The organism is Flectobacillus rivi, assembly GCF_030056655.1.
Lineage (GTDB): Bacteria > Bacteroidota > Bacteroidia > Cytophagales > Spirosomataceae > Flectobacillus > Flectobacillus rivi.
The window spans coordinates 461,370-519,040 of record NZ_JASHIE010000001.1 but is presented as its reverse complement, the minus strand read 5'-3'; the positions used below and the strand labels follow the sequence as shown (position 1 = coordinate 519,040).

Here is a 57,671-nt window from a genome sequence, read left to right as displayed (position 1 = left end):
TTTAAAAAAGATACCACCGATTCCTGTCACTCTCTTCATTTATTTTATATAGTTAACTTGGATTTTAGACTAAGCAAGGGGATAATTTCAAATTTACCATTTAGGACTTAAAATTTGATGCAATTTTAATGAAAAAACAGAGATAAACTAATGATAATCGATTGGAATTCAAATGTCTGTAGTAAGTCTTGTAAAGAGAGGATAATGTAGGAAAGACATTTGCTAATTGGAACTTAGAAAAAAGGTCTATCAATTTGTGTCTGAAATTAAATTTATTGTACTGGTTGTTTGGACAAATCAAATAGTAAGTTCATGAAGGGATTGTTTACTTTACAAAGAGATTAGTATTAAATTGCGTATTGTTTGGTAAGATAGTGTAGTCGATTCGTTATTTTTGCAAAGATGAAACTTTTTGATTTTAAATATACACGCCAATCCATTGGTATTTTCCTCGTATTTATGGGGTCTCCTTTGATATTCTTTTTCAAGGAGACATTAGGATTTGGTGGTTCTTCAGCCTTTACTTTAGGCGGGTTTATTTTGGGATTTATTTTGATGTTTTCGAAAGATACCTTTCGAAAATACTATAAGCTAAATACGCCAATATTTAGACTTGGCGCAATATTTACTTTAATTTCATTAATTTACTTTTATGCTTATAATCAAACATTTACAGAAAGCTATTTAGTTGGTAGGGATATCGCCAACTATCTATTAATTGCTGTTTTCTTCTTTATGCTTGTCTCGGTTTCAAACGAGGTAAAGGAATATTTTCTTCCTGTCGTAATTGCACTTACATTGCTTGGAAACCTTTGCCTCATATACTCGATGGTGACCAATCCATTTTTTGTTATAGGGCAGCGAGCAACAGTTGTTTTTGGTGATGGTTCTTCGGCGGCAAGTGGTAATCCCCATGTTTATGCCAGAAATGCTTTTGCAGGTATATTTGGATCTTATCTAATGTTTAGTTCAAAAAATACCTTATGGAAGCTTGTGTGTATATTAAATTGTTTGATATCAATAGCAGTGCTATTAATGACTCAAGTAAGGACGATATTTTTGGCATTTATCATATCAGCGGCACTTTATGTTTATTACAATACTTCATTAAACAATGTAAAAAAGACAATCAAGCAGTTCTTGAGTTTTAGAAATATTTTGTTAATGTTAATGTTATTAGGCGGTATAATTTATTTTATATCAACAAATGAATTGATTATTAATATATTAACGAGTTATTATGAGAGCTCAAGCACAGCACTTACCAAAGCTGTTTTAACTGCTGCGGGTGTAGCAGATGAGAAAAATACAGATGCTTCAGCTTTAGGAAGAGTAGGAAATTTGGATTTTTTTAAAGGTATTTTATATGGAGAGCCGTATTCATTAATTCTTGGCAAAGGTTACAGGTTTTGGTATATGGATATGCCAATTGTTGAAGCTTTTTTAGATTATGGATTGATAGGTTTATGGAGTTTCGGGTTGATGAATTTATTAATTTTAAAAGAGTCTCTAAAAGTCATGAAGCAAGGTAATAATCCTTTTACAATGTTTTTAGCCTATTTTTATTTGACTTATTTTCTGGGTTTATTTACTGGAGGACGCCCTAATGACACACCTTATTGGTTTGTTTTTGCAGTGATGATTCGTTTTGTTGGTGTAAAATATCTTGATTTAATGCCATCAAAATCAGACATATCGTCAGACAGCAAAGAACAATCAACTACTTGATAATAAAATGAAGGTATTGATATTACATAATATACTTTGGGCACATTACAAATCTCTTGTATTTGATGCTTTGAATGAAATAAGCCAAAAGTCAGAAGATTTTGAGTTACTTGTTGTTCAAACTGCCCGTACAGAAAGAAGTCGTATTTCTATGGGTAATACCAGTAGCACTGAGGTAAGGTATCCATATAAACTGATTGGAGAAGGAGTTTTAGAAGATGTCTCCCTAAAGCAAAGAATTCTGGGAATGCTTAGTGCAATAAGAGAATTTAAACCAGATGTTGTAAACATAACAGGGTATTATGATTTAGCCTTTTGGGTAGTACTTTTTTATTGTAAACTCCATAGGATTAAATTAGTCTTGTCGAATGAGTCAACCGCTGTAGATCATATAAGAAATGGATTAAAGGAAAAAATAAAATCAATTTTCGTAAGACAATTTGATGGGTTCTTTAACTTTGGCTCCCTTTCTGCTCAATACATGCTATCGTTAGGAGCCCAATCGAATCAATTATTAGTAGAAAAAAACTGTGTAGATAATGCTACAATAAGAACTATCTACGATGATGCTAAACTACAAGCTGAGCAGACAAAGCAGAATCAACAGCTAAAAAAGTATAATTTAATTTTTGTGGGAAGATTAATATCTTTCAAGAATTTATCTTTTTTGATAAAAGCCTTTGGTTTGGCTAAAAGTAAACTTTCCAATGAATGGGGACTCATTATATTGGGAGATGGTGAAGAGAAAGCAAAACTTGAAAATCTGACGAAAGAGCAAAACGTTGAGGATATAAACTTTTTCCCAGGAGTAGGCTGGCAGGAAGTACCTAGATACTTAGCTCTTGCAGATGTTTTAGTGTTACCTAGTTATTCGGAGCCATGGGGGTTAGTTGTAAATGAAGCAATGGCCTGTGCTATGCCAGTAATAGTCTCTGAAAATTGTGGCTGTGCTGCAGATATAGTAAAGGATGGTATCAATGGTTTTACTTTTAACCCTTATGATATAAATCATTTTGAAGAAATTTTAATAGCTGTGATGAATGATATTACTAAACTCGAAAAAATGGGAAAGGAATCTGAGCGCATCATAGCAGAATATACTCCTCAAAAGGTAGCTGAAGAAATGTATAATGGTTTTTGTAAATGTACATCTTTAAGCTATTATCAAGACAAATAAGCGTCATTGCTTTTGCGATTAATCTATATGTCTCCAAAAAAAGTCATCAATTCTATTCAAATTTTACGAGGTGTTGCTGCTGTCGTAGTGTTAATTTACCATGTATCAGGTTTTTTAAAAGTAAATTCCTCTCAGGTTATTTTTGCAGACTTTTTTCGAAAAGGGTTTGCAGGAGTTGATTTGTTTTTTGTTATAAGCGGTTTTATCATTAGCTATACTACCAAAACATATATAGGAAATCCAACTAAATTTAAAGAATATTGGAAAAAACGTATAATTCGTATATATCCTATTTATTGGATAGTCCTTGGAGGAATTCAACTGTTACAATTAATTTTATCCAATTATTTGAAGGTGACAAGTTTTGAAACCTACAGTAATATTGGGATATGGGCTCATTTTAAAACCTATACTTTATTACCCAAACATGTAGCGATCGACCCTGTAACATGGACAATGAGTTATGAGATATATTTTTATGCCCTATTTTCAATTGTAATTTTATCTAAGAGACTTTGGATAATTCCAGCTACAATTTTGGGATTAACAGTTCATAATTCAATCGTTCATCCTGTATTTGACCCTGAAAATGGTTTTTCATATTATAATTTCGTATTTAGTAATTATAACTACGAATTTTTAATGGGTATTCTTATTTCATACTACTACGATAAAATTAGATTTTCGCCTATCATATCTATATTTCTTGTAATTATAGCAGTATCTATAATTTATTTATGGGGAGATTTTGTGGGAGACTATGACAATTTTAAAAGAATTTTAATTTTTGGTTCAGCAGCCTCTATGATACTTGTTAGTTCTATAAACATTGAAAAAGCAGGCTTTTTAATAGCTCCTTCATTTTTCATTTCGGTAGGTAGCGCATCTTATGTGCTTTATCTGATACATTTTCCCTTTTTATTGATTTTAAATAGGATTCCTAATATGTTTGGTGTCACTCTAGACGCCTTTCAAATGTCGTTATATAATTATGTGGTTGTGGTCATCAATATTTTGGTGGCAGTGTTTTTGCACAAAAAATTAGAATTACCACTTACCTCTTATTTAAGCAAAATTTTCAAGTGAGTCAATCTTTAAGAATTTTACATATTTGTGCTTATACTTGGGATATTGGTGGACCTCCCAAAGTAATTTACGACAATGCTGTTGTACAATTAGCGAATGGAGCGGAGGTTACGATATTGACACCTATTTCTGAAGGACAAAAACTTTATCCTGTACCTGATGGTGCTGAGATTGTTTGCTGTAAGCGACATAGTTTGGCTCGTATTTGGGCAGAGTTTTCTCCTGAATTGTATCAATGGTTAAAAAAGAATGGCGAAAAATTTGATGTAATACATATTCACGGTATTTGGCATTTTGGTAGTGTAGCGCCCTTTTTATTGAACCTAAAAGTAGCAAAATGTATTACTGTGCATGGCTTGCTAGACCCTTGGGCTTATCGAAATGGCTATTGGAAAAAGAGATTATTCCGATGGCTTTTTCAGAAAAATGCCCTTCAAAAAGCTGAAATGATTCATGTGTTCAATACAGATGAATTACGTGATGTAACCAATTTTATAGGGGAGAGCCATCCCAATATTGTCATGATTCCGAATGGTATAGACTTAAAACCCTTCGATAACTTACCAGATAAAGGATATTTTGCACAAGAACTAGGTTTTTCTGGAGATAAAAAGGTTATCTTATTTTTAAGTAGAATCAATATCAAAAAAGGCTTAGATTTACTGCTTCCTGCAATTTATGAATTAGCAAAAGAGCGAGAAGACTTTATTTTAGCCTTAGCTGGTCCCGACGATGGTTATTTGGAAGCAACTCAAGCGTTTATCAAACAGCATCAGGCTGAGTCCTATATTAGATGGATTGGCATGAAAACTGGACAAGAAAAATTGGCTGCCTTTGCCGACGCTGATGTGTTTGTACTACCTTCTCATTCGGAAGGATTTTCGATTGCCACTTTAGAGGCTTTAGTTTCAGGAACTCCATCGGTATTGTCTGACAAAGTTGGCTTTGCTGACAATATCATTGCAACTGAATCAGCCATCATAGTTGATCTTACTACGGAGTCTATCAAAGATGGCATTAATCGTCTTCTCGACGATGCTGAGTTAGCCAATAAGATTGCTAAAAATGGACAGCATTTAGTCAGAACTCAATATGATATTCGTGTGGTAGGAAAGCGTATCATGAGTGAGTTTTTAAAAATTATGAAATAAACCATTGCAATATGCAACAAGATATATCGGTAATTATCCTAACCTTTAATGAGGAAAAACATATTGCCCGTTGTATTAAATCGATTTTGCCATTTACCCATAAAATTTTTATCGTTGACTCTGGCTCTACCGACAAAACGGTAGAAATTGCAGAAAGATTAGGTGCGATTGTGCAGTACAATCCTTGGGTAAACTATGCACAGCAGTTTAATTTTGGTATTGAAAATAACCCTCACAAGACCAAGTGGTTGATGCGCATGGATTCGGATGAGTATATCATGCCTGAATTGTCAGAAGAGATTTCTAGTAAACTAGCTGGCTTGAATGATCAGATTTCGGGTATTTATGTAAAACGCCGAGTGATGTTTTTTAACAAATGGATTCGTCACGGGGCTTATTATCCTATTTGGTTGCTCAGAATTTGGAGAAATGGACGAGGCGTTTGCGAGGAAACTTGGATGGATGAGCATATCAAAATTACAGAAGGAATTACTCAGAACTTTTCGCATGATATTGTAGACCATAATCTGAATAATTTGACTTGGTGGACTCAAAAGCATAATTTGTATGCGATTAGAGAAGTGATAGACTTACTCAATATGAAATATGATTTTAGGGATTTTGAGTCGGTCGAGCCAAAATTATTCGGTTCTCAAGAACAACGGAAAAGGTATTTGAAAATGAAATATGCCTCATTACCTTTATTTACCCGTCCATTCATGTACTTTATCTATAGGTATTTTTTTAGATTAGGATTTCTGGATGGAACTAAAGGTTTGGTATGGCATTTTTTACAAGGCTTCTGGTATCGTTTTTTAGTAGATGCCAAAATATATGAGGTTTACCAGCGTGTTGGAAAAGATAAAAACGCGATTGTTGACTTTTTTCAAAAAGAGTATAATAAGAACCTTCGTTCGTAGTTAAAATAATACATGAAGGGAAACGAAAATAGTGTTGGCGTAAACTTGAAGACAATGTTTAAAACAGATTTGTCTAAATATGATAATTCGTGGTACAAACCAGGGTCGAAGGCAAAGATTATCCTTTGGTTTTTGGTGAATACCTGCGTAATCAATAATTACTTGCCCATTCCTGTTAGTCTAAAGATTTGGGTATTACGGTTGTTTGGGGCGCAAATAGGCAAAGGTGTTATGATAAAGCCTAAGGTAAATATCAAATATCCTTGGTTTTTACGAATTGGGGATTTTGTTTGGATAGGCGAGGAGGTGTGGATTGATAATTATACGTGGGTAAGTTTGGAAAATCATACTTGTATTTCACAAGGAGCAATGTTGTTGACGGGCAATCATAATTACAAAAGTTCAGGCTTTGGATTAATGATTGGGGAAATAAAACTAGAAGAGGGTGCTTGGATTGGTGCCAAAGCTGTTGTTTGTCCTAATGTGACCGTTTACTCACATGCCGTACTTTCTGTTGGTTCTATTGCAACCAAAGATTTAGATTCGTACTCTATATACCAGGGTAATCCTGCGGTTAAGGTTAGAGATAGGAGTATTTTAACTTAGTAATTCTTGTTGTTTTATAGAATAGTTGTAAATTCGATAATTAAATTTAAGGAGTTTTTCCGAAATTGCTCTTGCTAAAAATTGAACTTTAGGGCACATAGTTAAGTGGTTATGAATAGTATTTTTACTGAAATATACAATGATAGGCTTTTTCAAATTATAGTTTCAGCGATAGTAGCAGCTATTGTTTCGGTGGCAGCTATACCTGTAATTATTAAAATTTCTCGTTTGAAAAACCTGATGGCTGAGCCTGGAGAACGAAGCTCCCATATCAAAAAAACACCTACTTTAGGAGGTGTCGCAATCTTTGCATCCACGCTTATCAGCTACTTTCTTTGGAGCAATCCAGATGAAGGTGAATTTGTGCACCTTTCTATTTCAGCTATGGTGATTTTGTTTTTCTTAGGGGTCAAAGATGATATTTTGGTTCTATCTCCGAAGAAAAAAATGTATGTGCAAATCGCTGCATCTGCCTTGGTTGTAGTATTTGGGGATGTTCGTCTCGAAAATCTGTTTGGAATTTTTGGTATCGATGAAGTGCCTTATATTTTGAGTCTTCCGCTGACGGTATTTGTATTTATTGCCTTAATCAATGCCATCAACCTTATTGATGGAATCGATGGCTTAGCGGGTGGTATTGGGATGATTTGTGGCGGATTATTTGGTTTATGGTTTTATTTGAATGGCTATTTTGCCATGGCATGTTTAGCAGCGTCAATGGCAGGGTCTCTTTTTGGATTTCTACGTTTTAATTATTCCAAAACGTCTAAAATCTTTATGGGTGATACGGGGTCACTCATTGTTGGTTTCTTGCTGACAATGTTTGCCATTAAGTTTGTACAATTAAACATCGCTTACCGTTTTGACCCAAATGCTTTGTTTAGTGCGCCTATCTTAGCTATTGTGGTATTGATTGTTCCAATCTTTGATACACTTCGTGTGTTTATTGTAAGATTAAAAGATAAAAAATCTCCATTTGTAGGCGATAGAAACCATTTGCATCATATCTTGATTGACAGTGGTATGACTCACCTTCAGGCCTCGGTAGTACTTTGGGTATTTACGGTGGTGTCGACAATTGCATTTTTGTTTATCACTAAAAATACTGACAATACAACATCGCTATATATTCTTGGAGGCTTGTTTGGATTATATATGTGGTTATCACATATTTTGAAAGCCAGAAACGCCAAACGTCAAGAGTTACTCGATGCGGCAGAAGCAGAGGCACAGAAACAAAAAGAGATACAAGAACAGCAAGCAATTTTGTTGGAAGAGAAAAAGTTAGGAAAACCTGCTTTAGAGATTCGTTAAGATTAAGAAAAAATAAAACCCTGTTAGCATGCTAACAGGGTTTTTTATGGTGTTAGGGAAGGTATTTCGTCGTTTCTTTAAGTTTTTTATCAATTCTATTGAGTACCATTTCACTATTTTTGAGCTTGTCGATACTCTCTTTTGAACCATTATCTACCTCTTGCTTGAGGGCATCTCTGATAGCAGTCCATTTTGCTTTTTGTTGATTTAATAACTCTTGTTGAAGAACAGCTTCGTCTTGAGTAAGAGCTCGTTTGCTTCTAGTATTACTTTTTGAAGAAGAACCTTCAGTGGTACTTTTATCTGATGATTGGAATTCTTCTGTTGATGTACTAGGCTTTTGTGTGGTCTCTGATGCGCTATTGGAACCTGAAGGTGCGCTTACATTACTACTATTGGTATCAATGCCTAGTTCTTCGCTCAATTGTGCATTTGCTTTTGCAATAGCAGCAGAGTCGCTATTACTAGCCTTGTTAAGCTGAACAGAGTCGATAATTGGTACCGAATCTCCATTTAAGCGATGACTATTAGAATTGTACCAAAGAAAGAATGCTATTCCTCCTGCGATTAAGCCTAAACTTGTCCAAAGAATGAGCGAATTCGTTTCTTTATCTTTGTCCTTAGGTTTACTTACTGTTGGAATGTTTTTTTGCTCAGTTTTCGCTGCTACAACTGGCTCTATGGGTTTTGTTACTGGAGTTTCTTCTGGCGTTTTGCTATTGATAACTTCCAGTATAACAAGATTGATTTTGAGCTTCTTTTGAGGATCTACCGTACTTTGCAGATTTTGAATACCATTTTCAGGAGTATTACTTTTCTGCAAAATCTCATCAATTTCATTATCAGATAAATGTTGTCTTAAACTTTCACTACAAATCAGTAATTTATCGCCTTCATTGAGAGTAAAACTGATAATGTCGAGCTTAGATGGACGAGCTAGGAATTGGAGTTTGTGCCCTTTTCTGCTTAAATAACAGTGAGTATCACTTATCCAGTTCATTAAAGAGGTATCTGCCAAATCCCATGAAACTTGTAATTCATGGTCTGGATTAGATTCTTTAGCAATTTTAGTACCCAAATGAAAAACCTGTAAAATAGAGTCTCTCATAGCACGGTATGCTGTTTCTGAATCTTCAGGTTCTAGGATATTTTGAGAATAATTTGTATCCATCGTAAGGAATAAGGAATGTTGTGGATTCCGTAGTAGAGGTTATAAGATTGATTACTACTTTGCAAATAACTAACGATTGGAAAGAACAAAAAACATGCCGAATCTCAACTCTCTGCGACATATTCCATTAAGTTACTGGGCTTCAAACTCTTCTATCCAATCAATCATTTTTAAACACCCTTTTTCGATAGCACTACTCAAAAAGTTTTTAGAGGGTTTGAGGTCTATTTTACCCATGCTTGGCACAAAACGTTCGAATCCTTTATACTTTTTGAGGTTTGTGAGGTAAGCACTTTGTAATTTCTTTAAGGTTTTGAGGGTTGATTCATTGAGCCCAATTTGATTTTTGAAATAGCCTTTTTGTGTAGCTAAAGACAAATTTTGCCATTGAAGTATATGTAACGGAAATGACTGAGCGATGACATAACTACCATTCTCGTCTATTGAGAGCGGATTTTCGATCCAATTGTATGGGTGATAATGAACGCCTATTTCTGATTGTACGTATACATTTTCTTGAAAAATAGGAATAAAATTTAGCCATAGTTGTTCTGCACCAAACCCATGACAAAAATCGAAATAGCCTTTTTCTTTTGTTCTTTCTTTCCAATAAGTCAAAAAGTTATTGGCTTGCACACTTGGTTTGTAGCCCCAAAAACCTGCATTATAAAGTCCAGCATTCAAAAATGTTGGTTCATTAATAGGATGATTAGGATTACGTTGTTGTGTAATATTAGGACTCAAAACAATATCATATTCATCAAGAATTTCCCATGTTTTTGATAAAGACTGAAAAAGTTGAGTTTGGCTTTCAAGAAAAATAATTTTGTTTGCTTGATGCTTTTTTTCTAAAAATGAGGCAAAATAAGGCTTCAATGAACGGGTAAGTTCATCGACGGTATATTTTTCTGCCATTTCTGATAAAAAAGGTAATCCTAACTCATCTGCACTTATGATAGGAAATGCTAAGGTAGGCAAATCACTAGGCAGGCGATCTGCAAGACCAATGACAAATTGTGTATTGGGTTCGTATTTTTGTAAGTCTTCGCCCAAAGCTAACGCAAATGGTATTTGAGAAATTGAGCAAACTGTATAGACTAACTGTATCATATTCTAATGGGGTAATGTTAGGATTTTGAAGTGTTTTGAATATGTTTTTCTACAGCATTCCAAACTACTTCAAATGGTAAATCAGCACAAGGTTTTTGCCCGTCTGTAATCATGATGGCATTATTGGTTGCGTATCCACCTGAGTAAGGAAGATATTTGTCAAAATGTACAAACTTTCCGAATAACAGCAAGCCATACGTCCCAACGGCATTTGCCAAATGCGCAGGGCCACTGTCTACGCCCATAAAAAACTGTGCTCTACGGATAATTTCGGCTGTTTGGAGCAAACTAAATTTCCCACAGCAATTGATATATCCCGGCAACGATTGATTCAAACTACTTTTTAAACCCACTTCAACAACGTGATAACCAAGCTCATAGAGGCGTTGAATAAGGTTTTCCCAATGGAACGTTTGCCAGTCTTTTGGCGAAAAGTTGGAGTGACAGTGAATCGCAACAAATTTTTGAGGTAAAGCTTGCTGGTCTATTTTTTGTCTATCACTCTCGCTAATATAAACTTTGGGAGTTTCTTGACTCAATGGTAAACCTCCCACTTTAGCAAACACTTCTAATAAATTTCCGAATTCAAAGTAGTTTTTTACATGAATACCAAGTTGCTCAGCATACGGATTAGTCAAAAATGTAAGCGTCGGTATATGGAAGCGTAACTCAGGCATGTGAAGATTATAAAAAACATCAAAGTTATGGTGCTTGCTAGTGAGAATACTCTGATATAAGTTGGTTTCTTCAATAGTGTAGTCAATATTGGGGTTACTATCTATGAGTTCTCTAAATGGTTTGCGAACAATCCAAAAGACTTTGCTTTCAGGATGCTTCTGTTTAATAATGCGAGAAAGGGGCTCTGCTGCTACAATATCTCCAAAATGTTCTGCCAGAAGCACGCCAATCATTTGTTGTTTGGGATTATTTAATTTAATCCTACGAACCAACAAATAGCTTTGAACGAATCTCCAAGCTGGGACATATTGTTGAAGTATATATTTGTTATAGCGATGTTTCCAGAGGTCAATAAAACGCTGAATACCCATTTTTACTTTAAGATTTGTCTGAAATTAAGTTAGTGGGCAAAATTAAATTAATTTTACCCGCTCTAGGCTAGGCTCTAAGCACTATGCCGTAAGCTGAAAGTTCAAAAGTGTTTCTAATGAAATCATGAAAAAATGCCTACAGCTTATAGTCTAAAGCGTATTAATTAACGATTTAATAGGGAAACCACTTTACGGAAAGGCATTTGTAATACTTTTCTGACACGTTTATAACGTTTTATTTTGGGTGGTTTGATGTAAAAACAAGGGATTTTAATATAATAATCATTAAAATTATCTTTCAGCTTTTGAGCATAATATTGAAACAATGGAACGATATCTGGTCTGTTTTCAAAGCTAGAACGGTTTTGGTATTTCGAAACTTCGTTCGGCTTTTTCAACTCATATCCACTATAATGGAAGAAAATCAGAGGCTTGCCATTGATAAAATATTTGCCATCTCTTATACTCACTGTACGCTCATGTAAGTTCCAGTAGGCCATATTGTAGCCAGGGTATTTATCTACCAATACGTCATTTGGATAGAACAGAGGCACAAAATTAATCCAATGCTGATCTACAAATAAGCCATTGCAAAGATCAATTCTACAGTCTTTTTCTAAGCGGTCTTTCCACCAACTCACCATGTGATAGGTCGCTTCACTTCTTGATGTGGCGATAAATCCAAGGTTGTATAGTCCTGTACTTAAATGGTCAGTTTCTTTGGTATTCAAATCATCGTTGATAGGCGAGCAGATATGTGGCGTCACCACCATCGGATATTTTTTCAAAGAATCTTCAAGTGGTTTCAAGCTGTCAAAAACAATGATGTCGGGGTCAAAGTAGATAACGTTTTGAATATCAGGACGATTTTTGTAAAAATAATCTATAAAATAGGGTTTTACTGCGGTATTAAGCTCCGTGATATTATAAATCTCACACATTTGTTCAAACGATTCGATATTGATTTTGTCAATTTCGAGCATTTGAAATGGAGGAATTTTGTCTGGTTCAAGCTCCACTTTGTCGAGTCTATCTACCAAACCAATCACAAATTCTATGGATGGGTTTTGTTCTTGCAACGATTGACCCAATGTTTGAGCTTGAGCCAAATAGTTAATCGAACAAATGGTGAATGCTAAAGTCATAATTGTATTTCGGTAATACTATTGGCAGGTTATGCCATTCAAATTAAGTTGGTTTCGGGTTCGGTTTTGAACTATTATGAAATTTGTAAAATTGTCAAAAATTCTTGAAAAGCTTTTTCTGTCGAATGTCTTTGAAGAACTTTCTCCCTTGCTATTCGTCCCATTTTTGTACGAATTTCTGGATTTTCCTTCATAATCCTAACGGCATTTGCCATGGCTTCTAACGACAGATAAGGGACTATCATGCCTGCATCTGTCTCAATCAAATCTTGGGCGCCACCTGCTTTTTCAAAACAAACCATCGGTTTTTGTAATAAAGCAGCCTCCAAAACTACCAATGGATAAGGGTCTTCGCGAGAAGTGAGTGCAAAAATATCGAAAACTGACAAGTAATCTAGTGGATTGCTCACAGCTTCCACAAACTTGATGTTTTGTAAGCCTAAGCGTTGTGCATCAATAGAAAAAATCTTAAAGTCATTTTGTGAATGAGAGCCACCTACCCAAAGAAAATAAGTATTTTGATGCTGCAAAATATGTGCAAGCTGAACAAACAAATCGGTTCCTTTTCGTAAATCAATAGTGCCCATACCACCTACAACAAATGCATCTTGAGGTATCCCAAGTTCTTGTTTAAGGGCATTTACTTTAGTGCTAGAAATCTGATATTGTTGTGCAGATTCGGGGAGTAGTGAACACAAAATCTCTATTTGTTGCTCAGGAATTCCAAACTGTTGAAGGAGATTTTGTTTAACTGAATTGGCACAAGCAATAAATTTTTGAGTGCCACGAAGGGTGTTGTCTATTGCTTGTTGAGTCCCATTGTACATCTCTATACCCATACGAAGTTCGTGGATATAGGAATAAATAGGGCAATTAAACTGACTTAATTCTTCAAAAATATCTCCATTGGTAAAGGTATTGGAAACAATCAAATCAAATTTTTGACTAGCTAGCATCTGCCAAACGGGATTAACCTCTGAGGTAGTTTGCCCAATTTTAGCTTTAATTTTTTGTAGGATTTGACTTTTGAGTCCGACAGGTTTTTCTTGATGAAGAATATAAGTTGGGGCAACTGCTTCGTACTCTTGAACTAGAGGGCCGTCGTGCTTGAGAAGTATCGAAAACTGTACTTTACCATACGCTTTTAATAATTTTAAAAACCTAAGTAATAAAATTTGAGAGCCTGCACGATTGGCATCATGACCCACAAAAAGTATGTTTTGTATCATAAAAATAAGCCTCGACGGAAATTTGGATTTCAAAATTACAAAATAATCTCGGATTCTCTGAACCTTCTACTCGTTCATCGCAAGAATGACAGGCTTATTGGGATAATTTCAAACTTTCAAGGATTTCCTCGTAGCGCTGTATGGTTTTAGTTAAAGTTTTTTGTAAGTCTTCGTCAGACTCCGCCAATAATGCTTCAAACATTTGTTTTCTATTTTCCAGAAAAAAGTAATTCTGAGGAGTATGAATATTGGTCATGCCGCCACGATGCTTGCGATAGCAACCCATTGTTTCGGGAAAGTACTTTATCTTGCCAAATTTTACTGCCTGCATAAAAATTCCGATATCACCACTAGCGCTTTTCCACCACCAAGGAGCTAACCCATTTTTGAAAACATTTCGAAAAACAGTGCTTGCAGTACCCAAAATCCATTCCTCATCCTTGTATAAATCATCAAGTGTCGAAACTTCTTTTTGGTCTGAATGATTAAAAGGGTGACTTTCGGAGCCATCCTCATAAATTACTTCCAACTGATGATGCGTTAATGCAAAATCAGGATGCTGATCTAGGAAATCTACTTGTTTTTGGAGTTTCTGTGGGTCTGTCCAATAATCGTCGCCTTCGCACAAAGCGATATATTCTCCTTGGGCTTTGCCAAAAATAAAGGCTACATTGTTTTTGCCACCTAATTCTCGAGGAGAACTTGGTCCAAGATTGGTAGCATGTAAATAGGCTTTAATCTGAGGATAACGTTGGCTATACGCCTGAATGATTTCGGCACTGTTGTCTGTAGAAGCATCATCGCCAATGACAATTTCATACTCAAAATTCACCTGTTGTGCGAGTGCTCCCTCCAACATTTGAGCAATGAATTTACCATGATTATACACAGGAACAAGGATACTTACTTTAGGCAATTTTTCCATAAATCAATTTTTTAACATTGTTTAGACAACGAGCCCACAAAAATGCTAGGAAAATGCTGAGCAAGCAAAGATAATTATAGGAATTAGGAGGATGGTTTAAGGAAAGGGTATGATATGCACGTGAAGGGTATGAATATACATTTTAAAGTAAACCTAAACATGAGTCATCCCGAATTTAGCGATTTAGTGATTTAGCGAGTGAGTGATTATGTAAAAATTTGTATTCCATCAGTAGAGACACAATGATTGCGTCTTAAGCCAAGTTATATCTAGTATCGTATTATCAAAAAAGCGGTTGAAAAATATTTTTCGACCGCTTTTTGATAAAAACTTGGAGAATAATCCCAATCCTAAAAATTCGAGATGACTCATGTTTGGTTACAATCTACTCCTGCTGACCCGCCTCAGAAATGAGTTGATCAGATAGTTCTTTTCCTAAATATCCATCTATCAAATTATGGGCTAGGTAAATGAGTGGTGTCATGATAATAGCCGAGAAGAATTTGTAAAGATAATTGTTGAGGGAAGTAGAAATCCATTGGTCTATTGTCCAGTTACCAAATACCACGAAGGCAATACCAATCACCACAAAGCTGTCTATCAATTGCGATACTAAGGTAGAGCCTGTTGCTCGAAGCCAAATCTTCTCACCCTTCGTTACTTTTCTAATCGAGTGGAATACATACGCATCCAGAATTTGACTAATCAAAAATGCACTTAATGAGCCCGTGATAATACCTAATCCTTGACGGAAGATTTTGGCGAAAGCCTCATTGATATTGAAATTATGGTCGCCTTTGTTGACATCCAGCCAAAAGTCTGCTGGTACTAGTAGGGTTGCACCGTAAATAATCAAAAAGCTATAGGCGATGAAACCAGCCGTCAAATAAGAAATACGTTTTACGCCTTTTTTACCAAAATATTCATTGATAATATCGGAAGTAATAAAAACAAATGGCCAGTTGAGTGCCCCAGCGGTTTGATTTAAGTCCCAAATGCCAAAAAAGGTATTGAGGTGAAGTGGTTCAAAACCCAAAGTTTTTTCTACTGAAAAAATCTTGGCACCAACAATTTCGGCTACAATGGCATTGGTAAGGAATATTCCAAAAAGAAAGATATACAGTTTAGTACGTTTCGAGTCCAAGGTCGAAGTTTCGATGTGCATAAGTTAGTGCGCTTAAGAATAAAGCTATTTATTAGTTGAATTGTTGGTTTTAGGGTAAAATCACCACTATTGAGATAGATTTTAGTTCTAAAATACAAACAAACCCGTAAAAGTTCAAACAGAAGGGTTCGAAAGCTAGAGGTTTAACTTATAAAAGCTTAAAAGTGTTTGCTGGAGAGTTTTGTATTATCGATTAATTTTTGGGACAAATACAAAAAAAAGCATCTGAAGTTACTCAGATGCTTTTGCAAGAAAAATTTTCATTTTCAAATCTTCAAATCAGAAAAATCAACTTTTAGGCTTACCTTTTCTATGATTTTCGAAATGCGTCCCGATTTTACCGAGGGCTAATTCTAATTGTTCCAAATGTGGTAAAAATACAATTCGGAAATGGTCTGGTTCTTTGAAGTTAAATCCCGTTCCAGCCACAACCAAAATACGTTGTTCTTCCAACAGACTTAATACAAAATCACCATCATTTTTGAAGTCGAATTGTTTTAAATCAAATTTTGGGAAAAGGTACATCGCACCTTTAGGCTTTACACAAGACACTCCTGGAATAGCCACCAATTTTTCGTGTGTCAAATTCATTTGTTTGTACAAACGACCCGTTGGAATCACCAAATCGTTGATAGACTGATAACCTCCCAGCGCTGTTTGGATACCGTATTGGGTGATTACATTGGCACACAAACGCATGCTAGCCATAAAAGTCAAACCTTCAATATAGGATTTTGCTCTATGTTTTGCCCCTGTCAATACCATCCATCCTCCACGGAAACCAGCAGCACGGTAGTTTTTAGACATACCACCCATGGTAATAATGAGGGTTTCTTCAGACATACCTGCCGTGGTGTGATGCACTGCTCCGTCGTACAAAATTTTATCATAAATTTCGTCTGCGAAAACAATCAATTTATGTTTTTCAGCAATACGAACAATTCCTTCTACAATTTCTTTTTCGTAAACTGCTCCCGTTGGGTTATTAGGGTTGATTAAAACGATACCTCTGGTTTTCTTGGTAATTTTAGATTCGATGTCTTTCAAATCTGGATTCCAATCCGAAGCCTCATCACATACATAATGTACAGGAGTACCACCTGCAAGTCCTACCGAAGTAGTCCAAAGTGGATAATCGGGTGAAGGTATCAAAATTTCATCTCCATTATTCAACAAAGCAGTCATTACCATTGTGATCAACTCACTTACCCCATTTCCGATGAACACATCTTCGATTTCGACTTTTCTTACGCCGCGACTTTGGTAATACTGCATAACGGCCTTGCGGGCGGCAAACAACCCTCTAGAATCGGCATAACCTTGAGCATTGCGAATATTCATGATAATGTCATGAATGATTTCGTCTGGTGTCTCAAAGCCAAATGCCGCTGGGTTGCCGATGTTTAGAGAAGTGATTTTATAGCCCTCACGTTGTAATTGGAGAGCCTTCTCGTAAACGGGACCACGAATGTCGTAGCGGAGCGCGTCAAGGCGACTACTTTTTAGGATTTCCATAATTGCTTTTGTAAGAAATATCTAGTCGTTCGGCAGGAAAATAGACGAGAATAGGACCTAGGTTGGGGAAAGAGAATCTGCTAATTGATTTATTTGGGTTGGTTAACACTACATCTTTTATACTAGACTTGGTTGTACTCAAACTCCTCTTGCGACACTTCAATACCGTAAACTAGATGGCTGTTCTTGACTAAATTCAAGCTTGGGGCTAAATAGTTTTGTTTCAAATAAGTAATAGCGGTAAAGTTCCGAAAAAAATATGAATCCTACTTAAGCACTAGAGATATTTTTTGTAAACAAACTAGGTGTTTCGAATCGATTATTTGGGCTCGGACTCAGCACATTTACTCAAAACATAAGATTTTGTGTAGATAAAAGAGTATACGTTTTGTACGTATTTGTCTACAATTAACAGAAAGTTTATGGCTATAGTTTTACTGATATTTTTAAATGACATGAAAAATTAAAATTATTTTTTTGGGATGATTTTTTATTGTAATGTATTTATTTTCAGTAACATGAAAATGTTTTTAATTATGATAAATACCATTTTATTTTGATTTAAACAACCTTTTTACTTTATAATCTTTCTAAATAGTGTTGTTATAAAGTGAACTGTTTTTAAAAAAGCCGTAACGTTTTTATTGCTTTTCTGGTCAGTTGATGTAGCAGGATAACATAAAATTTTGCACCAATATATTTCCTAAAAACACATACTTATGACTAAAAGAATCTTTATTGCGTTTAGCTTATTGCTAACCTTCATCTTAAGTATCCAGTCGTGTAAGACTGATGATATTACTGCTTCTGCCAGTATTACAGGATTAAATTGTAGTGATGCTACCTTTTCAGCTACGGCAACGAGTGGAACATCTTACACTGCCACGGCGACAGTTCCTTATACAGGCGGAAATGGGGCGGCATATCAAGCGGGAACTCCTGTGGCGTCTACAGGGGTAACAGGTCTAACAGCAACTTTATCGGCGGGACAACTGACGAGCGGAAGTGGTACAGCTTCCTTCGTAATTACAGGAACGCCTGCTTCGGCTGGTACTGCTACTTTTGCGATTGATTTGGGTGGACAATCTTGTACGCTATCCTTACCTGTTGTGGCTTCAAAAGCAACTGTATCAAGCTTGGTATTAAGTAGTGTTGTGCCTTCAGCAGGTGTGAGTGGCACAGCCTATACAGGAGTTGCGACTTTGGCGTACACTGGTGCTAATGGTGGTACTTATGATGTGTCAACGGCATCTTCGACAGGAGTGGAAGGATTGATAGCAACATTAGATGCTGGAACGCTTGCTGCTGGTTCAGGCACATTGACTTACAAAATATCAGGTACGCCAACCTCTGCGGGGACTGCTACCTTTAATTTAAGCTTTGGTGGACAGACCTGTACTATCACTATTACCGTTACCGCTGGTAGCTCAGGAACTGCCACTCCAGCTGTTGATACCGTAGTAATTGTGTATTCAGGAACAACCGCTTCGGTAAGTAATCCATATCAAAGTGCTGGCGTAACTGTAACCACAAGTGGAGCAGATGTAACCGTAAAATCGACCAATACAACCAAGGAAATTGTCTATTTGTTGTCAGGAACCGCTAGTAAGGGAAGTTTCAAGTTGTACAGTGATTACAAATACAATATTGCTATGAAAGGGCTAAGTGTAACCAATAGTGTAGGGCCTGCAATTAATGTTCAATCTAGTAAAAAAGGTACGATTAATATTGTAGCTGGAACCACCAATACGCTTGTGGATGGTGTCACTTACACTACCAGTAGCGAAGATCAAAAAGGAACATTCTTTAGCGAAGGACAATTACTCTTTAAGGGCACAGGTACTTTGAATGTTACTGGAAATAACAAACATGGCATCGCAGCTGACGATTATATCTCCATAAGTGAAGCAACTATCATCGTTAAATCTGCGGCTAGTGATGGTGTTCATGCCAAAGATTATTTCCAGATGGATAATGGAACATTATCGGTCACATCTTCTGGCGATGGGATAGAGGCTGATGAAGGATATATTGTGGTAAATGGTGGTACGATCAATGTTTCGAGTGTTGATGATGGAATTACTGCATCGTACGAAGGTACTGATGCTACAATTACTCCTTATGTCTTAATCAAAGGAGGAAAAATTACCGTAAATACTTCAGGAGAAAAGGGTAATGCCATCAAAAGTGAAAGTTATACCACTATTGGCACTTCCGATGCTGTGACCTTGACTGTATCTGGCAAGGGCTCGAAAGGTATCAAAACAGGGGGAGACTTTACGCTGACTTCTGGAACGGTTAAGATTACAACCACAGGTGCTGCCTATTATAATACCACAGACCTTGATATTGCTGCGCCAGCGGGTATCAACTGTGATAAAAACCTTTCAATACGAGGAGGTGATTTGACCATTACAAGCTCTGGAATAGGAGCGAAAGGTATAACAGTTGATGGAACTGCGACCATAAATGGTGGTACAACTACTATTACAACAACTGGTACGACCTACACGTATAATTCGGCGAATACTAGTGATCCCAAAGGATTCAAAAGTGATGGCGCTTTTGTAATGAATAGCGGTACACTCAATATTTCGGCAGGAGATGACGGTCTCAAATCAGACGTTTCTATTACGATTAATGATGGAAATGTTAATGTTACCAAGTCGTATGAGGGCATGGAATCAATTTTCATTACCATTGCAGGTGGTGTATGTAACTTAACTGCCAGCAATGACGGTATCAATACATCTTACGGAACTGTTTCTGGTGGTACAGAATCAAACGATAATAGTCATTTGAAGGTTACAGGAGGCGTTTTGATAGTGACTGGTTCTGATGCAATAGATAGCAATGGTAATTTTACGATTAGTGGAGGGTATGTGATTACCAACGGAAATGAAGATATTGACGTGAATGGAAATTTCTTGGTTAATGGAGGAACGTTGATGGGAGCAGAGCCAGCCAGTAATATGACAAAAGCGATGGGGACGGCTTCTACACAAGTGGGTATGTTTATAAAATCCAGTGCATCGGTGGCAACTTCTTCGTTATTTCATATTGAAGATGCGAATGGAAAAGATATTGTAACCTTCAAGCCTAAAAGTGCTTCTGGATATTTCCATGTTTCGACGCCGAGTATGGCTAAAGGAGCTCAATACAAAATCTATTTTGGAGGAGCATATACAGGAGGCAGTTATGTTGGAGGTTCATCGGGTTGGGGTTTATATACAGGAGGAACCTATTCTACTTCTGGTGCGACGCTGAAATCAACTACTACGACTTCCACCTCTAGCACAGTGAATACCATAACATTCTAGGAGGATGTTATTAGTTAATAGTATATTCTTTATTTGAGGATATTCATAATCAAATGGTTATACCTTGCGTTTACGAATTTTAGCATGAAAAAAGGTGGTGAAATTTATTTTTCAACCACCTTTTTATTTCTATAAAAAACTTGAAATTACTAGTTCAAGACTTAGTTTTGGACTTAGTTTTTTAACAGTTTAAAATAATCACTCATCCACTCAATCGCCATTCACTCAATGGAAATGTAGTCTAAACTTCAAACCCGAAAATTGGCTTATTCGTTTTCCATTTTCCACGAGTAAAATCAGGAATTTGAACTGGTGCTGAACCTTTGGCAATCGACATTTCTGACAATGGACTAATCGCCGACCAAGCAGCGGCATCGTACACGTCGATAGGAGGGGTAGTTTTGTTTTTAACAGAATTAATAAAATCTCTTAAAACAAAATAGTCCATTCCTCCGTGACCTGCGCCAACAGCTTCAGATTCAAATCTTTTCCAAATACCGTGATCATATTTCTTCATATATGCCTCATCCGACTCCCAAACGTCTGCTTTGGCAGATACGTTTTCTACATAAATCTGGTTACCATCGTCCATCCATAATCCACTATCACCTTGTACTCTAAAACCAAGCGAATACGGACGAGGAGAGTTGGTATCATGCGTAATTAAGATGGTTTCTCCGTTAGCACACTTAATCATTGTTTGAACCACATCCCCAAGTTTGAATTTGACTTTCGCATTCGGGTGATTGGCTCCTCCTTTGTCAACAATGTATTTATGCAATGCGACTCCCTTCGACGCCATAGAAGTCAAATACAGAAATTGATTCCCACGGTTGATATTAATCATTTCGGCAACTGGTCCTAAACCATGTGTAGGATAAAGGTCACCATTGCGGTCTACCGAGTGTTGTGTACGCCATTTGGCTTCGCTAAAGCCTTTTTCTCCAAATTCTACACCACCACCATACGCTTGTTTACCATCATTGAATTTTACATGACGCAAATCGTGCTCATAGCCACATTCTAAGTGGGTGATTTCACCAAATAGATTTTCTCGTACCATATTGAGCACCGCCATCACATCACGACGGTAACATACGTTTTCGAGCAACATACAGTGAGAACCTGTTTTTTCAAAAGTATTCACCAAGTCCCATGATTCCTGCAATTTAACTGTAGCAGATACCTCCAAGCCTGCATATTTTCCTGCATTCATGGTCGCCAATGCCATCGGTACGTGCCATTCCCAAGGTGTGGCAATAATTACACCGTCGATATCATCACGTTTTACCATGTTTTCAAAATCCTTCTCATTTTTTCCATAAGTCGCCGCTTCCTTACGGCCTTTGTCTTTGAGAATTTTTTGAGCTTTTGCAATGGCATTAGGGTCAATATCACAAATACAAGTGACTTCCACCTCTGGAAATGCCATGGCATTGGCAAGGTGGTTTCGCCCGCGGAGACCTGTGCCAATAAAACCAAGACGCACCTTGCGGTCGTCTTTTTTAGCAAAGACATCTTTCGGTAAAACCAGCCCTGCTGCCAAGGCTAAGCCTCCTTTTTGAATAAAATCGCGTCGTTGAAGTGTATTATTTTTCATTGCCAATTATTTGGGTTTAAATGGTAAATTATGAGGTATCGACTTTTCTGAAGTCTTTGTTAATGTAATGTCAATGTTTTTACTTTTTTGAGGTATTCTTGTACTACTAATATATCTTGTTTTGAGGTTAAATCAGGTACATTTTCTGCCATTGGAATGCAAGAAATAGGTTTTCCCAATTCTCTGGTCATAATTAACAAAGCCGTTGGTAATTCTTTTTCATTTCTTACAGGGTGAAAAGGAGTTTTTTGTAACGCAGGAAACAAATCTGAGGCTTCAAATACAAAAGCATTCATACTTACCCCAATGCGACCATAGCGTTGAGCAATAGCTTCTGCTTGTTCGTCTGAGGGTTTTTCTATGATATTTTGTAAATAATTATTCTCATCCGGTTCTACAATGGCAAATGCTTTGATTCGCTCCAGTGGAAACTCTAAAGCATCTCTATCATAGCTGATTAAAGCATTGGGATTTGGACTATGCCAAAGTGCTTCAAAAGCCTGTGTCGAATACAAGTTATCGCTGTTACAAACTACAATTCGCCCTTGTTGCCAATCAGGATGTTGCTCTAATGCTTGTAAAACAGCATCGGCAGTTCCTGCGGGTTTTACTCTATCTGCATGAATATGTTGTCGGGCAAATACAAAATGTATGCCCCAACTATTACCTTCTTGCGCTAGTTTTTCGTAATACTGTTGTGTAAAATCATCGTCTGGATGAAGTAACATCAAAACCTCATTAAATCCTGCATTTGAGGCATTTTCTAACTGATAATCTATTAAAGATTTTCCCGAATCCCCCAGACCAATCATCCCTTTTGTCAACGTGTCTGCTTGATTAGCCAAAGTCGGGTCTAGGTCTTTTAGGTCAGGTGCAGCTTTTTTCATGCGAGTAGCTGCACCCCCTGCAAGGATTACAATTCTTTGAGTTTTCATAGAAAATTGGATGTATGATTTGATGGTAATAAGATGTTATTAGTGTATCAGTTATCAGAATTGATACATTTTGGGCTTTCGACTTTCAGCAATGGGCTTTAGGCAAAAATATTCCCAATGAGTTCAAAAAAGCTTTTTGGCTTAATGCCTATTGCGGGTAAAATTAATTTCATTTAGCCCACTAACTTATTTGATAAATCGGTAATGATATTTTGCTGTCTGTTTATGACTAAATCTCTTCTTTCGAACCTTCTGACACTTCGATGATATAGGCTTTGCCACCTTCTCTTTCGATGGCTTCTACCACGGCTTCGGTGTTGGTGGGTGCATAGGCAAACATACAGCCTCCACCTCCTGAGCCATTGATTTTACCTCCCAAAGCTCCTGCTTTTAGGGAAGCTTCTATCATTCTATTAATTTTAGGTGTAGAAACTCGTTTTGCGTCTCTCAAGTTGTCCTGATGAGCGCTCAACAACTGTCCCAATTTTACATCATTAAATGTATCTTTTCCTTCAAACATGGCTTTGGCTGTGCGCAAAATATCTCTGTCTGAAAGGTTGCTATAAAACAGTGCATATTCGTCTGGATTCAGCAATGATTGATATTGTTCGGCGCTTTCGATAGGCGCTTTACTTAATTGAAAATCTGGATAGACTTGCTTGATTTTATTGATGGCATCGAGCATACCAAATTTGACGTGCTTCAAAATCCCGATGGTATCTTTAGGCTCAAGTGAGTCACCAAGGACAAATTTGCCCAGTGACGCTTGATAGGCTTCTACCAGAATATTTGGCTTGGTTTCCAAATACATAATATTACCAATCGATGTCGCATATTCGTCCATACATCCGCCTGGCTCGCCAAATTCTTCTACTTCAGCTAAATAGGCTAATTGTCCGATTTCAACTGGGTCAATAGGATGATTAGCTGTTTTTAGTAGAAAATGTGTCCAAGCCACTACCAATGCCGACGAACTCGATGTGCCAGAATTGATAGGGATATTGCCATATACTTTTGCTTCAATGCCTTTTTCAAAAGAGATACCTTTTTCTCTTCTCAATACATTTAAAACACTTTTGAAATAATCTCGGTCTTTATGATAAATAACTGTTTCGACTAAAGGAAAGGATTCCTCAGATTGAATATCAGGTAATTGAATATGAACAGAAGGCGTGTTGGTAACTCGTCCTTCAATATGAATACGTCTTGAAATAGCAGCGGCGATAACAGGCAAGCCTAAATAATCTTGGTGCTCGCCAAATAAGCAAATTCTGCCAGGAGTTGATATATGTAAATCTTTCATAGTTGGAAAATTGGGTAAGCTAATCCTTGAACAAAGATAGTTTTCTGAGCTTATCAAAATATGCTTCAAGTGGGCTTTGAATAAGAAATTTGACTGCGCAACCGATTGTGCAAAAGCGTGCAACCGATTGTGCAATTTGTGCAAAAGTTCTAACTTGCTTGCACAATTGATAAAAGCTTATGAGTCAGATAACTATGAAAGAATTGGCGAAGCGCTTAGGAACCTCAGTTTCAACGGTTTCGAGAGCTTTGCAAAACCATCCACGTATTGGTTTGAAGATGCGGGAAGATGTGATGGCGTTGGCAAAAGAGCTAAATTATAGCCCTAATACCACCGCTATAAACCTAAAAAAACAGTCTACCAAAAACGTGGGTGTTGTAGTGCCTTGGCTCACTGAGCAGTTTTTCTCAATGGCCATTACAGGTATTGAGGATATACTTTTTGAGAAAGGATATAGGGTTGTTTTGCAACAATCTAGGGATGATTTTGAGCGAGAAGAACAAGCCATTCAAGCACTTATGAAACATGGTGTCGACGGTATTATCGTGTCGATGGGTTCGGGCACTTACAATCATCGTCATTTTTTGGAGGTAAATCGCAAAGGAATTCCTTTGGTGTTTTTTGATAGAGTTGTAAAAAGCCTCCCCAATAGTTGTGTATATACCGACATCACGCAGGCTTCGTTTGAGGCAGTGGAATTATTGCTCAACAAAGGGTTGACAAAAATTGCGTTATTAAACGGTCCAAATACAATGCAGTCGTCCAATGAACGACTGATGGGGTATGTCAATGCGCTCAAGTTGCATAATATTGAACTCAATCCAATTTATATCAAAACCACAGATTTGAGTTTTGAGGATACCGTTAAGAAAACACATGAACTGTTGGATTTGGCAGTACCTCCACAAGCGATTTTTGCTTTCCACGATTATATGTCCCTCGACGCCATGCAGATTGCCAAAGAGCGAGGATTGATAATCAACCAAGATATATTTTTTGTAAGTTTTTCAAATTTAAGTTTTTGTAAGTATCTCGAAAAACCTCCATTTGCCAGTATCGAGCAATTTCCTTACGAAATGGGAGCCAAAGCAGCGAATCTATTGGTGGAGGCTATGAAAAAACCAGACGACTACGTACGTGAAGAAGTGATAATACGTTCAAAGCTAATCGTTAGAATTTGATGGATTCGTTAATGAGAATTTTGCTTTGGATATGCTAAAATTTGCTTTTCTAGCAAGTTCTGTACAATTTTAGGATATGAACTGGAATGCTGATTTGGGACAAACCGAGAGAATGTTCATTGTCCTGTTTATTCTCATATATGTTTTTTACCTTGTCAGGGTTTTTTTAATTGCCAGAAAATTAAAAACCGTGGCACGGTCGAGTATCTTAAAATTTGTACTAAGAAGTTGCTATTTTACCTTACTTATCTTGGCATTACTAGACCCGTCTTTTGGTGAAATTAATGGAACCATTCGAGCTGAGGGTCGAGATATATTTTTGTTGGTAGATGTGTCCAAATCTATGGATGCCACTGATGTCCAACCAAGTAGAATTGAAAAAACAAAATTTGAAATTAGTCGTATTGTTAATCATTTTACAAGCGATAGGATAGGGGTGATTGTATTTTCGGAAGATGCTTTTATGCTTTCACCACTTACCTTTGACCATAATGCCATCAATTTATTTATTCCAAGAATTAATTCTGAACTTTTACCTGCTGGTGGCACCAATTTTACTCCAGCTTTGGAACTAGCCTTGGATAAACTTACCAAAATCAAAACAAGCAATAAGTCCAAAGTTATCGTACTGATGAGTGATGGTGAAAACTTTGGAAACCTTGATTACAGCTTACTCAACAGAATTAGAAGAAATGGCGTCAACCTTTTCACTGTTGGGGTGGGCACTGCCGAAGGTAGTACAATCAAGGAAGGAAAATCACTCAAAAAAGATGAAGATGGTAATGTCGTAGTAACAAAGCTAGAGCCAGACTTGATGAGAAAAATGGCTGCTGAAACACGAGGAGGCTATTTTGAAGTGCATAGTGTGTCAGATAGTTTTGTTGATTTGATAAAACAAATCGAAAATATTTCTGCCAATTTAATTGACCAACGAACTGTTACGGTGACAGCCAATAAGTATTTTTACTTTTTAGTTGTTGCACTATTTTTGCTAGGCATAGACGTATTTTTTACAGTGAGGACTTTCCAGTTGTAGAAAATTTAGGTTAAAAGTTTTTTATAGAGCAGTTTTATACGATTTTTGCATAAAATATTACTTAGGGTATAATAAGTTGAATTATTTTATTTTTTACATATTCCTCTGGATTTTAGAAAATGCGTCCTTTACTAAGGTAAGTGCTCGAAATCTGGCTAAAATAGAGTCAGAAAGGGCATTTCGAGAAAAAAGATATAAGGATGCTGTAAAATATTACCAGACAATATCGGACAATTCTTATTTTACTCCTCCCGAGGTTGTGCTAAACCAAGCGCATGTGTATTTGCTATCTGAAGATACCTTGCGTGCACAAAGCATGTATAAACGGCTGATTCACCTCGAAGATTACAAAATGTCCTCAACAACCTACTGTCAACTGGGCGTAATTAGTAGTGCTTTCAAAGACAGTGCTCAAGCATTAGTCTATTTTAAAGAAGCGCTTAAGCTTAATCCCCAAAACCAAATTGCCCGTTTCAATTTTGAATTATTAAAACTCAAATTTAGAGGAACCTCCGAGGAGCCTAAGCCTGAGCAACAGTCTAAATCCATGCCACCACCAAGCGCCAATCACGCCGAAGTGGAGCACACAGATGCACAGGATGAAATGTTGAAAACGCTCAAGAATTACGGACTTTCCCCTGAAAAAGCTAGGAGTATCCTAGAAGCTATGAAAAATAACGAAGTACAGTATATTCAGCAAAAAAAGGGATTACTCAAGAAGAATAAGTCTAACATGAAACAATCTTGGTAATTCCTAAGATTACTATTTAACCACCATTACAATACCAAACTTTAACTTTATTATGCAAGAAGTGTATATCGTCTCAGCCGTTAGAACTCCTATCGGAAGTTTTGGCGGAGCTTTATCGAGTTTATCGGCAACAGATTTGGGCAGTATTGCCATAAAGGGCGCAGTTGAAAGAGCTGGAATCAAACCAGAGCTAGTAGAAGAGGTACTTATGGGTAACGTTATTTCTGCAAACTTAGGACAAGCTCCTGCACGTATAGCGGCACTCAAAGCTGGTCTCCCACACGAAACACGTTGTACAACTATCAACAAAGTGTGTGCATCTGGCGCAAAAGCCATTATCTTTGCAGCACAAAGTATCATGCTCGGAATGGCAGATGTAATCGTGGCTGGAGGTATGGAAAGTATGTCTAATGCTCCATATTATGTACCACGCGCTCGCTTTGGCTATAAATACGGCTCAAGTACTTTGGTCGATGGTCTCGAAAAAGATGGTCTTTCAGATGCCTATGATGATTGTGCAATGGGTATCTTTGCAGACAAAACTGCTCGTAAATACGGTATCACGCGCGAAGATCAAGATGATTTTGCGATTGAATCATACCGTCGCAGCGCTGAGGCTACACAAAAAGGTTATTTTGCAGACGAGATTATCCCTGTTGAAGTCCAAACTCGTAAAGGAGTCGTAATGATTTCGGAGGATGAAGAATATAAGAATGTCAATTTTGAGAAAATTCCTAACTTAAAACCCGCTTTTGAGAAAAAGGGAACAGTCACCGCAGCCAATGCTTCTACGTTGAATGATGGTGCTGCTGCGCTAGTTTTAATGTCAAAAAAGAAAGCTGAAAAACTCAAATTGACTCCATTAGCAAAAATTATTGGCTTTGCTGATGCCGAACAAGAACCTGCATGGTTTACAACAACGCCAACCGTAGCAGTGCCCAAAGCGATTCGTATGGCAGGGCTTATCAAAGAAGAAGTTGATTTGTTTGAAGTAAACGAAGCGTTTGCTGTTGTACCTTTGGCATTTGAAAAATTGTTGGATATTCCACAACATAAAATCAATATTTTGGGTGGTGCCGTTTCATTGGGTCATCCACTGGGGGCTTCGGGTGCACGTATTGTGACAACTTTGATAAGTGCCTTAACACATAAAGGTGGTCGTATTGGTGCAGCAGGTATTTGCAATGGTGGTGGCGGTGCTTCGGCTATTGTGATCGAAAAAATGTAACTTCAATCGGTAGAGGTTTTAAACAAAAAATTAAGTGCGTCAAATAGAATTCGTTTTATCTGCAATAAGCATTAGGCTTTATGCCGTAAGCTAGAAGTTCAAAAGTATTTTTCGTGAAATAACAGAATGCTTGCTTTGCTTTTAGCTTAAGGCATATAGCTTAGAGCCTAGAGTGGGTAAAAAGTCCACTAACTTAGATGTTTTTAATACTACCCAATATAAAATGAACGTAATAAAAAGTACCAATTTCAATTTTCCCAACCAAACGGGCTTTTACAAAGGTAAAGTAAGAGATGTATATTCGTTTGAGGACCTCCTTGTAATGGTGGCTTCTGACCGTATTTCAGCTTTTGATGTAGTGCTTCCAGAAGCGATTCCTTTTAAAGGACAGGTATTGAACCAAATCGCTGAACATTTCTTGAAAGCTACACAATCGATTGTTCCAAACTGGTTATTAGCGGTGCCAGATCCTAATGTAAGTGCGGGTCTAAAATGCGAAGCTTTTCCTGTTGAAATGGTCGTGCGTGGATATTTAGCAGGTCATGCGGCACGTACATATAAGTCAGGACTTCGTACGCTTTGTGGAGTAACATTGCCTGAAGGATTGAAAGAAAATGACAAATTGCCTCAGCCAATTATTACACCAACCACCAAAGCTCACGAAGGTCACGACGAAGATATTTCTCGTGAAGATATCCTTGCTAAAGGATTAGTAAGCGAGGAGGATTATGTTCAGTTAGAGCAATATACTTTGGCATTGTTTGAAAAAGGTACGCAAATGGCTGCCGAACAAGGTTTGATTTTGGTTGATACAAAATATGAGTTCGGTAAGATCGACGGCAAAATTGTACTGATTGACGAAATTCACACGCCTGATTCATCACGTTATTTTTATGCTGACGGCTATGCTGAAAGACAAGCAAGCGGCGAATCTCAGAAACAACTTTCAAAAGAATTTGTTCGTGAATGGTTGATTGCTAATAATTTTCAAGGAAAAGAAGGACAAACAGTTCCTGAAATGACTCCTGAATGGGTAAATCAAATTTCAGAACGTTATATCGAGCTTTTTGAAAAAGTTACAGGCAAAGCTTTCGAGAAATCTGTGACTGATAATGTTTTAGAAAGAGTTGAAAAAAATGTATTGACGTTCTTAGCAAACAGATAATAGTAGCAAGAAATTTTAAAAATTTTAGTAATAAATTGTACTTGAATAAGCTCTTGTTTTGCAGGAGCTTATTTGTAGTTATAAGTACAAATATTTTTCGTGAAAATTACTAAATTGCACAGCATTTGCAGGTAGGTCATGCGAAGTGAATGTCTCTGAAAAGACACCCGTTTCGTGACACTTATACCTTCAAACATACAAACTAGGGGCAAGTCCCTAAAGCATATTTAATTCCAAAAAAAATCTACTGCGATTATATAAAGTAGTAAAAAGATGAATTTTAAGATTGAAAAAAACGAGCAATACGCTCTTATCGAACTTAACGAAACAGCTTTAACTCAAGAAAATCACGCTGATTTCGAAAATATTATCCGTCAACTTTTCCGTGCTGGTTACGGCAATGTTATCGTAAAATTTGATGAAATTGTCGAATTAGATGGTCATGGCGTTTCGGTAATTCGTAAAGGCAATAAAATCTGTTTAAACGAGTTAGGTTTGTTCGTCATTGTAACTAAAAATGATGAAATTATCGACCAATTAGATCGTGCCAAAATCGAGGATTTGACTATCATGCCAACAGTTCAGGAAGCAATTGATGCCGTTTTCTTGAACGAACTTGAAAATGATTTCCAATCAGAGGACGAAGATGAGTTTGGCGGTGGCGAATACAGTGAAAGCGAAGAAGATTATTAATCAAATTGTATAATACAAAGACTTAAAAGTATTCATCAAAGGGTATTTTTGCTGTTTTTCGAACAAAAAAACCTTATTAGACGTTAGTCTGATAAGGTTTTTTTTTATATTGAACCCTAAAGTTTATTAGTGCAATCTTATTTTGTATCAATAGGCTTTGGGCACTAAACAGTAAGCATTAGGCAAAAAAGCTTCAACTATTTCATGAGAAATACTATTTAACTTTTAGCCTACAGCATAAAGCCTAGAGCGTAATAAGTGCTTTATTACTTAATTATTTTGTTTACCAGTAATTTAAAATTATAACAATTTGAGTTTCCATCTTACTATCCTAGGTACGGGTTCTGCCAACCCAGTAGTAACGCGTAATGCAACTTCCCACTTTTTGATGGTGGAACAAGAAGGGTATTTGTTTGATTGTGGAGAGGCTACCCAGACGCAATTACTTCGTTTCAAACTCAAGGCCACTCGTATCAAATATATTTTTATTACTCACCTTCATGGCGACCATTTTTTTGGACTAATAGGTTTATTGTCAACACTTAACATGCACCATAGAGTTGACGATTTGTATATCTATGGTCCCAAAGGTCTTGCTGAAGTACTGACTCTTCAAATGAAATATTCGGATACACGTCTTAATTTTAAAGTGCATTTTGAGGAAACTCGTTCCGAAGAGTCCTACCTCTTAATGGAAAACGATTATGTGAAGGTCACCACAATTCCCTTGGTTCATCGTGTGCCATGTTGTGGTTTTTTGATTGAAGAAAAAGAAAAACCACACAAAATTCTAAAGGAACTGTTGCCATCACATATAAGTATTGAACAAATCAAATGCCTCAAAGATGGACAAGATGTGCTAGATGACAATGGTGAAGTATTGTACTCATGCGACTATTACACAATCAAAGGACCTGCGCCAGATAGTTATGCTTTTTGTACTGATACGGCTTATCATCCTGCTATTTTACCAATTATCAAAGGGGTCAAATTACTTTATCACGAAACCACCTTTTTACATGAATTGGTAGAAAGAGCTAAGGAAACATGCCATTCTACTGCCTATCAAGCTGGGCAAATCGCCAAAGAAGCTGGTGCCAAAAACTTGCTAATAGGACATTTCTCGTCTAGATACAAAGACCTTACGCCATTTATAGATGAAGCAAAACAAGTTTTTCATAATACCATTCTAGGAGAAGATGGAATGTCGATAGACTTTAGAGATTTGGTATGATTTAAAAATAACGGCATTCGAAATTGTTATTCGAATGCCGCTAATAGATACCTCATTTTAATACACTTATCCAACCTTTGAAATTTTGCCGTGTAAATTTTAAAAGGTAATAATAATCCCCACTTACGATTTCATCGGCAAACCACTCAAATTTTCTATCATAAGACTGATACACTTGTTGTCCCCAACGATTAAATACTTGAATATATTCAAATTTGTCAAAGCATGAGTTTTCTGGAAGATTTGTAATCGTAAACGAATCATTTTTACCATCCCCATTAGGCGTAATGACGTTAGGCGGCGTAAATGTATAGGCTGTTTCTTTGTTTTTGACTAAAACCGTGACTTTGGTCGTATCAAAACGCATGGGACTGCACGAATTATCCTCTGTTACGAAATTGATAACGAATGTTTTTTCTTTTTCCTGACCTAATAATTCGCAAGAAAGATTCCATTGAAATGGTGAAGTAAGTGAGGCTATCCCATTTTTATTACTCCAGATAATCCCAACACTTCCTAAATTAAATCCTTGTCCAATACCATAAAGCTGAATAGGGTCGCTGTCAGGATCTTTTGCATTCACATCAAAATTTAATGGTGTAGCATTTTCCCCATCCAATACAACCGTAATATTTTGGTCTTTTAAGGTTGTGCTCACGTGCGGTTTGTTCGAAACGATAGGAGTGGGCTTAAAGGCAATCGTTAAGGTATCACTTTTACTTCTATTACAATATCTATCCGAAACTATAAAGTCGACCAAATAATCAGTCGTTCGAATCTGGTCACAAAGTGGTTTCCATGTAAAAGGCGACTGGACATTTCCGACACCTGTACCACCATTGAAGGTAATACCTGCTTGTGACAATGTAAAACCTCGCCCTACTGCTCGTAGAGTTAATGAGTCTACATCAATATCTTTACCGAAGATATTATACGAAAGAGTTGAATTAATGGAAGCTGTCAAGGTTTTACTGATAGCATCGGTGCTAATCACAGGTTTGCTATTATCACGAGGTTGACGGTACACTTTGACTGTGAGCGTATCACTCAAGGATTGCGGACAACCATTATCACTTGTGAATATTTGAAAGACTAAGGGTTTCCCATCAAAGCTTTGCGAACATTCATCTAAGCAAATTTCTGCTTTCAACGTATCAGCAGTGGACAGAATATTATAGGCAATAGGAATGTTGGCAAAACCTTTATCAGAAAAATTCTGTCCAACGGCTTTAAGACGCAGTTGAGTGTAAGGATTAGGGTCTGTAAAGAATAGCTCAAAACAGGCATTTTTTTGAGTATTGGGAATTGTGATAATCTCGTCTTTACCAATCTTTTTAGAACTACCTTTAAGTTTGGCAAAGCTAATTGGAGCGTTATTAATAGGACAATCCACTACTTTTAATTGAAAATCTCGTAGCGCATAACCTATTCTTTTTCCCGCCCTATATTCCTCCACTTTCACCGAAAAAACAAATAATCCCAATTGATTAGCAGTAACCGATAAGCGCCCTGTACGATTATTAACACTCAAGGCAGGATTACCCGGAATAGCATTACTATTTGAGTACCCAGATGCCCACGTAACATGAGGGTAATTAAAACTTCCTGTTGGAAATTGTGGGTTAGGAGATTGTACAGAGCTAAATCCAGCAAGTGGACTTACTATACTATATACTAGACTGTCACCGTCTGCATCTGTAGCGCTAAAATCAAAATTAAACGGTCTATTGATACAAATATAGTCACCTGATAAGTCTTTGAATTTTGGCGTTGAATTAATGAACTCCCTATTATTTGCAGAAATAGCAGGAAACTCTGTATAGAAAAGCGAGGAAGTACGTCCAGGGTTTATAATATTCGATATAACATCATTTCTACAACACCTATCCCATACGATGTAATACCCTTCAGGGTCATCGAAATTGACAGATAATAGTGTAACTAAAGTAGAATATTTGATAAGTTTAGTTCTAACGTTGCCATATTCAGAACAATCAGGGTTGGTATAGGGAATCTGTACGTTAGAGGCCATCGGCACAACAACATATCCCATCATGATATTATCTTTTTTTCTGAAAAAACCCAAAGTAACAGTTTGATCTAGTGCACCAGGTTGTCCGTTGATTGCATCAAAATATAGATTCAAAGAGAGTTTATGAGTGAAACCTTGGTCATTTATTCGTTGCAGATCAATATCTCCTCCCACAATGTGAGTTGCTCGCCCTTGTAAGTATCCCAACAGTAAAAAAATACACAGTAAAGCTTTCTTCATAAGTTGTTGTAGTTTCGAGTTAAATAAGACTAGGAATAATGATAATCTAAGGTAAGAGATTGTAATATTCGAAGAGTTTATGTAAATTACAAGTAATTTGTTAGATACAAAAACTATTCAACTATACGACAGTTTGTGTAGATGAAAGGTTGCCACCGTTTAATTATTTTTCTGATAAGTACTTGTAAGCCTAGTTATTAACAATTCCTGTTTTCACTTCATCATTACCCTCAAATCGTATTAAGATACAAAATCCTGACTTTTTACATTGAATAATTTAAGATTTTATTATTGGCAGAAAAAAATCAATCATTCGTCTATTTTAAGGATAAAAGATTATTTAATCTATATGATTTATAGATTAAAATTTAACCATAAAATGAAGCCTAAAACACACCTAAAAAGGGGATTTAAAGGTATTCTGTGAAAAAAAAAGAAGGTTTTTTTTACAAAAATGGATATGTTTTGAAAAAAGCTATTTTGTGTTATTTTTTTGTAAAATTCTATAAAATAGGTTTTAATTTTCAGGGTAATTTGAGTAAATACTGCTAAATTGTCATAAATAGGTATCATAAAATCGGATTTTTGTAAAAATACTTATACGCTTGTGAATTGTATCTAACTAAGAATATTTTTTGCAAAAACTTGATTTTGTTCAATACAGATGATTATTCGGCAAAATGCTATTTTATCCAAATAATTTTTTGTATATCTTTGTAAAAGCGAAATAGAGTGAAGTATATATAGCCATAATCACGAAGAAAGGTCGGAGAATATTTTACGAAATAATTTTGATTTTGTCAATAAACCATCTAAAATATTTACAACTTTTCAAAAGAAGAAGGATAATAATACCACTATAATAAATAAAGGCTACCTAGAACAGGTTAAATTTTAAACTTAAAAAAACAAACCCCATTACCATGACTAACTTTGATAATCAAGGGTTGTATCGCAAGGAATTCGAACATGATGCTTGTGGTATCGGTTTCGTAGCGAACATGAAAGGTAGAAAGTCACACAAAGTAGTGGCTGATGCAATTCAAATGCTTATTCGCATGGACCACCGTGGAGCTTGTGGCTGCGACCCTAATTCTGGTGACGGTGCTGGTATTTTAGTACAAATTCCTCACGAGTTCTTCCTTGAAGAGTGTACAAAACTTGGCATCGATTTGCCGGCCGCCTTAGATTATGGCGTCGGTATGGTTTTCTTTCCGAAAGATGAAACTACTCGTAACGAGTGTAAGGAAATCATTGCACGAAAGGCTAAAAAGTTAGGTCTGGAAATTTTGGGTTATCGTGTTGTCCCTTGTGACAATTCTGAAATTCAAGGTGCTGAATCTGGAAATACAGAGCCTCAAATGGAACAGTTGTTCATCAAACGTCCTGAAGACCAAGATGAATTAACATTTGAGCGCAAATTGTACGTTTTCCGTCAGTACACTGCAAGAGTAATCAACGAAACGGTGAAAGCTGTAGAAGGTAAATTCTACTATGCTTCACTTTCGGCTCGCACAATCATTTACAAAGGTATGTTGACTACAATGCAAGTACCTGGTTATTTTGATGATTTGCGCCGTGATGAGTTTACATCTGCTTTGGCAATTGTTCACTCTCGTTTCTCTACAAATACATTCCCAGAATGGCGTTTGGCTCAACCATTCCGCTATATGGGTCACAATGGTGAGATCAACACTGTAAAAGGTAACTCTTCTTGGATGCAAGCGCAGTCTGCATTGTTCCAGTCTGATTTGTTCAGCAAAGAAGAAATGGAAATGATTTTGCCAGTTTGTCAATTAGGTCAGTCTGACTCGGCTGTACTTGACAATGCGGTAGAATTATTGACTTTATCTGGTCGTTCATTGCCTCATGTAATGATGATGTTGATTCCTGAAGCATGGGATGGCAACGAGCATATTGAAGATTACAAACGTGATTTCTACGAATACCACGCTGCTTTGATGGAGCCTTGGGATGGTCCAGCTTCTATCTCATTCACAGATGGTAAAATCATTGGTGCGACTCTTGACCGTAACGGTTTGCGTCCATCTCGTTTCTGGGTAACTAGCGACGACTTCGTAATCATGGCTTCTGAGGCAGGGGTATTGGATATTGACCAATCGACTGTTATCAAAAAAGGTCGTTTACAGCCAGGTAAAATGTTCATCGTTGATATGGAACAAGGTCGTATCATTCCTGACGATGAATTGAAAGAAAAAATCTGTAAACAACAACCTTATGGAGAGTGGTTGAAGGCCAACAAAATCAAAGTTGAAGACCTTCCTGCTGCTGGTGCTGAGTATCGCGCTCCATTCGAAAGAGAATTGTTGTTGCGTCAACAAGTATTTGGCTTCACTACTGAAGATCTTCGTGTAGTATTGTCACAGATGATTGAGACTGGTAAAGAGGCATTAGGCTCAATGGGTGTAGATACTCCATTGGCGATTTTGTCTGACCAAGCGCAACATTTATCATATTATTTCAAACAATTGTTTGCTCAAGTAACCAACCCTCCAATTGACCCTATCCGTGAACGTACGGTAATGTCATTGTTGTCGGATATTGGTGGTTTGAAAAACTTGTTGAAAGAAACACCAGAACACTGTCGTCAAATCGAAATTCGTCAACCAGTATTAACCAATGCTGAGATTGAGAAAATTCGTTGGATTGACCACAAAAACTTCCATACTAAATCGATTCATACAACTTTCAGAGCTAATGGCGAGAAAGGACAATTGAAACGTGCATTGGATAGAATTTGTCAATATGCCGAAGATGCAGTGGATGATGGCTACGCAATCTTGTTGTTGACCGACCGTGGTGTTGATAGCTCACATGCGCCAATTCCATCTTTGTTGGCTACAGCAGCGGTTCATCATCATTTGATTCGTAAAGGCAAACGTGCACAAGTTGGTCTTATCGTTGAGGCTGGTGACGTTTGGGAAACACATCACTTTGCTACTTTGATTGGTTTTGGTGCTTCGGCAGTAAACCCATACATGGCTTTCGAAACCATTCGTGGTATGAAAGACAAAGGTATTTTGCAAGTAGATTACCCTTACGAAAAATTACAACAAAACTACATCAAAGCTGTAAATGGTGAGTTGTTGAAAATCTTCTCTAAAATGGGTATTTCAACACTTCAATCTTACCAAGGTGCTCAAATCTTCGAAATCGTTGGTTTGGCAAAAGAAGTAGTTGATAAATATTTCTCTGGAGCTGTATCTCGTATTGGTGGTATCGATTTGGAAGGAATCCAAAAAGAAGCCCTAATCAAACATACAAATGGGTATCCTGAACAACCAGTAGCTAATCCAAAACTAGAAGTAGGTGGTGTGTACCAATGGAAACATCGTGGTGAAGCTCACTTGTTTAACCCTGAAACAATCCACTTATTACAACAATCTACTAAAACAAACAACTATCAGTTGTTTAAGAAGTACTCGAAGATCGTTGATGATCAGACTGAGAAAGCGATGACGCTTCGTGGATTGTTGAAATTCAAGAAAGGTACTCCAGTGCCAATCGAAGAGGTTGAGCCAATCGAAAATATCTTCAAGCGTTTTGCTACAGGAGCTATGTCATTCGGTTCTATTTCTTACGAAGCTCACACTACATTGGCTATTGCCATGAACCGTATTGGTGGTAAATCAAATACAGGTGAAGGTGGTGAAGATCCAATCCGTTTTGAGCCAATGGCAAACGGTGACTCGATGAACTCTGCTATCAAGCAAGTGGCATCCGGTCGTTTTGGTGTAACTGCTCACTATTTGACAAACGCACAAGAGCTACAAATCAAAATGGCGCAAGGTGCAAAACCAGGTGAAGGTGGTCAGTTGCCAGGTCACAAAGTAGATGACTGGATTGGTAAAACTCGTCACTCAACGCCAGGTGTAGGTTTGATTTCGCCTCCTCCTCACCACGATATTTATTCAATTGAGGACTTAGCACAGTTGATTTTTGATCTTAAAAATGCAAACCGTGCTGCTCGTATTTCAGTGAAATTGGTATCAGAGGCAGGTGTAGGTACAATCGCTGCGGGTGTTGCTAAGGCACACGCTGACCATATCTTGATTGCAGGTCACGATGGAGGTACTGGTGCTTCGCCACTTTCTTCTATCCGTCACGCTGGTTTACCTTGGGAACTTGGTTTGGCTGAAACTCACCAAACATTGGTTCGTAACAAATTGCGTGGTCGTGTGACTGTACAAACGGATGGTCAAATCAAAACAGGTCGTGACCTTGCTATCGCAGCCCTATTAGGTGCTGAAGAATTTGGTGTAGCAACAGCTGCATTAGTTACAGCAGGTTGTATCATGATGCGTAAGTGTCACTTGAATACTTGTCCTGTTGGGGTAGCTACTCAAGACCCACGCTTGCGTGCAATGTACACTGGTAATCCAGATCACGTAGTAAACTTGTTCTATTTCTTGGCACAAGAGTTCCGTGAATTAATGGCTGAACTTGGTTTCCGTACCGTGAATGAAATGGTAGGTCAAGTGGATCGCCTAGAAATGAAAGAAAATATCCAACACTGGAAATACAAACATTTAGACCTTTCTCCAATCTTGTTCAAGCAACCAATGTCATTAGATGTTGCCTTGTACAAACAAGAAGAACAAGATCATGGTTTGGATGTACAAGTAGACTGGGATTTATTGAAAGTTGCTAAACCAGCCATTGAAAATCAAGAGAAAGTTTACGGTGAATTTGAAGTAATCAACGTAAACCGTACTATTGGTACAATGCTTTCAAACGAAATTACGAAAGTATATGGCGCGAAAGGTTTACCAAATGATACAATCCATATCAAGTTTACAGGTACTGCTGGTCAGTCGTTCGGAGCATTCTCTGTGAATGGTATTACATTCGAATTAGAAGGTGATGCTAACGACTACATCGGAAAAGGTCTTTGTGGGGCAAAATTGATTGTTTATCCAAACAAAAAAGCGCCATTCAATCCTTCTGAAAACTCAGTAGTAGGTAACGTATCATTCTATGGTGCTACTTCAGGCGAAGCTTATTTACGTGGTATGGCTGGTGAGCGTTTCTGCGTACGTAACTCTGGTGCTAAAGTAGTGGTAGAAGGTATTGGTGACCACGGTTGCGAATATATGACTGGTGGATTGGTCGTGATTTTGGGCGATACTGGTCGTAACTTCGGAGCAGGTATGTCAGGTGGTGTAGCGTATGTGTTGAATGCTAAAGGTGATTTTGCTTCTAAAGTAAACCCTGAAATGGTAGCGATCGAAGAATTGACTCAAGAAGACGAGGCAATCTTGAAACTATATGTAGAACAACACTTGCAATACACTAACTCAGATGTAGCTAAGGGAATCTTAGACAACTGGTCTGAATCACTTGCGCAATTTGTTAAAGTAATGCCGCAAGACTTCAAGAAAGCACTTGCTTCTCGTAACGTTACAGTTGCTGAGGTTCTTGAAAATAAAGATGTGGTGTACAAAGACATCCAAGTTGAAATTGCTCACTAATCCATTTTGAAAGTCTGAATGTATTCAAAAAATATCTTCAGACTTTCGAATCCTAAAATTTTCAAATTAAGACAATGGGAAAACCAACCGGATTTTTAGAGGTAACAAGAGAAACTCCAAAGAAAAGACCAGTCGCTGAACGTGTTGGCGATTACAAAGAAATAGATATTGATTTTACTACAGAAAAAGTAACAGCACAAGCTAGTCGTTGTATGGACTGTGGCGTTCCTTTCTGTCATAATGGTTGTCCACTAGGCAACATTATCCCAGAATTTAACGATGCAGTATATGACCAAAACTGGGCTTATGCATACGAAATTTTATCTTCAACCAACAACTTCCCTGAGTTTACAGGTCGTATCTGTCCTGCACCATGTGAAGCTGCTTGTGTATTAGGTATCAACAAGCCTCCTGTAACGATCGAATACATCGAGAAATCGATTATCGAATATGCTTTTGGAAATGGCTTAGTAAAACCAAATATTCCTGCAAAAAGAACAGGTAAAAAAGTAGCAGTTATTGGTTCAGGACCTGCTGGTTTGGCTTCTGCTGCTCAATTGAACAAAGCTGGTCACTCAGTTACCGTGTTTGAACGTGCTGATGAAGCTGGTGGACTTTTACGCTACGGTATCCCAGATTTCAAATTAGAGAAATGGGTAGTGCAGCGTCGTGTTGAGGTAATGAAAGAAGAAGGTATCGTTTTCAAAACTTCAACCAATATTGGTGTTGACATCAAAGGTGATGAGTTGTTGGAAGACTTCGATTTGATTATGTTAGCTGGTGGTTCGACAGTTCCAAGAATGTTGCCTATTCCAGGTTCAGACTTGAAAGGAATTTATCCTGCTATGGAATTCTTGTCTCAACAAAACAAGCGTGTAGCTGGTATTGATCGTCAATTTGATCACCGTGGTGCTGCTTACGCAAATGGTGAATTGTTGGCTACTGACAAAAATGTTGTGGTAATCGGTGGTGGTGACACAGGTTCAGACTGTGTTGGTACTTCAAACCGTCACAAAGCGAAGTCTGTGACTCAAGTAGAAGTAATGCCAATGCCTCCTGCTGAGCGTGCTACACAAACACCTTGGCCAAACTGGCCAATGATGTTGCGTACATCTACTTCGCATGAAGAAGGAGCAGATCGTCACTGGTCAATTGCTGTGAAAGAATATGTAGGTGATGGTAATGGTAATTTAAAAGGTATCAAAATTGCTGATATTGCTATGGAAGTTGTTGACGGTAAAGCTCAACAGGTTCATACAAATGAGCGTGAAGTTCCTTGTGAATTAGCCCTTATCGCTGCTGGTTTCTTACATCCTCAACGTGAAGGTCTTTTGGCTCAATTAGAAGAAAAAGGACTTGAGTTTGACGAAAGAGGCAATGTAAAAGCAACGAATTATAAGACTTCGGTTGATAAAGTATTTGCAGCAGGTGATATGCGTCGTGGTCAGTCATTGGTAGTTTGGGCTATCTCTGAAGGTCGTGAAGCAGCTCGTCAAGCAGATATTTATCTTCAAGGTTCTTCTATTCTTGAGGCTAAAGCTGTGTCTACCTTCTCAGTTGTGTAATGATTTCAAGATGAGTGAATTCTGATTGAAAGAATGAGCAATTATCTTTTGATTCTACGATTCACTAGTATATCAGCATTAAAAAAGCGGTCGAAAATTATTTTCGACCGCTTTTTTAATGCTGATATACTAGATATAACTTTGCCTAAGACGCAATCATGGCGTCTCTACTGACTGAATACAAATTTTTATATAATCACTCACTCGCTAAATTCGGGATGACTCATGTTTGGTGACCAGCTACCACAGTACTTTTACGACGGCAATCTCAATAATCAATATCAATAGCTTCAGGCGAAAAAGTTGAAGTATATCCTCGAATAGGAGCGACATTCCCATTATCTCCAAATCCAAAAACTAGGATCTTTTTGTTGGCTTTTTCTGCAACATAAATAAACCCTTTTATATTACGATCATCAATCGCAATGTCTACAGGGTTACCCAAGCCTGTGTTTGAGCCATAAATCGCTCTATTGGCAAGGATTGAGCTATTATTGGTAATCTTAGATACTTTGTCTATAATATAAATACCACCATCTTTATCAAAATTCGTACCTGAAGCATTTCCTATCTCTGTTACAAATAGCATATCCCTTTGCGATGAATAGGCAATGCCATGCAATCGTGCTGTTGCGCCATTGATTTTATAACCATTTATAAAAAATCTGAGACTAGCAGTAACTTTCCCAGCCTCTATACCAGAAGGATTATTATATATTTCTATTCTAAGAGCATTTTTATCCATTACAACAAATAGTCGGTTGTTCTTTTTATCGTAGGTAATTCCCCATGGCTCGCCACTCAATTTAAGTTTTTTTCCTACATATTTTCCATTTAAGGTCGATACTTTTTCATAGACTCTAATTGTACTATCTGTATTGTTGGCGACGAATAGGGCATCATTTGTCTCGTCATAGGCAATTTCTCTTCCGCTCGATAGGGTAGAGTCAATGATGATATTATTGGGTAGCGAGGCTTCAAAAAGAGTAGAAGAATTGGTGTAAAGTCTGATACTTTTTTGTGCGCGACTAACTTGAAATAAAAAATTTTTACTGGCAACAAATAGAACACCATTAGCATCTTGTGCACCGTTGTTTAGTTCAAACTTAGGAACGAGTACCGTAGAGTCTGCCGGCTTGAATAATTGTAGATTTTTTGCGTTGACTGTTGTTTCAGCATTTGAAACGAAGAGCGTAGAAACCTTAAAGATTTCTAGTGGTTGGGCATCAGAATTTTTTAAGCAAGCGCTCAAAAAGATAATACCCCCAAATCCACAAAGTGTGAATAATAGGAATGATTTTTTCATGTTGTAGGCAATTCAAAGTTTTTATGGATTAGATTTTTCAGATATACGTAGACGATAAACTTTTAGATTGAAATATTAAATCTTAGATAAATTTGAAAATGCCTTAAAAAACAACTAGAAGTGGTTTTTAGCTGAAAAAACTTTCAAAAAAAGTGCTTTTGTAATAGTTGTTTTAAGTAATTGTTAATCAGAATTGTATGGTGTATGTTGTGAAAAACTTTCAAGAAAAAGCATTTTTTTTTCATTTTCGACTTGCATCTTAAACAAAAAAAGCCGTACCTTTGCATCACCTAAACACAAGGAAGGTATCTAACGAGATACTTTGAGTGTTAAGGAGAGATGCCTGAGAGGCCGAAAGGAACAGTTTGCTAAACTGTCGTACTGGTAACGGTACCGAGGGTTCGAATCCCTCTCTCTCCGCCACTTTTAAAGTGGAATGGCCAAAAGTTCGGGATGTAGCGTAGTCCGGTATCGCGCCTGCTTTGGGAGCAGGAGGTCGTAGGTTCGAATCCTGCCATCCCGACCATAATTTAGGATTTTGAAGATTGACATAAGTGAATTTTCAGTTCCGTCTGGAATCAGAATCCTTTTTTATTCCGGTTCCGTAGCTCAGCTGGATAGAGCAACTGCCTTCTAAGCAGTAGGTCTCAGGTTCGAATCCTGACGGAATCACACCTGAGAATAAGATGCACAGAAGCGTGAATCTTTTAACAAAATACTTTTCTTATTAATGTTAAATTAATTTAGAAAATTCGGGATGTAGCGTAGTCCGGTATCGCGCCTGCTTTGGGAGCAGGAGGTCGTAGGTTCGAATCCTGCCATCCCGACAAAGCCTAACTCATTGAGTTAGGCTTTTTTGTTTTGTAACAGTTCCCAAACTTTACTTGAAACAAAAGAAGCCAACACAAAAAAGCCTTTCCTTGATACAAGGAAAGGCTTTTTTGTGAGAAATAGTATCTAGTATTAAGCTAATTCAGCCGATTTAAGACCAAGTACATCGTTAGTCCAATGGTTGATTTGGTTAAATAACTCATCGTTACTAATTAGAGACTGACCAAATGAAGGAATCATCGCTTTCAATTTACTTTGCCATTCTTCTGTATGATACTCTTCGTTGAAACAACGTTCCAATAATTTCAACATAATGTCAACGGCTGTAGAAGCACCAGGAGAGGCACCTAATAAGGCCGCAATTGAACCGTCAGAAGCTGCTACAATTTCAGTACCGAATTCAAGTACTCCACCTTTTACAGGGTCTTTCTTGATTACCTGCACGCGTTGTCCAGCTACTAACAATTCCCAATCCTCCATACGTGCGTTCGGGAAGTATTCTTTCAATGCTTCTAAACGATCTTCTGGTGATTGTCTTACTTGTTCAATTAAATATTTAGTCAGGTCAATATTTTGTAAACCTGCTTGCATCATTGGTACTATATTACTCAATTTGATAGAAGAAGGTAAGTCTAATAATGAACCTTCTTTCAAGAAGCGAGTCGTAAAGCCTGCATAAGGACCAAAAAGAAGTTCTTTCTGACCATCGATCATACGAGAGTCTAAGTGTGGAACAGACATTGGAGGAGCACCTACCGCCGCCTTACCATATACTTTCGCATTGTGGCGTTCTACAACTTCAGGATTGTTACACTTTAACCATTGTCCACTTACTGGGAAACCTCCAAAACCTTTACCTTCTTCAATTTTAGATTTCTCTAATAATGGTAAAGCACCACCACCAGCACCAACAAACACAAAACTTGCGTAGATTTTCTTTTTGTTACGCTTTTTGGTAGCAAGGTTATCTAAAGTAATACACCAGTTTCCATCTTCTAATTGCTCTAAATCGGTTACTTCATGCTTCAAACGGATTTTAACACCGTCCATGTTTTTCAAGTGATCGAACAACATACGTGTCAAATTTCCGAAGTTGACATCAGTTCCTGCATCAGTGTAAGTAGCTGCCACAGGTTGATTCTCATCACGACCTTCCATTACCAAAGGAATCCAGTTTTTAATTTCTTCTGGATTTTCGGTATAAACCATATCTTTGAAAACATGGTATTGAGTCAATAAATCAAAACGCTTACGAAGATAGCTTACGTTCTTTTCACCATGAACGAAACTCATGTGAGGTACAGATTGGATAAAATCCTCAGGTGAAAGAATATTTTTTTCGACTAAATATGACCAGAATTGGCGTGAAAGTTGGAATGAATCATAAATTTTTAACGCCTTAGATCCATCAACACTACCGTCTGGTTTTTCAGGAGTATAGTTCAGCTCACATAATGCGGCATGACCTGTACCTGCGTTGTTCCAAGCTTCCGAACTTTCTCCTGCAATCAAATCAAGACGTTCGAAAATAGTAATTTTTAAATCAGGTTGAAGTTCTTTTAACAACACCCCGAGCGTCGCACTCATAACGCCTGCCCCAATCAAAACAACATCTGAATAGTTGGCAGCACTCTTTAATTTTTTACGCATTTCTCACAAAAAAAATTATCTCGTTAGTTATATTATACTTATTCGAATAGGTAACAAAAAATAATCTTAAAATTGCACAATTCCTGTCATATAATAATTACTTTCTTGTTCTCTTTATATTTTTTCTTTATAATAGTCTATTAAATTATGCCTTAAATTTCAAATCTAAGGGCTTTCTAATTTTTTAACATAAAAAGAACAAAAACGGTGCAGATTTACTCAAAAAAATAAAATATGATTTTTCTTAGATTTTATTTACCGCGTTTCTTTCTGAAAATGTCTTGATTGCCAGTGTATTAAGTAACCATTAATAACAGTAAAGTGTTTGGAAAAATTGATGTATTTACAGCTATTTTTATTTAGCATACACACTCAAAAAAGAATATATTATGGGAAATAGCCTGAATTTTCGATGATTTTTCTCTCTCCTTAACTAATTGTATTTTTACAAGATTGTCGATTGTACAAAATTAAGCTTGTTATAACAATGCTACAGGTAGTTTTACTTAGGTTAACATCTGGTAAGAAATAAGTAGGTTCATTCTGAAAAATATCTTTGATTTTTCGCAAAATAGCCTGCGAAAAAAACTATTATTGTATAACTCTATTCTCTCATCAAAAATGTTTAGAAGATCCGAACTGACTATGAAAAAAGTATATCAAGCTGAGTTGCTATTAGAATCGAGCTGTCGATTGGGAGAGGGTCCTGTATGGTGTTCGTCTACCAATGCGATTTATTGGGTTGATATTGAAGGACGAACAATCAACTGGTATTGTTTGAATACTCAAGTACACCATTTTAGTGCTATCTCAAAGCGTATAGGTATGGTGGCGTTGACAAATACGCCTTACAAGGTCCTTTTGGGATTACAGGGTAGTTTATGTTGGTATGACGTCAAAACTAGTTATTTGGAGTTGTGGAAGCCAATGGAGACTCATTTGGTCTATAATAGGTGTAATGATGGACAAATAGACCCTCAAGGGCGATTATGGGTGGGTACTATGCAAATCGAGAATCAGCGAAATGAAGGAAATTTATACTGTATTTCGCCCACAGGAGAGCAAATACACTTGCTGTCTAAGTTAGGAATCTCGAATGGTATGGCATGGAGCCAAGATGGGCAATACTTTTTCTTTATAGATTCACTTAAACGAAATATTAGAAGATTTGAAATAAACGAGCAAAATGCGTTGATATTGACCAAAGAAAAGGTGGTTTATCAATCTCGAAATCGTGATGAGCTACCCGATGGAATGTGTATTGACACTGAGGGTAATTTGTGGGTAGCATTCTGGGGTGGTTTTAGGGTTGCTTGTATTGACTCAAAAACAGGGGAGGAGCTGGCTGAAATAAAACTTCCAGTTCCTAATGTAACTTCTTGTAACTGGATAGGTCCTGATTTTAACGAATTGGTGATTACAACTGCTAGAGAAGGCTTGGATGAGCGAGAACTTTTGACTTATCCTATGAGTGGACACATATTTAGATGCAAGGTAGAAGCGCAAGGGATAGAAACGCGTCGATTTGCGATATAAAAAATAAGGCTAGTCAGTTTTGACTAGCCTTAATACTTTTATTTCAATGGTGGAATTCTAAGCAACTGACCAGGGTAGATCAAATTAGGATCTTTTAACATCGGTTTATTTGCTTCGAAAATCACAGGATATTTCATCATGTCACCGTAGTAATGTTGGGCAATTTTTGATAAAGAATCACCTTTTACTACTTCGTGATACTGTGCTTCTTCTTCTGGTTCGTCTACCGTAAGTTGGTTATCTACAACTTTTACACCTTCAACGTTACCCACAGCTAATGCAATTTTTTCTGCATCTTCTTGTTTGGCAACTTCTCCGATGATTGAAACTGTGTCACCATTTGTACGGATAGTTAATGAGTTGTAGGCAAGACCTAATTGTTTTACGTGTGCTAAAAGAGCACTAGCTCTTAGAGGTTCTACTTCGGCAGCTTTTGCTGGCTCTACTTGAGTGTGGTTTCCGAAAATTTTTTCACCAACACCCTTAAAGAAAGACATAAGTCCCATAGCGGTATAAGTTTGATTTAAGTTTAAATTAATCTACCTCTAAACGTTGAACAAGGCAAGAAGTCACAGGTTTGTGAAATAAAATAATTCAACGTTGTAAGGTCGCCTAAAAATACAAAAAAGGGCTTCCGAAACAAATCAGAACCCCTTTAAATATTAAATAAATTTTAGATTATTTTTTCGCTGAATCAATATCTTTCAATAAAGTTTCAACGGCTACTTTTAATTGATTGTCTGTACCTTTCGAAATCCACTCTGGTTCGTTTTCTACAATAACGTCTGGAACTGCTGGTCCGAGCTCTTGGTTTTTGTCTGTAGTTTTAGTGTACCAACCACGACCTGGAAGACGAACAAAAGAGCCATCCATTAACGATTTTCCACCTGTTGAAATTACAGAACCATTTGTTGGTAAACCTACCAACTTACCAATACCTAATGATTTGTAAGCATGTGAGAAAATTTCAGCATTCGAATAGCTTCCTTCATTACACAAAGCAATTGAAGGTTTTGTCCAAGCTGCATAAACCAAACGCTCTCCAATTGGATAATAATCACGGAATTTCAATTTATCTTTTTCCAAATTTTCACTAGCGCCTCTTGGAATCGTATAGGCGTGTTGTTTGTAGTTCAAAATCGTCATTAAGTAATCAGTTGTCGAACCACCACCATTGTAACGTACATCTATTACGATACCGTCTTTGCCATATCCTGCTGCCGTAAACTCACGCTCAACTACCTCAAAGCTAGGGAAATCCATACTCTTGATATGGATATATCCCAAACGACCGTTAGAGAATTTTTCTACTAACTTTTTGCGATTTTCAACCCACTCATCATAGAGGTTACTACTAATGCTATTGGTTAGACGAACCACAACTTCACGAGTTTTGCCTGTAGCATCATTGACAGAGACAATTACTTTTTCATTAGCCAAACCATTCAACAATTCATAGAAGTTATCAGATTGTCCAACAGGTTGTCCGTTGATTGCTACAATTGTTTCGCCTTCATTAATGATACTTTTTGATTTCGTAACAGGCGTTTCTGGCACAACGTGTGACACTTTCATTCCATTTGCAGTAGGAGTCAACTCTGTACCGAGTAATCCAGTTACTTCTCTTTGAGTTTCGGCACGTTCAGGCGCCGTTAAGCCCATGTGACTAGAGTTTAATTCACCTAAAAGCAAGTTGAACATATCTCTAAAATCACTTGATGTACTAGCATTGATACAACGTTCTTTGTATTTGTCGTGTAATTTCGTCCAGTTATTTCCGTGGAATTGTGGGTCGTAGAAACCATCACGGATTGTACGCCACGCTTCTTCAAATACTTGAGTGCGCTCGCCAGTGTAGTCTACTTTCATTTTGGCACTTACTGGTAATGATTCAGGTAGACCAGCTTTGGTGTCAATACGAGCTAAGCCTCCGCCACCAAAACCGCCCATACGGCTATAATAGATATACTTTCCTTCTTTATCCAAATACAAACCACCAGGGTTGCTACCACCTTTGGTGATTTCTTTTAAATCTTTACCATCCCATTTGATGCTGTACAAGTCACGACCTTTTGCTGAGCTACTGTTGGTTACATAATAGAAGGTTTCACCGTCTTTTGAAATAACAAAATCAGATTCAGAACCAGGGAAGTTGGTCACTTGAACTACACGGTTGTGAATACCATCGAAGTCAATGACGATTGGTTTAACACCTTTTTCTTTTTTATCTGACTTGCCAGCAGCACCTTCAGCAGGAGCAGAGTCTTTTTCTTGCCAGTCTTGCGCTTCTTTTTCCCAGTCTTCTTTTTTCAACCAAACAAACCATATGTCGGCACTACGACCAGAACTACGCTCTGAAACAAAGCCTAGTTTTGAACCATCTCCACTCCAGAAAGGACGTGAATCACGGCGTGGGTGCATAGTTACGTTTACTGCTTTGCCTGTGTTGTCAGAAGCTTTGATGAAAATCTCTTGATTATAATACAAGTCAGTTAAGCTATATGCCAAATATTTGTTGTCAGGGCTCCAAGCGATGTCATTAGGTGATGCCCAGCTATCATTGATAACTTTTTCATTACTCAACTTGCCATCTGCACTAATATCAGCCACTACGAATTTGCCTCTACCACGTACATAAGCAATTTTTTTACCATCGTTCGAAACTACCAAATTGGATTCGTCGTCTGGAGTTGTAGTCAACTGTGTAATTTTATGCTTCAATGTCTTGAAGATATTCTTTTCCGAAGCATCTGCTGACTGTACCATGAACATTTCGAAGTTACCACCTGTACGGTCACTTGTGAAAAGTAGGGTAGAGTCATTTAACCAAGCAGGTTCAATATCACGGAAAGCGTGAGAAGAAACGTTGATGCTACGAGCTTTTTCTTTATCAGCTTCTTTGACAAAAATTTCGCCACGGATTCCATAAGCTAATAATTTACCATTAGGCGACACCTTGAAATCTTCAACACCAGAAGTAAATGTTTTACTTTCTGAAGCATCAAATCTATCGTCGGCATTGATGGTAACATTGATTTTTTGGATAGAACCATTTGCCACTTTGTAAGTGTAAAGATTCATATCTTGTTCAAAAACAATGGTATTGCCGTCTGTAGAGATATTGATATGGCGGATAGATTCATCTTTGAAGTTGGTCAACTTTTTAGGACTTCCTTCTGCTTTACCATCGTTAGAAATTTTCAACTGGTAAAGGTTGTATGCTCCATCAACACTGCTCAAGAAATAGAGCGTATTGTTTTTTCCCCATTGAGGCATTACGTCGTTGGTAGCAAACAAAGGAAGTTTATTATAGCTTTTTGATTTTGTGTCAAAAATCCATATCTCACGATTTGAGCTACCAGTGTATGCTTGACGAGCCACAGGGTTGATGTCACCACGAACCAAAGCCACAAAACGTCCATCTGGCGAAGCTGTTGGCTCAAATCCAAGAACATCTAACATTCTTGATTCAGTACCTCCTTTTGGAGAAATAGCATATACTTCAGAAGGGCGCTCGATTTGACGGAATTCACGAGAAGTTGAAAATAGAATTTTGTCTGCCTGCGTCCAGCTAGCGATATTGTCTTGGCTTGAATGGAAAGTTAAACGTTTTGGCATTCCGCCAGTGGTAGGCATGATAAAGATATCATTGTTGCCGAATCTTGCACCAGAGAAAGCGATTTGTTTACCATCTGGGCTAAAGGTTGGATTACTCTCATAAGCCTCATGAATGGTCAAGCGAGTAGCTTGTCCACCAGTGCTTGGTACTGTCCAAATATCGCCTTGGTATGAGAACGCTACTACAGAGCCATCATTGTTGATACTCGGATGACGCAAAAGCAGGGATTGCTGTGCTTGCGTCGCCGATGCTCCTAGTAATGAAAATAGTAATAGGAAGGTCTTTTTCATAAATTACACAAAAGGTTTGTTGAATTTTGTATCTAAATAAGTAATATTTAGCCTAAAATATAAATAATTGAGTAACTATTCGCCCAATGGGCTGATTGTAGAGACATATCACTACTGGTGTAAATAAGAGGATATAGATGCGCTTTAAAACAAAACGCACTCGAAAAATGATTTCCAAGTGCGTTGGTTTGTCTTATCCATTCTGCTTTTCGTAAGCTAAAAACAATTCTTGTAAGTGCTTTGTGACTGACTCTGTTTGTCCATTGTTGAAAACCACTTCATCAGTTTGAGCAATAGGAACAATACGTTTGGTACTTCCTGTGGTAAATACCTCATCGGCTTGTAGATATTCTTCAAAACTAACATCCCGTTCTTCTACCTTATAATATTGAGAAGCCAACTTGATAACGTGTTTTCGGGTTACACCAAACAAGGCTCCATCTTTTGGCGTGGCAATGGTGTTATTTTTGACAATAAATATATTACTTCTCGAAGACTCCGAAATAATCCCATCGCGATAATAAAGTACATCATCGGCTTGTTGGGCACGAAGCTGAGGTTGAATTCTAATCGGGACGATGTAGTTAAGCGTCTTAATTTCAGGAATTTCACGCTTATACTCCAAACTTAAGAGTTTCATTCCTTTATCTGGATTTTTAAACTCAAAAGGTTTGGCAGTGACAATAAGATTAGAGGTTTCGGCAGGAAGATAACCATCCGTAGAAAAACCGCCTGTCAATATCATTTTGATACCCAATAAGGGAAGAGAATGACGTTGAATACTTTCTAAGATAATAGCTCGAAGTTGGTCGCGAGTAGCAGGAATGGGAAGTCCCATCAAACGAGCTGAGTTTTCAAAACGATCTAAATGGTCTTCCAAGAAAATGGCTTTGCCATCAATAGCTCTAAAAAAATCAAAAATTCCATATCCTCTTACTAATCCTAGGTCTGAAACATGGATTTTAGCATCTTCAGCCTTTACAAAGGCATTATTCAAATAAATAAACTCTTGCATGAATTGGGTGATTATTGTTACTCTTCTATTTTTCTTACCGAAACTTCTGCCTTAAATATAGATTGAGCATTGCCTCTAAAAGTACCATGAATCGGTGAAATCAAATTGGGCATTGCAGATGTAGCTAAAGGAATATGACGTCCCGAAACCAGACAGTTTTGGGTAGGGTCGTAGCCTCTCCAGCCACCGCCAGGCAAATACACATTGACCCATGCGTGAAGATATTGAGGTTGATTAGGATCACTAAAATAATAGCCACTCACAAATTTGGAAGCAATACCCAACGCTCTACACATTGCCATGAATAACACCGAATAGTCGCGACAAGAGCCTCTGCGCTCTAATAAGGTTTTTTCGGGTGAATAGGCATCGCCTTCTTCTCGAATTTCGTAGGCAAAAGAATGGATAAATTTGTTGAGCTCAGAAAGAAAACTGCTGGTGTCCCAATTAACAGTTGCTGCAATCTGACGAGCAGTTTGATCCACTAACGTAGTTACCCCTTTTCGACTTAGATATGATTGTAAAGAATCGTTTAAATCGTTGGCATATTTAATGGGCAATTTACTCGACTCAAAAGGATGATAGATAAACGAGTAGGGATTAAACTCTGTGACTTCAATGATAGACTCGGCCTTGATACTAAGCTGGCGAGTACTGCTATTAAAGAATACGATATGTTGAATATTATCAGCCGAGTCGACATTTTTCGAAATAAAGTCGGGCGTTGGCGAAATTTGTAAGGAATATTGGTCAACCTTGAGATAGGGCCCTTGCTTGGGATGCAGATACAGGTAGTGTGGTTCGAGTCGAACATCATTACTATAATCATACAGCAAAGTGTGGGTAATCGCTAGTTTCATAAGATTGTTTGATGAAAAGAATCGACAATAATTTAGTGGGCTTATTTAGCAAGAAAAGAGTAAAATACAAGAAAGTCCAGATTCAAGTATTTTACTCTTTTTCAACATTTGTTCTATGAAATGGTTTTACTGTTCTTGCGAAATCAAGGATTTATCCATGATATTTTGTACCCAACCATCGTTTAGGTTATTCATCGATTCTTTCAACAAGCTCGTCCATTGCTTGCTGATGCTTTCCATTTCTTCTTTTTCAAGACGATGCTCGATTAAATGGAAACTATTTTTTTGATACACAATTACATCAATCGGATAATCTACATCTGTTGCGCTAACCTGAGTGGCATCAAACGACAAGAAGCCTAATTTAATAGCATCTTCTAACGACGTTTCATAAGTAAGTCCACGGTTCAATAATGGTTTACCATAATTGGAATTACCGATGATTTGAAAGCGAAGGCCTTCATTGATTTCAATCCAGTTTCCTTCAGGAAAGACCAAAAACAATTTATGCTCGTCATCTTTAGACATTTGTCCACCAATGATAGAATGAAGATTGAAATTATAACCTTCCGACTTCAACATTTCTTTATCTTCTTTGGCTACTTTGCGCAACATATCTCCAAAAGCATTTACTGCTTCGAACATATAGTCGAAAGTTACCCCTTGTTCTTCGGTCATTCTATTAAAATAGGTAATAGATTTGTCACGTACCGAACGCAGACCCGCTGTCATGATGAACAAAGAGTGTTTCCCAACCTCATGTACTGATACTTTTTTGTTTGAGTACATTTCTGTTCCCGCAGTGATTCTGGTATCAGCAATTGCCACTAGTCCGCCTCGGACCTTAATTCCTAAACAGTATGTCATTTGATTTGTAGTGATAAACATTGTTACAACTTTCTGCAACGAATGTTTTGTGGTTAAATATGTCTCAAATTTTCCTCAAAAGCCTTCGAATGGGTATCATAAAAGTGTCGAATTGTGAATACAGAAAGGTAGTGTTAAGTTTTTGATAATGAATCAAATAACTTTGTCAAAAGATTCCGATTTTAATAATTCTATGATTTTATCTATAAAGACATAATACAAAATGCAACACCAATATCTTATGTGAACTTTTTAGTAAACAAGAAGGTATTTTATTGATTTACAGATGTATAATGAGAAGCCATTTCCTTAAAAGCATTACAAAGATAAAAAAACTTGAGACTAAGCACTAATACTCGGTTGTATTATTCGCTTACGACAGGCTTTAAGTCGAAGTAGGTTTCGAAAATTGCACGACCAACACCGTTGTTTTTGGTTTGGAATTCATCAAGATATTGGTGCAAGCCCTTTTCAAAAATATCATCAATTTCCGTAAATTCTACTTCAGAACGCAAACGGCTAATAGCTTTTTCTGCCTCATTAGAATAACCATTTGTAACCGAAGTGCCAGAGATTTCGTATAGAGATAACTCGGCTTGACGTAAACAATGCATCACAGAGCGAGGAAAGCGTTTATCCAACAACAAGAATTCAACAATTTTGGTAGGGTTCATTACTGGATATTGCTGACGGAACATATTATAGGCACTTACCGAACGTAGTACCGCCGACCATAACATCAAGTCGAGAGGCGAACCGATAGACTCGATACTTGGCAATAAGGTAAAATATTTTACATCCAAAAAGCGAGTAGTTTTATCAGTACGTTCAATTAAGCGACCCAAGCGACCAAAATGCCAGCCTTCGCCACGTGTAATGGTAGAGTCTACAATACCATAAAACAATTGACTACCAGTTTTGATATTTTCCAAAAAACCTTGATACTGAGATAGCTCCCAAGATTTACTTTCGTGCGTGGCATTTTTGACAGTCCAATAAATCTGATTAACATACTCCCACATTTCTTTGGAGATACTCTCACGAATAGTACGAGCATTTTCACGGGCATTGAGCAAACATGAAAGAATAGAGTTCGGATTACGAACATCAAATGTCATGAAATAAAGAATATTTTCACGTGTAGGTTCGTCGTAATGCTCCTGAAAAATAAAGTGGTCGGCAGTAGCAATGATTAAAGGTTCCCATTGTTCGGGTACATTGGGAGGCAAGTCAAGCGCCAAGTTGAAGTTTACAGAAATAAAACGGGCATAATTGTCGGCACGCTCAATGTAGCGATTCATCCAATAGATAGAATTAGCAACTCGACTTAGCATAAGTTTCTAGGATTAAGTTGGAAAATTGTTTTTGATTAAAAGCTCATGGAACCTTTAAGTATAAATGCTTAATTATTTTATGAGTTATTGAATCACCCAAATAAAATTAAGTTATTTTTGGAAAAAACCAATGTTTATGAAATAAAAAACTGCAAAATGCCGAATAAATAAATTTTAATTTGGACATACCAGATAATAATTTAGATTATTTGGTTGTTATGAACATTCCACGAAATTTTTGCAGTAATTTTTTACTGATTTACTTGATTATTATTCTGAAAATTCACGTAATTGCAAAAGAATATTGACAAACGCTTAATGTTCACTTTAATATAACCTTTTCTAAATTATATGATAAACACTTTCTCAACAACTCAATTCGCTCTGGATGAGTACAAATACTTGTTGTACTCCCGAATAGGAGTATTGCTTCTCCTCAACTGTATTGCGGTGTATTTATTCAATCATTAGACTTTTTGGCAAGTTAACTTTAATCTTTCTCAATTCTTCAACTCAAATGAATAACTCTTCATCTGATTGTTAGCGCTAACACACTCCTTCATGTAGGCTTGATAAATTAACGATGAATAGTATCAGCTTACTATAAAGAGAAATATTTATCCAAAATAAAATTATCTACTTTTAACATCTATTTTCTATGCCAAGATTTAATTTTTATCAACAACTTGATAAAATGGACTGTGGCCCTACCTGTTTACGTATGATAGCTAAACACTATGGATTAAGTCTTAGTATTCAAAGGCTTCGAGATTCTTCTGGATTTAATAGAGGTGGAGTTTCCTTATTGGGTATTTCGGAGGCTGCTGAAAGTGTGGGCTTTAGAACTATTGCCGTAAAAATTCCTCTTGATAAACTAATTAAAGATGTTCCTCTGCCATGTATAATTCATTGGCAACAAAATCATTTTGTGGTTTTTGTAAAAGCGCAATCTAACACTATTTTGTTAGCAGATCCAGCTACAGGTCTTCGGAAAATCTCAAAAAAGGATTTTTGTAAATATTGGGCTACTACACAAGAAGAAGGTCAGCCTGTTGGTGTTGCGTTATTGTTAGAACCAACACCTGCATTTTATGAACAAGAAGACGATAAAAAGCAAGGTTTAGATTTTAGGTACCTTCTTAAATACCTTTGGTCTTATAAAAAACTATTGATACAATTAGCTATTGGTTTGTTGGTGGGTAGTGGTTTTCAATTAGTTTTTCCTTTCCTTACACAGTCTATAGTTGATGTTGGTATTCAAACACGTAATCTAAACTTTATCTATGTTATGCTGGCGGCACAATTGATGCTTTTTGCCAGTAGAACTGTTGTTGAATTTATCCGTTCATGGATATTACTGCATATTAGTATTCGTATCAATCTCTCAATCCTTTCCGATTTTCTGATAAAACTGATGAAATTGCCCATGTCATTTTTTGATACAAAAATGTTTGGCGACATCATGCAACGAATTGGTGACCATAGTCGTATAGAACAGTTTATGACAGGTCAAACAATAAATACTCTTTTCTCTATGGTCAACCTACTGATTTTTGGTTGTGTATTGGCTTTGTATAGTTTGTCTATCTTTTCCATCTTTATGATTGGGTCTGGTTTGTATGCTTGTTGGGTGGTACTTTTTTTGAAAGAAAGACGCAAATTAGATTTCAAAATGTTTGATGTAGCTGCCAAAAATCAAGGCTCATTGGTGCAATTGATTCAAGGAATGCAAGAAATAAAGTTAGCCAATGCAGAACACCTCAAACGTTGGGAATGGGAACGTATTCAAACTAGAATATTTCAATTTCAAACAAAAGGATTAGCTTTAAATCAGTACCAACAAGCAGGAGCTTTTTTCTTAAACGAAGGGAAAAATATCTTAATCACTTTTTTCTCTGCCAAAGCGGTCGTTGATGGTCAGATAACTTTAGGGACAATGCTGGCAGTACAATATATTATCGGGCAACTAAATGCACCAATTGAGGCACTCATCCAATTTGTACAAGCAGCCCAAAGTGCTAAAATTAGTTTAGAACGATTGAATGAAATCCACGAATTAGATGATGAGGAGAAAAAAGAGAAAATTACCTACCAACCTAGTGGTAAGCATCATGCAGGTATTTCTATCAAAAATTTAAGTTTTACATATCCTGGAGCGGGTAATGATCCTGTTTTAAAAAATATCAATTTAGAAATTCCTGAAGGAAAAGTAACTGCTATCGTTGGGACAAGTGGAAGTGGGAAAACAACATTATTGAAATTATTATTGAAGTTTTATGACTTAAAGGGCGAAGTCAAAATAGGAAATGTTCTTTTTGATAGTTATAACGCAAGAGATTGGCGGGGTAGGTGTGGTATTGTAATGCAAGATGGTTTTATTTTTTCAGATACTATTGCTCGAAATATTGCTTTGGGTGACGAACAGCCAAATCTTGAAAAACTATACAATGCTTGTGAAGTGGCAAATATTTTAGATTTTATCGAAAGCCTCCCATTAGGCTTTAATACCAAAATTGGTTCAGAAGGTAATGGTATAAGTCAAGGTCAAAAACAACGCTTATTGATTGCTAGAGCTGTCTATAAAGACCCACAGTATCTATTTTTTGATGAGGCAACTAACGCTTTGGATGCAAATAACGAAAAAATCATTTTAGAAAACTTAAACTCTTTTTTCAAAGGAAAAACTGTTATTGTAGTGGCTCATCGATTGAGTACTGTCAAAAACGCTGATCAAATTATCGTTTTACACAAGGGTGAGATTTCCGAGATTGGCACTCATGAAAATCTAACTTCAAAACGTGGGGAGTATTTTAACTTAGTCAAAAATCAATTGGAGTTAGGAAACTAATCCATTTTAATACACTTATCATGAAATTTTGATGTATGGAAAGTAATATCCAAACACCCAAGCTTAATATAAATGGAGCTATAGGCTCTACAAAGACCTTGGTAAGACCTTCTCTTGAACTACGTTCGGAAGAGATTAACGACATATTATCAAAACGTCCTGCTTTTATTATTCGTTTTGGTTTAACGATTATTGCATTAATAGGCATATTGAGTATTATCACTTCGTGGTATATCAAATATCCAGAAGTGATTAAGGGTAATGCAATAATTACAACTGAGATAGAACCCTTGAAGGTAATATCAAAGTCTTCGGGTAGACTACAAAAAATATTAGTCAAGCCAGAACAATGGATAAATCAAGGAGACTATATTGCAGAAATAGAAAATACCACACGTTTAGAAAATATTCCTGTATTACAAACTTTGATTCATCAAGCAGAACGCTAT

At 37.1% G+C, this 57,671-nt stretch carries 41 protein-coding genes and 4 tRNA genes (2 of these 45 cut by a window edge); 24 read left to right on the top strand and 21 right to left on the bottom strand.

Annotation, left to right across the window (positions count from 1 at the left end; translation table 11 throughout):
* Positions 1-39, bottom strand: partial view of a VOC family protein gene (locus QM481_RS01975; RefSeq protein WP_166552921.1) — the beginning only. Its footprint begins 369 nt before the window's first position; only the first 39 of its 408 coding nucleotides appear in the window; its start codon is at positions 37-39; the stop codon falls past the left edge of the window.
* Positions 40-402: 363 nt separating this feature from the next.
* On the opposite strand from QM481_RS01975, the gene QM481_RS01970 reads away from it, so the two are divergent.
* The 7 genes from QM481_RS01970 (at position 403) to QM481_RS01940 (ending at position 7,982) form a co-directional block, all read left to right on the top strand.
* Positions 403-1,728: a hypothetical protein gene (locus QM481_RS01970; RefSeq protein WP_283380456.1), complete on the top strand. Its 1,326-nt coding sequence runs from the start codon at positions 403-405 to the stop codon at positions 1,726-1,728.
* 7 nt (positions 1,729-1,735) lie between these two features.
* A complete protein-coding gene (locus QM481_RS01965; protein ID WP_283380455.1) occupies positions 1,736-2,905 on the top strand; it encodes a glycosyltransferase family 4 protein in 1,170 nt (389 codons plus the stop codon).
* Positions 2,906-2,932: 27 nt separating this feature from the next.
* Positions 2,933-3,991, top strand: coding sequence for an acyltransferase family protein (locus QM481_RS01960; RefSeq protein WP_283380454.1), 1,059 nt, complete (start codon positions 2,933-2,935; stop codon positions 3,989-3,991).
* Positions 3,988-5,142, top strand: coding sequence for a glycosyltransferase (locus tag QM481_RS01955; RefSeq protein ID WP_283380453.1), 1,155 nt, complete (start codon positions 3,988-3,990; stop codon positions 5,140-5,142). Before QM481_RS01960 ends, QM481_RS01955 begins: the two co-directional genes overlap by 4 nt.
* An 11-nt stretch (positions 5,143-5,153) precedes the next feature.
* Complete coding sequence (locus QM481_RS01950; protein ID WP_283380452.1) at positions 5,154-6,062, top strand: glycosyltransferase family 2 protein; 909 nt, start codon at positions 5,154-5,156, stop codon at positions 6,060-6,062.
* Between the two features lie 12 nt (positions 6,063-6,074).
* The gene (locus QM481_RS01945; RefSeq protein WP_283380451.1) at positions 6,075-6,668 is read left to right on the top strand and encodes a WcaF family extracellular polysaccharide biosynthesis acetyltransferase; all 594 of its coding nucleotides are present in this window, start codon (positions 6,075-6,077) and stop codon (positions 6,666-6,668) included.
* 111 nt (positions 6,669-6,779) lie between these two features.
* On the top strand, positions 6,780-7,982 hold the full coding sequence (locus tag QM481_RS01940; protein WP_283380450.1) for a glycosyltransferase family 4 protein: 1,203 nt from the start codon (positions 6,780-6,782) through the stop codon (positions 7,980-7,982).
* Between the two features lie 52 nt (positions 7,983-8,034).
* On the opposite strand, the gene QM481_RS01935 is transcribed toward QM481_RS01940, so the two are convergent.
* The 8 genes from QM481_RS01935 to QM481_RS01900 form a co-directional block, all read right to left on the bottom strand.
* On the bottom strand, positions 8,035-9,153 hold the full coding sequence (locus QM481_RS01935; protein ID WP_283380449.1) for a hypothetical protein: 1,119 nt from the start codon (positions 9,151-9,153) through the stop codon (positions 8,035-8,037).
* Positions 9,154-9,285: 132 nt separating this feature from the next.
* Positions 9,286-10,263 carry a hypothetical protein gene (locus QM481_RS01930; RefSeq protein WP_283380448.1) on the bottom strand — a complete coding sequence of 326 codons (978 nt, stop codon included), beginning with the start codon at positions 10,261-10,263 and terminating at the stop codon, positions 9,286-9,288.
* A gap of 17 nt (positions 10,264-10,280) precedes the next feature.
* Positions 10,281-11,312: a glycosyltransferase family 9 protein gene (locus QM481_RS01925; RefSeq protein ID WP_283380447.1), complete on the bottom strand. Its 1,032-nt coding sequence runs from the start codon at positions 11,310-11,312 to the stop codon at positions 10,281-10,283.
* Positions 11,313-11,476: 164 nt separating this feature from the next.
* Positions 11,477-12,457, bottom strand: a complete 981-nt coding sequence (locus QM481_RS01920; RefSeq protein ID WP_283380446.1) for a glycosyl transferase — start codon at positions 12,455-12,457, stop codon at positions 11,477-11,479.
* Between the two features lie 74 nt (positions 12,458-12,531).
* Positions 12,532-13,686 carry a glycosyltransferase family 4 protein gene (locus tag QM481_RS01915; protein WP_283380445.1) on the bottom strand — a complete coding sequence of 385 codons (1,155 nt, stop codon included), beginning with the start codon at positions 13,684-13,686 and terminating at the stop codon, positions 12,532-12,534.
* A gap of 94 nt (positions 13,687-13,780) precedes the next feature.
* Positions 13,781-14,611 (bottom strand): glycosyltransferase family 2 protein, encoded by an 831-nt coding sequence (locus QM481_RS01910; RefSeq protein ID WP_283380444.1) that lies wholly within the window; start codon positions 14,609-14,611, stop codon positions 13,781-13,783.
* Between the two features lie 385 nt (positions 14,612-14,996).
* The gene (locus QM481_RS01905) at positions 14,997-15,776 is read right to left on the bottom strand and encodes a queuosine precursor transporter (RefSeq protein ID WP_283369710.1); all 780 of its coding nucleotides are present in this window, start codon (positions 15,774-15,776) and stop codon (positions 14,997-14,999) included.
* A gap of 288 nt (positions 15,777-16,064) precedes the next feature.
* On the bottom strand, positions 16,065-17,291 hold the full coding sequence (locus tag QM481_RS01900) for a pyridoxal phosphate-dependent aminotransferase (RefSeq protein ID WP_283369709.1): 1,227 nt from the start codon (positions 17,289-17,291) through the stop codon (positions 16,065-16,067).
* A gap of 719 nt (positions 17,292-18,010) precedes the next feature.
* Here QM481_RS01900 and QM481_RS01895 point away from each other — a divergent pair.
* Positions 18,011-20,611, top strand: coding sequence for a carbohydrate-binding domain-containing protein (locus tag QM481_RS01895; protein WP_283380443.1), 2,601 nt, complete (start codon positions 18,011-18,013; stop codon positions 20,609-20,611).
* Positions 20,612-20,852: 241 nt separating this feature from the next.
* On the opposite strand, the gene QM481_RS01890 is transcribed toward QM481_RS01895, so the two are convergent.
* The 3 genes from QM481_RS01890 to QM481_RS01880 form a co-directional block, all read right to left on the bottom strand.
* Positions 20,853-22,211 carry a Gfo/Idh/MocA family protein gene (locus tag QM481_RS01890; protein ID WP_283380442.1) on the bottom strand — a complete coding sequence of 453 codons (1,359 nt, stop codon included), beginning with the start codon at positions 22,209-22,211 and terminating at the stop codon, positions 20,853-20,855.
* A 59-nt stretch (positions 22,212-22,270) separates the two neighbouring features.
* Entirely contained in the window at positions 22,271-23,146 is an 876-nt protein-coding gene (locus QM481_RS01885; RefSeq protein WP_283380441.1) for a sugar phosphate nucleotidyltransferase, read from the bottom strand.
* Between the two features lie 229 nt (positions 23,147-23,375).
* Positions 23,376-24,449 carry a mevalonate kinase family protein gene (locus QM481_RS01880; RefSeq protein WP_283380440.1) on the bottom strand — a complete coding sequence of 358 codons (1,074 nt, stop codon included), beginning with the start codon at positions 24,447-24,449 and terminating at the stop codon, positions 23,376-23,378.
* A gap of 179 nt (positions 24,450-24,628) precedes the next feature.
* Between QM481_RS01880 and QM481_RS01875 the strand changes: the two genes are divergently transcribed.
* From QM481_RS01875 to QM481_RS01845, 7 genes are all read left to right on the top strand, one after another.
* Positions 24,629-25,630, top strand: a complete 1,002-nt coding sequence (locus QM481_RS01875) for a LacI family DNA-binding transcriptional regulator (protein ID WP_283369705.1) — start codon at positions 24,629-24,631, stop codon at positions 25,628-25,630.
* Between the two features lie 250 nt (positions 25,631-25,880).
* Positions 25,881-26,666: a vWA domain-containing protein gene (locus QM481_RS01870; RefSeq protein WP_283380439.1), complete on the top strand. Its 786-nt coding sequence runs from the start codon at positions 25,881-25,883 to the stop codon at positions 26,664-26,666.
* A 76-nt stretch (positions 26,667-26,742) separates the two neighbouring features.
* Complete coding sequence (locus tag QM481_RS01865) at positions 26,743-27,417, top strand: tetratricopeptide repeat protein (protein ID WP_283380438.1); 675 nt, start codon at positions 26,743-26,745, stop codon at positions 27,415-27,417.
* Positions 27,418-27,469: 52 nt separating this feature from the next.
* Positions 27,470-28,645: an acetyl-CoA C-acyltransferase gene (locus QM481_RS01860; RefSeq protein ID WP_283380437.1), complete on the top strand. Its 1,176-nt coding sequence runs from the start codon at positions 27,470-27,472 to the stop codon at positions 28,643-28,645.
* A gap of 223 nt (positions 28,646-28,868) precedes the next feature.
* Positions 28,869-29,810, top strand: a complete 942-nt coding sequence (locus QM481_RS01855; RefSeq protein WP_283380436.1) for a phosphoribosylaminoimidazolesuccinocarboxamide synthase — start codon at positions 28,869-28,871, stop codon at positions 29,808-29,810.
* Between the two features lie 273 nt (positions 29,811-30,083).
* Complete coding sequence (locus tag QM481_RS01850) at positions 30,084-30,503, top strand: anti-anti-sigma factor (protein ID WP_283380435.1); 420 nt, start codon at positions 30,084-30,086, stop codon at positions 30,501-30,503.
* Positions 30,504-30,813: 310 nt separating this feature from the next.
* Positions 30,814-31,737 (top strand): ribonuclease Z, encoded by a 924-nt coding sequence (locus QM481_RS01845; RefSeq protein WP_283380434.1) that lies wholly within the window; start codon positions 30,814-30,816, stop codon positions 31,735-31,737.
* A gap of 52 nt (positions 31,738-31,789) precedes the next feature.
* Here the strand turns inward: QM481_RS01845 and QM481_RS01840 are convergent, their stop codons facing one another.
* Complete coding sequence (locus QM481_RS01840; protein ID WP_283380433.1) at positions 31,790-34,009, bottom strand: T9SS type B sorting domain-containing protein; 2,220 nt, start codon at positions 34,007-34,009, stop codon at positions 31,790-31,792.
* A 923-nt stretch (positions 34,010-34,932) separates the two neighbouring features.
* Between QM481_RS01840 and gltB the strand changes: the two genes are divergently transcribed.
* Positions 34,933-39,501 carry a glutamate synthase large subunit gene (gene gltB, locus QM481_RS01835; RefSeq protein ID WP_166552910.1) on the top strand — a complete coding sequence of 1,523 codons (4,569 nt, stop codon included), beginning with the start codon at positions 34,933-34,935 and terminating at the stop codon, positions 39,499-39,501.
* A gap of 74 nt (positions 39,502-39,575) precedes the next feature.
* Entirely contained in the window at positions 39,576-41,066 is a 1,491-nt protein-coding gene (locus tag QM481_RS01830; RefSeq protein WP_283380432.1) for a glutamate synthase subunit beta, read from the top strand.
* 268 nt (positions 41,067-41,334) lie between these two features.
* On the opposite strand, the gene QM481_RS01825 is transcribed toward QM481_RS01830, so the two are convergent.
* Positions 41,335-42,372, bottom strand: a complete 1,038-nt coding sequence (locus tag QM481_RS01825) for an NHL repeat-containing protein (protein ID WP_283380431.1) — start codon at positions 42,370-42,372, stop codon at positions 41,335-41,337.
* A 333-nt stretch (positions 42,373-42,705) separates the two neighbouring features.
* On the opposite strand from QM481_RS01825, the gene QM481_RS01820 reads away from it, so the two are divergent.
* The 4 genes from QM481_RS01820 (at position 42,706) to QM481_RS01805 (ending at position 43,199) form a co-directional block, all read left to right on the top strand.
* Positions 42,706-42,795 (top strand) — tRNA-Ser (locus QM481_RS01820).
* Between the two features lie 26 nt (positions 42,796-42,821).
* Positions 42,822-42,898 (top strand) — tRNA-Pro (locus QM481_RS01815).
* Between the two features lie 72 nt (positions 42,899-42,970).
* Positions 42,971-43,044: transfer RNA gene (locus tag QM481_RS01810), tRNA-Arg, on the top strand.
* A gap of 81 nt (positions 43,045-43,125) precedes the next feature.
* A tRNA-Pro gene (locus QM481_RS01805) sits at positions 43,126-43,199 on the top strand.
* Between the two features lie 136 nt (positions 43,200-43,335).
* Here QM481_RS01805 and QM481_RS01800 read toward each other — a convergent pair.
* Complete coding sequence (locus QM481_RS01800; RefSeq protein WP_283380430.1) at positions 43,336-44,853, bottom strand: malate:quinone oxidoreductase; 1,518 nt, start codon at positions 44,851-44,853, stop codon at positions 43,336-43,338.
* A 645-nt stretch (positions 44,854-45,498) separates the two neighbouring features.
* Between QM481_RS01800 and QM481_RS01795 the strand changes: the two genes are divergently transcribed.
* The gene (locus QM481_RS01795) at positions 45,499-46,389 is read left to right on the top strand and encodes an SMP-30/gluconolactonase/LRE family protein (protein WP_283380429.1); all 891 of its coding nucleotides are present in this window, start codon (positions 45,499-45,501) and stop codon (positions 46,387-46,389) included.
* Between the two features lie 38 nt (positions 46,390-46,427).
* Here the strand turns inward: QM481_RS01795 and lysM are convergent, their stop codons facing one another.
* The 6 genes from lysM to QM481_RS01765 form a co-directional block, all read right to left on the bottom strand.
* Positions 46,428-46,895, bottom strand: a complete 468-nt coding sequence (gene lysM, locus QM481_RS01790; RefSeq protein WP_095163495.1) for a peptidoglycan-binding protein LysM — start codon at positions 46,893-46,895, stop codon at positions 46,428-46,430.
* Between the two features lie 172 nt (positions 46,896-47,067).
* Positions 47,068-50,298: a S41 family peptidase gene (locus tag QM481_RS01785; protein ID WP_283380428.1), complete on the bottom strand. Its 3,231-nt coding sequence runs from the start codon at positions 50,296-50,298 to the stop codon at positions 47,068-47,070.
* A 193-nt stretch (positions 50,299-50,491) separates the two neighbouring features.
* A complete protein-coding gene (locus tag QM481_RS01780; RefSeq protein WP_283380427.1) occupies positions 50,492-51,313 on the bottom strand; it encodes an aminotransferase class IV in 822 nt (273 codons plus the stop codon).
* A gap of 17 nt (positions 51,314-51,330) precedes the next feature.
* Entirely contained in the window at positions 51,331-52,173 is an 843-nt protein-coding gene (locus QM481_RS01775) for a transglutaminase family protein (protein ID WP_283380426.1), read from the bottom strand.
* Between the two features lie 126 nt (positions 52,174-52,299).
* Complete coding sequence (locus tag QM481_RS01770; RefSeq protein WP_283380425.1) at positions 52,300-53,040, bottom strand: proteasome-type protease; 741 nt, start codon at positions 53,038-53,040, stop codon at positions 52,300-52,302.
* A 365-nt stretch (positions 53,041-53,405) separates the two neighbouring features.
* Positions 53,406-54,374, bottom strand: coding sequence for an alpha-E domain-containing protein (locus tag QM481_RS01765; RefSeq protein ID WP_283380424.1), 969 nt, complete (start codon positions 54,372-54,374; stop codon positions 53,406-53,408).
* A gap of 658 nt (positions 54,375-55,032) precedes the next feature.
* On the opposite strand from QM481_RS01765, the gene QM481_RS01760 reads away from it, so the two are divergent.
* Both QM481_RS01760 and QM481_RS01755 read left to right on the top strand, forming a co-directional pair.
* On the top strand, positions 55,033-57,222 hold the full coding sequence (locus QM481_RS01760) for a peptidase domain-containing ABC transporter (RefSeq protein WP_283380423.1): 2,190 nt from the start codon (positions 55,033-55,035) through the stop codon (positions 57,220-57,222).
* A gap of 35 nt (positions 57,223-57,257) precedes the next feature.
* Positions 57,258-57,671: the 5' end (the start) of an HlyD family secretion protein gene (locus QM481_RS01755; RefSeq protein WP_283380422.1), read on the top strand. Its footprint extends 933 nt past the window's final position; the window shows 414 of its 1,347 coding nt (coding positions 1-414); its start codon is at positions 57,258-57,260; its stop codon lies off the right edge, out of view.

What these genes read in the sequence shown, in the direction of transcription:
- QM481_RS01875 (WP_283369705.1), top strand. Translation starts at nt 24,629, where the DNA reads ATGAGTCAGATAACTATGAAAGAATTGGCGAAGCGCTTAGGAACCTCA.
- QM481_RS01785 (WP_283380428.1), bottom strand. Translation starts at nt 50,298, where the DNA reads ATGAAAAAGACCTTCCTATTACTATTTTCATTACTAGGAGCATCGGCG.
- QM481_RS01890 (WP_283380442.1), bottom strand. Translation starts at nt 22,211, where the DNA reads ATGAAAAATAATACACTTCAACGACGCGATTTTATTCAAAAAGGAGGC.
- QM481_RS01930 (WP_283380448.1), bottom strand. Translation starts at nt 10,263, where the DNA reads ATGATACAGTTAGTCTATACAGTTTGCTCAATTTCTCAAATACCATTT.
- QM481_RS01800 (WP_283380430.1), bottom strand. Translation starts at nt 44,853, where the DNA reads ATGCGTAAAAAATTAAAGAGTGCTGCCAACTATTCAGATGTTGTTTTG.
- QM481_RS01895 (WP_283380443.1), top strand. Translation starts at nt 18,011, where the DNA reads ATGACTAAAAGAATCTTTATTGCGTTTAGCTTATTGCTAACCTTCATC.
- QM481_RS01970 (WP_283380456.1), top strand. Translation starts at nt 403, where the DNA reads ATGAAACTTTTTGATTTTAAATATACACGCCAATCCATTGGTATTTTC.
- QM481_RS01775 (WP_283380426.1), bottom strand. Translation starts at nt 52,173, where the DNA reads ATGAAACTAGCGATTACCCACACTTTGCTGTATGATTATAGTAATGAT.
- QM481_RS01945 (WP_283380451.1), top strand. Translation starts at nt 6,075, where the DNA reads ATGAAGGGAAACGAAAATAGTGTTGGCGTAAACTTGAAGACAATGTTT.
- QM481_RS01920 (WP_283380446.1), bottom strand. Translation starts at nt 12,457, where the DNA reads ATGACTTTAGCATTCACCATTTGTTCGATTAACTATTTGGCTCAAGCT.
- QM481_RS01910 (WP_283380444.1), bottom strand. Translation starts at nt 14,611, where the DNA reads ATGGAAAAATTGCCTAAAGTAAGTATCCTTGTTCCTGTGTATAATCAT.
- QM481_RS01965 (WP_283380455.1), top strand. Translation starts at nt 1,736, where the DNA reads ATGAAGGTATTGATATTACATAATATACTTTGGGCACATTACAAATCT.
- QM481_RS01960 (WP_283380454.1), top strand. Translation starts at nt 2,933, where the DNA reads ATGTCTCCAAAAAAAGTCATCAATTCTATTCAAATTTTACGAGGTGTT.
- QM481_RS01940 (WP_283380450.1), top strand. Translation starts at nt 6,780, where the DNA reads ATGAATAGTATTTTTACTGAAATATACAATGATAGGCTTTTTCAAATT.
- QM481_RS01935 (WP_283380449.1), bottom strand. Translation starts at nt 9,153, where the DNA reads ATGGATACAAATTATTCTCAAAATATCCTAGAACCTGAAGATTCAGAA.
- gltB (WP_166552910.1), top strand. Translation starts at nt 34,933, where the DNA reads ATGACTAACTTTGATAATCAAGGGTTGTATCGCAAGGAATTCGAACAT.
- QM481_RS01770 (WP_283380425.1), bottom strand. Translation starts at nt 53,040, where the DNA reads ATGACATACTGTTTAGGAATTAAGGTCCGAGGCGGACTAGTGGCAATT.
- lysM (WP_095163495.1), bottom strand. Translation starts at nt 46,895, where the DNA reads ATGGGACTTATGTCTTTCTTTAAGGGTGTTGGTGAAAAAATTTTCGGA.
- QM481_RS01950 (WP_283380452.1), top strand. Translation starts at nt 5,154, where the DNA reads ATGCAACAAGATATATCGGTAATTATCCTAACCTTTAATGAGGAAAAA.
- QM481_RS01885 (WP_283380441.1), bottom strand. Translation starts at nt 23,146, where the DNA reads ATGAAAACTCAAAGAATTGTAATCCTTGCAGGGGGTGCAGCTACTCGC.
- QM481_RS01780 (WP_283380427.1), bottom strand. Translation starts at nt 51,313, where the DNA reads ATGCAAGAGTTTATTTATTTGAATAATGCCTTTGTAAAGGCTGAAGAT.
- QM481_RS01765 (WP_283380424.1), bottom strand. Translation starts at nt 54,374, where the DNA reads ATGCTAAGTCGAGTTGCTAATTCTATCTATTGGATGAATCGCTACATT.
- QM481_RS01880 (WP_283380440.1), bottom strand. Translation starts at nt 24,449, where the DNA reads ATGAAAGATTTACATATATCAACTCCTGGCAGAATTTGCTTATTTGGC.
- QM481_RS01860 (WP_283380437.1), top strand. Translation starts at nt 27,470, where the DNA reads ATGCAAGAAGTGTATATCGTCTCAGCCGTTAGAACTCCTATCGGAAGT.
- QM481_RS01855 (WP_283380436.1), top strand. Translation starts at nt 28,869, where the DNA reads ATGAACGTAATAAAAAGTACCAATTTCAATTTTCCCAACCAAACGGGC.
- QM481_RS01900 (WP_283369709.1), bottom strand. Translation starts at nt 17,291, where the DNA reads ATGGAAATCCTAAAAAGTAGTCGCCTTGACGCGCTCCGCTACGACATT.
- QM481_RS01830 (WP_283380432.1), top strand. Translation starts at nt 39,576, where the DNA reads ATGGGAAAACCAACCGGATTTTTAGAGGTAACAAGAGAAACTCCAAAG.
- QM481_RS01795 (WP_283380429.1), top strand. Translation starts at nt 45,499, where the DNA reads ATGAAAAAAGTATATCAAGCTGAGTTGCTATTAGAATCGAGCTGTCGA.
- QM481_RS01825 (WP_283380431.1), bottom strand. Translation starts at nt 42,372, where the DNA reads ATGAAAAAATCATTCCTATTATTCACACTTTGTGGATTTGGGGGTATT.
- QM481_RS01850 (WP_283380435.1), top strand. Translation starts at nt 30,084, where the DNA reads ATGAATTTTAAGATTGAAAAAAACGAGCAATACGCTCTTATCGAACTT.
- QM481_RS01915 (WP_283380445.1), bottom strand. Translation starts at nt 13,686, where the DNA reads ATGATACAAAACATACTTTTTGTGGGTCATGATGCCAATCGTGCAGGC.
- QM481_RS01760 (WP_283380423.1), top strand. Translation starts at nt 55,033, where the DNA reads ATGCCAAGATTTAATTTTTATCAACAACTTGATAAAATGGACTGTGGC.
- QM481_RS01905 (WP_283369710.1), bottom strand. Translation starts at nt 15,776, where the DNA reads ATGCACATCGAAACTTCGACCTTGGACTCGAAACGTACTAAACTGTAT.
- QM481_RS01840 (WP_283380433.1), bottom strand. Translation starts at nt 34,009, where the DNA reads ATGAAGAAAGCTTTACTGTGTATTTTTTTACTGTTGGGATACTTACAA.
- QM481_RS01925 (WP_283380447.1), bottom strand. Translation starts at nt 11,312, where the DNA reads ATGGGTATTCAGCGTTTTATTGACCTCTGGAAACATCGCTATAACAAA.